General features: G+C 54.9%; 42 protein-coding genes and 10 pseudogenes (1 of these 52 running past the window's edge). 25 read left to right on the top strand and 27 right to left on the bottom strand.

Annotation, left to right across the window (positions count from 1 at the left end):
- The 5 genes from ACYQ6M_RS28730 to ACYQ6M_RS28710 form a co-directional block, all read right to left on the bottom strand.
- Window positions 1-1,384 carry the 5' portion of a phospholipase D-like domain-containing protein gene (locus ACYQ6M_RS28730; protein ID WP_460077232.1) on the bottom strand. It extends 356 nt beyond the left edge of the window, so only the first 1,384 of its 1,740 coding nucleotides appear in the window; the start codon lies at window positions 1,382-1,384; the stop codon falls past the left edge of the window.
- The gene (locus ACYQ6M_RS28725) at window positions 1,381-4,821 is read right to left on the bottom strand and encodes a DEAD/DEAH box helicase (protein ID WP_460077230.1); all 3,441 of its coding nucleotides are present in this window, start codon (window positions 4,819-4,821) and stop codon (window positions 1,381-1,383) included. The genes ACYQ6M_RS28730 and ACYQ6M_RS28725 overlap by 4 nt, the downstream gene beginning before the upstream one ends.
- Window positions 4,822-4,929: 108 nt before the next feature.
- Window positions 4,930-5,850 (bottom strand): hypothetical protein, encoded by a 921-nt coding sequence (locus ACYQ6M_RS28720; protein ID WP_460077228.1) that lies wholly within the window; start codon window positions 5,848-5,850, stop codon window positions 4,930-4,932.
- A gap of 383 nt (window positions 5,851-6,233) precedes the next feature.
- Window positions 6,234-10,223 carry an nSTAND3 domain-containing NTPase gene (locus tag ACYQ6M_RS28715; RefSeq protein WP_460077226.1) on the bottom strand — a complete coding sequence of 1,330 codons (3,990 nt, stop codon included), beginning with the start codon at window positions 10,221-10,223 and terminating at the stop codon, window positions 6,234-6,236.
- A 50-nt stretch (window positions 10,224-10,273) separates the two neighbouring features.
- A complete protein-coding gene (locus ACYQ6M_RS28710) occupies window positions 10,274-11,668 on the bottom strand; it encodes a Fic family protein (protein WP_460077224.1) in 1,395 nt (464 codons plus the stop codon).
- A gap of 259 nt (window positions 11,669-11,927) precedes the next feature.
- Here ACYQ6M_RS28710 and ACYQ6M_RS28705 point away from each other — a divergent pair, with 259 nt between their 5' ends.
- The 5 genes from ACYQ6M_RS28705 to ACYQ6M_RS28685 all read left to right on the top strand — a co-directional run bounded on the left by ACYQ6M_RS28705 (window position 11,928) and on the right by ACYQ6M_RS28685 (window position 19,739).
- A complete protein-coding gene (locus ACYQ6M_RS28705) occupies window positions 11,928-13,199 on the top strand; it encodes a metallophosphoesterase family protein (protein WP_460077221.1) in 1,272 nt (423 codons plus the stop codon).
- Window positions 13,199-16,681 carry an AAA family ATPase gene (locus ACYQ6M_RS28700; protein ID WP_460077219.1) on the top strand — a complete coding sequence of 1,161 codons (3,483 nt, stop codon included), beginning with the start codon at window positions 13,199-13,201 and terminating at the stop codon, window positions 16,679-16,681. The genes ACYQ6M_RS28705 and ACYQ6M_RS28700 overlap by 1 nt, the downstream gene beginning before the upstream one ends.
- Before the next feature lie 80 nt (window positions 16,682-16,761).
- Window positions 16,762-17,928, top strand: coding sequence for a hypothetical protein (locus tag ACYQ6M_RS28695; protein WP_460077217.1), 1,167 nt, complete (start codon window positions 16,762-16,764; stop codon window positions 17,926-17,928).
- Between the two features lie 12 nt (window positions 17,929-17,940).
- On the top strand, window positions 17,941-18,102 hold the full coding sequence (locus ACYQ6M_RS28690; protein WP_460077214.1) for a hypothetical protein: 162 nt from the start codon (window positions 17,941-17,943) through the stop codon (window positions 18,100-18,102).
- Between the two features lie 80 nt (window positions 18,103-18,182).
- Window positions 18,183-19,739 (top strand): ISL3 family transposase, encoded by a 1,557-nt coding sequence (locus tag ACYQ6M_RS28685; protein WP_460077211.1) that lies wholly within the window; start codon window positions 18,183-18,185, stop codon window positions 19,737-19,739.
- 94 nt (window positions 19,740-19,833) lie between these two features.
- Here ACYQ6M_RS28685 and ACYQ6M_RS28680 read toward each other — a convergent pair.
- The 3 genes and pseudogenes from ACYQ6M_RS28680 to ACYQ6M_RS28670 all read right to left on the bottom strand — a co-directional run.
- Window positions 19,834-19,941 (bottom strand): annotated as a pseudogene (locus ACYQ6M_RS28680) (IS6 family transposase); the annotation flags it as partial.
- Window positions 19,942-20,061: 120 nt separating this feature from the next.
- The gene (locus tag ACYQ6M_RS28675; protein ID WP_460077208.1) at window positions 20,062-20,298 is read right to left on the bottom strand and encodes a hypothetical protein; all 237 of its coding nucleotides are present in this window, start codon (window positions 20,296-20,298) and stop codon (window positions 20,062-20,064) included.
- 405 nt (window positions 20,299-20,703) lie between these two features.
- Window positions 20,704-21,085 (bottom strand): annotated as a pseudogene (locus ACYQ6M_RS28670) (IS21 family transposase); the annotation flags it as partial.
- Window positions 21,086-21,537: 452 nt separating this feature from the next.
- Between ACYQ6M_RS28670 and ACYQ6M_RS28665 the strand changes: the two are divergent.
- From ACYQ6M_RS28665 to ACYQ6M_RS28655, 3 genes and pseudogenes are all read left to right on the top strand, one after another.
- The gene (locus ACYQ6M_RS28665; RefSeq protein ID WP_460077206.1) at window positions 21,538-21,705 is read left to right on the top strand and encodes a hypothetical protein; all 168 of its coding nucleotides are present in this window, start codon (window positions 21,538-21,540) and stop codon (window positions 21,703-21,705) included.
- A gap of 33 nt (window positions 21,706-21,738) precedes the next feature.
- Window positions 21,739-21,999 carry a hypothetical protein gene (locus ACYQ6M_RS28660; protein ID WP_460077205.1) on the top strand — a complete coding sequence of 87 codons (261 nt, stop codon included), beginning with the start codon at window positions 21,739-21,741 and terminating at the stop codon, window positions 21,997-21,999.
- 35 nt (window positions 22,000-22,034) lie between these two features.
- Window positions 22,035-22,640, top strand: a pseudogene (locus ACYQ6M_RS28655) (IS5 family transposase); the annotation flags it as partial.
- Between the two features lie 21 nt (window positions 22,641-22,661).
- On the opposite strand, the pseudogene ACYQ6M_RS28650 reads toward ACYQ6M_RS28655, so the two are convergent.
- Window positions 22,662-23,145: pseudogene (locus ACYQ6M_RS28650) on the bottom strand (transposase family protein); the annotation flags it as partial.
- Between the two features lie 374 nt (window positions 23,146-23,519).
- Here ACYQ6M_RS28650 and ACYQ6M_RS28645 point away from each other — a divergent pair.
- The 10 genes and pseudogenes from ACYQ6M_RS28645 (at window position 23,520) to ACYQ6M_RS28600 (ending at window position 34,976) form a co-directional block, all read left to right on the top strand.
- Window positions 23,520-24,896 (top strand): saccharopine dehydrogenase NADP-binding domain-containing protein, encoded by a 1,377-nt coding sequence (locus ACYQ6M_RS28645; RefSeq protein ID WP_460077203.1) that lies wholly within the window; start codon window positions 23,520-23,522, stop codon window positions 24,894-24,896.
- Between the two features lie 194 nt (window positions 24,897-25,090).
- Entirely contained in the window at window positions 25,091-25,720 is a 630-nt protein-coding gene (locus ACYQ6M_RS28640; protein ID WP_460077200.1) for a MazG nucleotide pyrophosphohydrolase domain-containing protein, read from the top strand.
- Complete coding sequence (locus tag ACYQ6M_RS28635) at window positions 25,608-26,723, top strand: IMP dehydrogenase (protein ID WP_460077198.1); 1,116 nt, start codon at window positions 25,608-25,610, stop codon at window positions 26,721-26,723. The genes ACYQ6M_RS28640 and ACYQ6M_RS28635 overlap by 113 nt, the downstream gene beginning before the upstream one ends.
- A gap of 60 nt (window positions 26,724-26,783) precedes the next feature.
- Entirely contained in the window at window positions 26,784-27,284 is a 501-nt protein-coding gene (locus ACYQ6M_RS28630; RefSeq protein ID WP_460077196.1) for a hypothetical protein, read from the top strand.
- Window positions 27,285-27,304: 20 nt separating this feature from the next.
- Window positions 27,305-28,684: an MATE family efflux transporter gene (locus ACYQ6M_RS28625; RefSeq protein ID WP_460077193.1), complete on the top strand. Its 1,380-nt coding sequence runs from the start codon at window positions 27,305-27,307 to the stop codon at window positions 28,682-28,684.
- 73 nt (window positions 28,685-28,757) lie between these two features.
- Complete coding sequence (locus ACYQ6M_RS28620) at window positions 28,758-29,513, top strand: 2OG-Fe dioxygenase family protein (protein ID WP_460077191.1); 756 nt, start codon at window positions 28,758-28,760, stop codon at window positions 29,511-29,513.
- 88 nt (window positions 29,514-29,601) lie between these two features.
- Complete coding sequence (locus ACYQ6M_RS28615) at window positions 29,602-30,141, top strand: cyclase family protein (RefSeq protein ID WP_460077190.1); 540 nt, start codon at window positions 29,602-29,604, stop codon at window positions 30,139-30,141.
- 138 nt (window positions 30,142-30,279) lie between these two features.
- The gene (locus ACYQ6M_RS28610; protein WP_460077188.1) at window positions 30,280-31,677 is read left to right on the top strand and encodes a phenylacetate--CoA ligase family protein; all 1,398 of its coding nucleotides are present in this window, start codon (window positions 30,280-30,282) and stop codon (window positions 31,675-31,677) included.
- A 707-nt stretch (window positions 31,678-32,384) separates the two neighbouring features.
- Window positions 32,385-32,747: pseudogene (locus ACYQ6M_RS28605) on the top strand (HWE histidine kinase domain-containing protein); the annotation flags it as partial.
- Window positions 32,748-32,825: 78 nt separating this feature from the next.
- Window positions 32,826-34,976 carry an HWE histidine kinase domain-containing protein gene (locus tag ACYQ6M_RS28600; protein WP_460077306.1) on the top strand — a complete coding sequence of 717 codons (2,151 nt, stop codon included), beginning with the start codon at window positions 32,826-32,828 and terminating at the stop codon, window positions 34,974-34,976.
- Here ACYQ6M_RS28600 and ACYQ6M_RS28595 read toward each other — a convergent pair whose 3' ends face one another.
- On the bottom strand, window positions 34,977-35,315 hold the full coding sequence (locus tag ACYQ6M_RS28595) for a hypothetical protein (protein ID WP_460077187.1): 339 nt from the start codon (window positions 35,313-35,315) through the stop codon (window positions 34,977-34,979).
- Window positions 35,316-35,432: 117 nt separating this feature from the next.
- Here ACYQ6M_RS28595 and ACYQ6M_RS28590 point away from each other — a divergent pair, with 117 nt between their 5' ends.
- The 3 genes from ACYQ6M_RS28590 (at window position 35,433) to ACYQ6M_RS28580 (ending at window position 37,539) form a co-directional block, all read left to right on the top strand.
- A complete protein-coding gene (locus ACYQ6M_RS28590) occupies window positions 35,433-35,975 on the top strand; it encodes a biliverdin-producing heme oxygenase (RefSeq protein WP_460077185.1) in 543 nt (180 codons plus the stop codon).
- 505 nt (window positions 35,976-36,480) lie between these two features.
- Complete coding sequence (locus ACYQ6M_RS28585) at window positions 36,481-36,666, top strand: transposase (protein WP_460077183.1); 186 nt, start codon at window positions 36,481-36,483, stop codon at window positions 36,664-36,666.
- Between the two features lie 90 nt (window positions 36,667-36,756).
- Window positions 36,757-37,539 carry an IS3 family transposase gene (locus ACYQ6M_RS28580; protein ID WP_460077182.1) on the top strand — a complete coding sequence of 261 codons (783 nt, stop codon included), beginning with the start codon at window positions 36,757-36,759 and terminating at the stop codon, window positions 37,537-37,539.
- 11 nt (window positions 37,540-37,550) lie between these two features.
- Here ACYQ6M_RS28580 and ACYQ6M_RS28575 read toward each other — a convergent pair whose 3' ends face one another.
- The 5 genes from ACYQ6M_RS28575 to ACYQ6M_RS28555 form a co-directional block, all read right to left on the bottom strand.
- Window positions 37,551-39,623: a recombinase family protein gene (locus ACYQ6M_RS28575; protein WP_460077180.1), complete on the bottom strand. Its 2,073-nt coding sequence runs from the start codon at window positions 39,621-39,623 to the stop codon at window positions 37,551-37,553.
- Window positions 39,613-39,810: a hypothetical protein gene (locus ACYQ6M_RS28570; RefSeq protein WP_460077178.1), complete on the bottom strand. Its 198-nt coding sequence runs from the start codon at window positions 39,808-39,810 to the stop codon at window positions 39,613-39,615. The genes ACYQ6M_RS28575 and ACYQ6M_RS28570 overlap by 11 nt, the downstream gene beginning before the upstream one ends.
- Window positions 39,811-40,301: 491 nt before the next feature.
- A complete protein-coding gene (locus ACYQ6M_RS28565; protein ID WP_460077176.1) occupies window positions 40,302-40,988 on the bottom strand; it encodes a hypothetical protein in 687 nt (228 codons plus the stop codon).
- Between the two features lie 153 nt (window positions 40,989-41,141).
- On the bottom strand, window positions 41,142-42,107 hold the full coding sequence (locus ACYQ6M_RS28560) for a di-heme oxidoredictase family protein (RefSeq protein ID WP_460077175.1): 966 nt from the start codon (window positions 42,105-42,107) through the stop codon (window positions 41,142-41,144).
- Between the two features lie 406 nt (window positions 42,108-42,513).
- Window positions 42,514-42,906: a VOC family protein gene (locus ACYQ6M_RS28555; protein ID WP_460077173.1), complete on the bottom strand. Its 393-nt coding sequence runs from the start codon at window positions 42,904-42,906 to the stop codon at window positions 42,514-42,516.
- Between the two features lie 159 nt (window positions 42,907-43,065).
- On the opposite strand from ACYQ6M_RS28555, the gene ACYQ6M_RS28550 reads away from it, so the two are divergent.
- Window positions 43,066-43,569 (top strand): HEPN domain-containing protein, encoded by a 504-nt coding sequence (locus ACYQ6M_RS28550; RefSeq protein ID WP_460077171.1) that lies wholly within the window; start codon window positions 43,066-43,068, stop codon window positions 43,567-43,569.
- A gap of 193 nt (window positions 43,570-43,762) precedes the next feature.
- Here the strand turns inward: ACYQ6M_RS28550 and ACYQ6M_RS28545 are convergent.
- The 4 genes and pseudogenes from ACYQ6M_RS28545 to ACYQ6M_RS28530 form a co-directional block, all read right to left on the bottom strand.
- Window positions 43,763-44,134 (bottom strand): annotated as a pseudogene (locus ACYQ6M_RS28545) (IS66 family transposase); the annotation flags it as partial.
- Between the two features lie 139 nt (window positions 44,135-44,273).
- Entirely contained in the window at window positions 44,274-45,026 is a 753-nt protein-coding gene (locus tag ACYQ6M_RS28540; RefSeq protein ID WP_460077169.1) for an aminoacyl--tRNA ligase-related protein, read from the bottom strand.
- A gap of 243 nt (window positions 45,027-45,269) precedes the next feature.
- Window positions 45,270-45,799: pseudogene (locus tag ACYQ6M_RS28535) on the bottom strand (recombinase family protein).
- Between the two features lie 253 nt (window positions 45,800-46,052).
- The gene (locus ACYQ6M_RS28530; RefSeq protein WP_460077167.1) at window positions 46,053-48,194 is read right to left on the bottom strand and encodes a methyl-accepting chemotaxis protein; all 2,142 of its coding nucleotides are present in this window, start codon (window positions 48,192-48,194) and stop codon (window positions 46,053-46,055) included.
- Between the two features lie 272 nt (window positions 48,195-48,466).
- On the opposite strand from ACYQ6M_RS28530, the gene ACYQ6M_RS28525 reads away from it, so the two are divergent.
- Entirely contained in the window at window positions 48,467-48,709 is a 243-nt protein-coding gene (locus ACYQ6M_RS28525) for a hypothetical protein (protein WP_460077165.1), read from the top strand.
- A gap of 423 nt (window positions 48,710-49,132) precedes the next feature.
- Window positions 49,133-49,258: pseudogene (locus ACYQ6M_RS28520) on the top strand (ATP-binding protein); the annotation flags it as partial.
- A gap of 149 nt (window positions 49,259-49,407) precedes the next feature.
- Here the strand turns inward: ACYQ6M_RS28520 and ACYQ6M_RS28515 are convergent.
- From ACYQ6M_RS28515 to ACYQ6M_RS28485, 7 genes and pseudogenes are all read right to left on the bottom strand, one after another.
- Window positions 49,408-50,235: a substrate-binding periplasmic protein gene (locus ACYQ6M_RS28515; protein WP_460077162.1), complete on the bottom strand. Its 828-nt coding sequence runs from the start codon at window positions 50,233-50,235 to the stop codon at window positions 49,408-49,410.
- A gap of 225 nt (window positions 50,236-50,460) precedes the next feature.
- The gene (locus ACYQ6M_RS28510) at window positions 50,461-50,784 is read right to left on the bottom strand and encodes a hypothetical protein (protein ID WP_460077161.1); all 324 of its coding nucleotides are present in this window, start codon (window positions 50,782-50,784) and stop codon (window positions 50,461-50,463) included.
- Window positions 50,785-50,827: 43 nt separating this feature from the next.
- Window positions 50,828-52,834, bottom strand: a complete 2,007-nt coding sequence (locus ACYQ6M_RS28505) for a methyl-accepting chemotaxis protein (protein ID WP_460077159.1) — start codon at window positions 52,832-52,834, stop codon at window positions 50,828-50,830.
- Window positions 52,835-53,068: 234 nt separating this feature from the next.
- Window positions 53,069-53,344, bottom strand: a pseudogene (locus ACYQ6M_RS28500) (DDE-type integrase/transposase/recombinase); the annotation flags it as partial.
- A gap of 47 nt (window positions 53,345-53,391) precedes the next feature.
- Window positions 53,392-53,628: pseudogene (locus tag ACYQ6M_RS28495) on the bottom strand (DDE-type integrase/transposase/recombinase); the annotation flags it as partial.
- Window positions 53,629-53,905: 277 nt separating this feature from the next.
- Complete coding sequence (locus ACYQ6M_RS28490) at window positions 53,906-54,802, bottom strand: DMT family transporter (protein WP_460077157.1); 897 nt, start codon at window positions 54,800-54,802, stop codon at window positions 53,906-53,908.
- 525 nt (window positions 54,803-55,327) lie between these two features.
- Window positions 55,328-56,131 (bottom strand): alpha/beta fold hydrolase, encoded by an 804-nt coding sequence (locus ACYQ6M_RS28485; RefSeq protein WP_460077155.1) that lies wholly within the window; start codon window positions 56,129-56,131, stop codon window positions 55,328-55,330.
- Window positions 56,132-56,354: 223 nt separating this feature from the next.
- Between ACYQ6M_RS28485 and ACYQ6M_RS28480 the strand changes: the two genes are divergently transcribed.
- Window positions 56,355-56,699, top strand: a complete 345-nt coding sequence (locus ACYQ6M_RS28480) for a 5-methylcytosine restriction system specificity protein McrC (RefSeq protein WP_460077154.1) — start codon at window positions 56,355-56,357, stop codon at window positions 56,697-56,699.
- 341 nt (window positions 56,700-57,040) lie between these two features.
- On the opposite strand, the gene ACYQ6M_RS28475 is transcribed toward ACYQ6M_RS28480, so the two are convergent.
- On the bottom strand, window positions 57,041-57,370 hold the full coding sequence (locus ACYQ6M_RS28475; protein WP_460077152.1) for a helix-turn-helix domain-containing protein: 330 nt from the start codon (window positions 57,368-57,370) through the stop codon (window positions 57,041-57,043).
- Window positions 57,371-57,671: the final 301 nt, after the last annotated feature.

The following is a 57,671-nucleotide window of genomic DNA, read 5'->3' as shown; positions in this document are numbered from 1 at the left end:
TACAGCAGATGAAACGATCCTGGGCATCGTGCGCCGCAACTCGCAGAAGGCGCTCGTGGTCGTCGGCCCGAAGAATGGTGAGCAGGGCGGCCGGAGGAGCGGTTTCCGAAGCCGGTGAAAGTCGCCTACGCTGACGCCGCAGTTCCGACGCCATGAACAGGAGCGTTTCCACGGATCGGCTGGCGCCGGAGAGTTTGGCGATGATCTCGCGGAGAAGATCCATCCCGGTCGCAACAGCGTTGGTTTCCCTGAGCTCCACTGAAACCTCGACAGCCGAAAATGGCGACGACAGCCAGTTACAGGACCCCATTACCGCAATTGCGCCACCATCGCCGTCGTCGGCGAGGAGGAACTTTACATGGCTGCCGACAGGCTCTCTCTGTACCAGCAGGTAGCCTCTCGTTTGCCGAACCGCCGATAGCCGAGTGTAGAGTTCCTGCATAGCTGCTGCATGCTTTGCGCGGTCAAGCGACGTTCCGAAGAACAGGTGGCATTTGACCCCGCGTCTGCAAGCCTGCTCCAGGGCCTGCCATATCCTCTCGCGCTTCTCCTTGCCTTTCTCATCTGACTGCGAGGCGACAAAAGTTGAAAGGACAAAGATGTGAGACTTTGCAGCGCCCACGATTTGCTCGAAGCGCTGCAAGTGCTGTTCAGACCCAACGACAAGCTGGTCTGTGGCAAACGACGTGTTGATCACCTCGGGCTGGCTGACTAGCGGTGGGGCGGTCGTCGGCAAGATGCCAGTTTTTATCGTCGCCTTCAGTGCTTCCATGAGCTGGTCACTTGCCCCTTGTGGCAGGATCCCGTCTTTCACATCGTTGAGATTGAGAACGAGGAATTTTCGCTCCAGGAATGAGCTGTTAGCCTCCACGCCCCGAAGCCACTCCCCTGGGCGAAGTGTACCGGCCGTGAACTGGCTAACACGCTGCATCATAGAATAGTCCGTCTCCGGCGCTTCGCCCGCGGGAAAAGCGACAATCGCTCCCCTGTCCGGGAGCTTCGACACCGGAATCGTGTCCACATCTCGCGTCCTGAAGACCGATTGCCCGACCTTTTCATAGACGACACTGATACCGATTTCGCGGTCAGCGGTCCGTTCTGGAAGCGCACGCCCGGCGCGAATGAAGCCATGCCCGACACTGCTTGTTGCGAGCACCGGCTGTGGTGAAAGCCGGACTTCAACGAGGCCGAATTGCATCAGACGGGCGACCGTTGAACTCACAACCTGTCGCGGGATTCTAAGGTGTGCCGCAATTGCATCGATTGTTCCCGGATCGCAATCAAGCGACAGCAGCACCATTTCCTCGATAGGGCTCCAACCCCACGTGCGCTGAACGATGCCCGGCGCCCGATAATACCATGCTGGAATGTAGATGTTGTTCATCGGGAGAGCTTTCCATTCTCATCGACCATGACGATGGAAGCGCCTATGTCACCCCCCGGAAACTCCGTCTCTGCAAGCCGCGCGATTTCATTGAGCATCCTTCGCAGGAAACCGAGTTCGTCGTTCAGCCCGTCGGGATCGATACCGTTCACAGTGTTGCTGATAAACCTTCGGCTGGTGGCAAGTATAAGCTTATGCTTGGCTCGGCTGAGAAGTACGTTTAGCCGCTGCGAATTTTTGATGAATCCGAGGGCTCGCGTACCAACGAGCACGTTGTTCCGGACAAGGCTGGCGACGATCACGTCCGCCTCACCTCCCTGAAAGCTGTCACTCGTGTAGATGAACTTTCCATCTCCGCGCGGGCTGGCAAAGCCAAAAAGGGTTTTCTCCGTCGTATCGATCTCGGGTTTGAGCAAGCGCTCGAAATGACTCACTTGGGCGGAATAGGGCGACAGAACCGCCAACGTTGGCCGGCTGCCGTCCGCGGCCACGATTGGGCGCAACCTCTTCATGGCGGACACTATCGCCTTTGCTTCGGATTCGTTGCGGTAAGATCGCCTGATTTTCTGCTCGAACGCCCGGCGTTTGACAACGCTCAACGAGGGCATGTCGACGATCACGACAGGAGATGCAGGGAAGCTGTCGACAGTTTCCACAGCCGGCTCGCGCCGTTTCACGCGCTCCGACGAAACGAGTTCTCCCTTATAAAAGGTATTGGAGACAAGCTCGCCGATTGCTGGATGCATCCGGCTCTGTTCGCGCAAGGTGTTCGCAATCGAGCTTGGACGTTTCATGTCCGCGGTTCTAAGGGCCTCTCGCTCGGCGATTGATCGGAACGGCTCCTCGAGACGAGCGGCGATGGCGAGTACGTCGCTGAGCAAGAACTGGTCCGCCTTCAGCGCGTCGAGGGCGATTTCCACTTCGCCAGGCAGATCAGGAATAGCAGAAAGCTTTTCTTTGGCATCCCTCAGCAGTTCGTTTGCCCGCTTGCCATCGTAGAACTTCTGGCGTTCAACCGCGTCGAAAGGCGACAATTGATTATGGTCACCGATCATAACCCGCCGGTTGCCGAGAAGAAGGGCACCAATCAGTTCCGCGCCATTTGCGCGCGCGGCCTCTTCGATGAAGACCCAGTCGAATTGTTCGCCATCGGCAATCATTTCCTCAAGGACATGTGATGAGGTCGTGGCTAAGGTGACATCGGACGAGCGAAGCATCAGATTGTCGGTGTCGCGCAAGGCACGTTCGGCAATCGACTTTTCCGACCTGTCGACGGGATTCAGCGCCTGAGTGATCTGATGGAGCTGGCTTGCCATGACCGCCGCGCGCTCAGCGTCGGGTTTGGAGACGGAGCGCAACAAGGCGACCGAGTTCCGTCGCAAGGTGCTCTCTTCTTCGCTGACGCGAGATCGTTCGACGCGAACGACAATGTTCGATTGCTTCGGCAAGAACTTGCGAAGCTCGTCCTCCATATGGATGAGAGTCTCATGGTTCTGGGAAGACACCAGAATACGGGCGTCAGGAGTATGATCGAGGATGCTTTTCACGAGATGTGAAATCAAAAAGGTCTTTCCCACACCAGGGGGACCGACGACGACATTGATCGACCTTCCCTCGACGATCGACTGCCACGCCTCGATCTTCGATGGCTCCATATCCGCATCTGCCGGCGGTGAACCTGGAACAGCAATGTCGCAGAGCATGTCGTCCATCGCCACCTGCGCCGGATCATCCAACGCTCTGAGGAGCTCGACGTTGGCCCTGGCCGCGACAATGTTCTGCAGCCGTCGCCTGATAGCGCGCTCGGTTCCGGTATCCTTGCGTGGCCGCAAATAAAGAGACTGCCCTACGGGAACCGCCAGGTTCGTTGAAAAGGCGAACGCCAGCTTTCCATCGACCAGATTGCTTCCCTCATAGCTCAGTTCCGGCACTCGCTCACGACCGGTTGCGAGTTTGGCCAACTTCGATACGGTCCAATTCACCTTTCCGTCGTCATATTTGAGCTCGCGCCGCATTGCCTCCGCCGTGGGGCGCAATCCCATTATTTCGCGATGACCGTCCCGTATCGAATCATCGCGAGGTGCGAGCCACACCACGTTCTGCTCGCTGTCAGGCAACGAAAGGACTTCGACGGGATACAGGCGAAACTGCTCCCTCAGCAGGGTATATGCCTCAAGCAGGATCAGAGCGAACCACATCGGAACATCATTCGTTGCCCCGGTTCCTCGGACGCGTTCCGCGAAATCTCGCCATCGTCGTGCGCCTGGACCAAGGTTGCGCACGCGCTCTTCGGCACTCGCGCGATTTCTCGCCAAATGCAAACGGTGAACGACATCCTCCGCGCCTTGTATCCAGTCGTTCGGCCGCCTTTTATGCGCCGACTCAATCATGCCAATCGCGTCATGGACGATCTTCACGTTGTAGATCGCCAGATCAGTGAGAATGCGAAGGTTATCTTGACCGGCGGGGACAAGACGAACCCCGGCGGAAAGCAGATCTTCCGCGACGAACTGCATGAGAGCAACGCCGTCATGCGCCAGTATCGTCCCGGACGAGAGAGCCGGTAAATCGCTCTGGAGGGCGTTGCGCGAGGGGTAAAGGATGAGTTCTCCATCTGAACTTGACCCGACCCTGTCGAGTTCGGCGACAACTTCCCTCAACTCCCCGAGCACGATGCTGCCGTCAAAGAGCTGAAACTGCGGCGGGTTCGCCAAACGATCCAGCATTCGGCGTTCGATCGAGAGCAGCGAAGGGGAATTATCTCCATCCAGGCCGAGGATGGCAGCGGCCACTCCGGCAAGATCGATCCAATCCTGCCGAAATGAAATCGCGCCAGAAGCGCGCAGAAGATGTCCGGAGGCTCCAAGATCGCTGTCAGCAATGTGGACACATGCTTCAAATCCCCCGAGACGATAGTCGTCGCTATCGTCTGAATGCGAGAAGATCGTATGGGTGCTCACACCGCCATGCACGATACCCGCATCGTGGCACAGGGTAAGCGCTTCCGCGATGCGGACGATATTGCGCCAGAAAACAGTCCGGCTGGTACTCGCCAGAAAGCGGTCATGTCGTGCTCTCCTTCTATGGGACGACCCTGAGATCGGGTTGCCGGGATCAGCCATGACGATCGCGATTTCCTGCCCGTCCTCAACGACATCGAGCACTTCGACCAGGACTTCACGCGCCCGCCGTGAGGAGAGAACACGTCGAATTCGCCGCAATCCTCGACTGATAATCGCCTTCAGGTCGCCATCCAGCGGCGTGCCGGTCTTCCTGAAGAGCCGCAGCAAATATCGCTCACCATCGTCGAGCCCGATCGCGGACCGCAGGTCCGAATCCCAAGCACCGTTCACACGGGCGAGAGAGGCCTCGGCAAATGTAAAGCGGGACTCCAGCGACAATTTTGTATGTTGTTTGATCGTATTGACTGTCGTCATGCCGCTCCAGCCCGCCTATTTGCTTTTGACATAGCAGATTCGCCCGGTGGTTGCGTCTTCAATCCACTTGAAGCTGGTATTCACCCAAACATCGTGGCCCGAAGCGCCTTAGCCAAGAACGCGCTTGTTCAATTCGGCATAGGATGGGAATGCGGCGTCCCGACGTCCCGCGGCATAAAGCCATTTAACACCATCTTCCATGGTGTCGACATCGGCTTCAAAAAGATGCGGCATGACATCGGTCAGCTTGGGAAGCTCAAAGATCCGGTGAGCAGCCAAGCGGTCTATCGCCATCTCTCGAGCCGAACTGCTCGTCCAGCCGCCACCTCCCTCCTTCCGAAAGTGGCTTTGGTCGATGATGCCTTTTATCCAAAGCCAAGGGGCGAGCCGCTGAATACGATCCTCGGAAATTCCCCACATCGGAAAATAGTCACGGGAGAAAATGACTTCCGACCCGTCTTTCAGTCTCCAGACTCCATAGGGGAGCCAGAGGCGGGACGGGACGAAATCAGAAAGGGCGGTGCGCGGGGTCACGACCTCAAAATCCGCGCGTTCGCCAAGACCCGTGTCGAAAAGCAGATACGTCGGTCGGCCAGCGCGGCGAAGATACGCCAGCGTGTTGGCACCATAAGCCTTGTCTTTCACGACAGTCCCCGGCTTACCCCGCGCCGCGCGACCAAAAAGCCGTCGCCGCCAGATCGCGGCCCGCAACGTCATCTGCTCGTCAAGCGACAGAGGTGTTTCACGCAAAAGGCGTGCCTTGGACACGGCGTACTGAACCTCGGCATAAGGAAGACCGAGAGCATCGGCTATCGAGAGAATGATATGCAGCGCATCATCGAAGCCCACGTCACCGGGCTGCGTTTGTCGATGTTGATCGCAACTGCTGGAAAGATCATGCCAATCGCGGTAGCCCAGTACACGGGCGAGCGCTTCATGCACATAGGAGAGCTTCAGATTGGTCGCGGCACGAACCAGATATTTGGCGACCTGTTTTGGCCGATCAAGGTCGGGAAGCTGAATTCGCATGGAACCACTCCGGCGGTGCAATCTATGGCGTGTCCACTCGGCCCGTGCACCTTGGAAAGAGGTTCTTGCGGGTTGATTCAGTCGTTCCTGCCCTGAGGCTTCGCCACTGTGGACGGCATGACCGGAGAAGCCACGCGTTCAACTTAAGCGATTTGGGCCAGTTGACCAACAAGGCGCGAGCCGCACTTTGCGTGAAATATGATATCGCCGTCCGACAGCGCCTCACGCACCAGACAGATCGGCCGTTCCCAGATAGGTGATGTCGATCCGACCGATGGCTTGAGCAACCTGAGCGCGCAACAAGCCCGCTCTCCCAAGGTTAAGCGCGGCCTGCAAATTGCCGAGCACTTCGCCGTTGGCAGCAAATACCCATTACCACGGTTTTACTTAGGTTCATCCTTTCGTTTGAACCAAAACTGCAGCCGCTGCTTTATGAGCTCGACCGACTGCACCTCGCCGAGCTCATCCAAACAGGATAGATCATCGCCAGCCCCGGTATCGAGCAGGCCATCCAGAACGAATATGGTCTTGGCAGACAGAAAACTGGCAATCTCTTCCTGCAACTCGGCGCCACGGTTCTCAGAGAAGATCAAATAAAACAGCGTGACAAACACCCGGCGCTTGGGGTTGGCGGCAAGCGATTTTACGAGCAGTCGAATCTGAAGTTGAGACGCGCATGTCGAAATTAACATGCACAGCCACAGGCAAACTTCCGGACTGACTGCCGCAATCGTCGTCTCATCAATGACTTCGAGATGGGATTGGGGAACACTGTTTCGCTCAAGGAAGACGGCTTGCGAGGTCAATCGTTGATAGGTTGGTCGTCCCTCACCCACCGCAACGTTTATGAGTTTCTGCAGCCGCTGGGGCGAGCCGTGTCTTACCATTGTGCGAAGCAGCTCCAGGCGAACATTGTTGTTATCTGAAGCCCTCAAGCATTCAATGAGTTCACGGTAGACGACATCACCTAAAGACGGCTCTGCCCGTAATATCTCTATCGCACCCTCGGCGATTGGATAAGAGACATTGGCCTCGCCGCGGTGGTGATCCGGCGTCCATGTGTCGAAGGACAGTTTGAGAAGGGTCGGAATATGAGCTGAGTTTGGCCTTGCTTCCAGCATGTCCAGGAGGCGCTTGCGCACGAGACTGCTGGGGTCGGAGTGCTTGCTTAGGAGGCGTTCTGGCAGCTCTCCTGAAGACTGGACGAAGACCGCATTCATCGCCTCGATGCGGACGCGAGCGAAATCGTGCGCAAGCCCAAGATTGATCAGGTATTCATTCTGCAAATCGGATGCCAAGCGCATTGCTTTAGCAATCAGCGCGATGTTCTCTTCCGTGACTTCGAGTGACAAGCCGAGCAGATTGCGAAGTCTAGCAACCACGTTATGGCCCGATTTCGACAAGACCCCGGCTACGAAGAGATTCAGCTTTGCCTGCGCGTCGCTAGGAACAGTAGAAAAAAGTGCATTGACCTCCCCTGAGACCTCGCCCCCATCTCCATAGAGAAGCACCTCGACGGCGGTCTTCAAGTTGTCTTCAGCGACTTCGATAGACTTTGATGCCGGGGTCTTTCGATCCTTCCCCTCCTCCGATTCGCCTTCCAGACAGGATCGAATGTCGAGCGCGATTTCGAAGCGCCTTTGAGCTGGCAAACCGGAAGCGTTTGAAAGCAGGGCTGTAACGAGCGTGGGCGCATGATTCACAGCGACGGAGGTCGCTGCTTCTCGCGTCGCATCCCGTTCCGATCCATTGCGTAGGCGCTCTTCTAGCAGGGGTGTTACCGCTGGATCGAAATGATGTTCTACCAGATTCCAGAAATCGTCTTCATATGGACTTCCGGCTGATGCTTCGCCAAGAGCAAGCAATTCTTCTGCATTGGGGGCAGTTTTGGCTTTCTGGGCGACATGCAGCCACTCCCATAGAAAACCGCTCAGATTTGGATGCTTCTGGAAGACGTTCCATTCACCCCGCCGCCGCCTCGCCTCGATGTAGGCACGCAGAATCTCGCTCGCGGTATATCCATCTTCGCCCATCGATTCCCAATAGTGCTCGATGGCCTCCTCGTCGTAGTTTCGATTGTAGAGCGCTAGCAACGCATCTCGGTTGCGGGACTCCCGCTCCTTCGAGCAATAGATTGCGGCTTCTTTGAACACAGATGCGTATACGTCAAGGTCGACAATAGCCCCCCGGATCAGGGTTTGAACATTCGGATTGTAACCGCTCAGGATAATGTCGCTGAGCGCTGCGCAAAACGACGGCGTCAGGTCGGGAGAGAGCTTTGCGACCGCCTTATGGAAGTTACCTCTAAACGATCCATGTCTGAAGGCAATCACGCGGGTAATAAACGCCTCGCAAATGGCACGTGTATGCGGCGCATCTGCTATTCTCTTGTACCAGTCGTCCGGTTTCTTCGGCTCTTTCCAAGAGGTCAAGTTGAACCACTGCTTGTCGATTGGGCTCTCGTCGAGCCATCGGGCGAGCTCGGCGGCATCGCAATATTCCGATCCGGCTTTCGAAGCGAGCTTCAAGTCATCAGCGAAAGTGGTGTCCAGCGAAGACAGCCGGACGATGAGCCAGTCGTCGATGGTCCTTTGAGTTGACGAGGAGATCTTAGGTCTCAACCCGGCGACCGAAGCAATTGCAGCGACGATGTAAGTGGCGGTCTCAGCGCCCCAGTCTGAATTGTTGATGCCATCAAGGGCCACCAAGGCATCCAACAATTTGCTCAACGCGCGTGACGACACGACACGCTTGCGCAACGTGGCTTGTTCGAGACCGCTCTCGACACGAGGGTGGGCGCTGGAGAACTCCGACTTGTCCTGCCGGAAATTTCCGCCTGCAATCAGGGTGCTGGCCAATGCAGTTAATTGGTCTTCAAGATCAGGAATCGCCGTCGATAGTTCGTCCTCCAATTCCTCAAGCACACTGAAGGTCAACCTTTTCCGGGCTTTGAGCAGTGCCCACAGAATGGCGGTTGCTTGCCATTTTCCTTGTTGCACGATCCCGAGAACGAGAGCACTTTCGATTGACTGGTTTCTCGCTTCCTCGATGCATCGGTGGATGAAAGTGGCTTTGTTCTCTCCTTCATGGGGCCCAAGCCCGACAGCCCCAAAAAATCGGTCTAGCTCCAATGGAAGCGCAAGTTCCCTGACAACGGTTGACTGAAACTTGTGGGCGGAGATCTGTTCGATTCGGGGAAGCGCCTGCAATTTTAATTCGAACAACTTGTTCCTGTCCGACCTTCGGTAGTGGCCGGCCAACAATTCCGCCTTGTATCGCTGATCGAGTGACCTGAGATTTGCATCCTGCATGACGTCGCTTCGGCTTGTGATGACGTACATGCGATCTGGCGACGCAGTGGCAAGGAACTCGTTGATGGCGTCGTTCCAAGGCAAGCTGTCCGGCTCGACACGGTATTTGCCCCATGGATCCTCTACTTCGAAGATGACGGGTCCAGGTGTTCTGTCATTCCTAAGCCTTTCCGGACCGCCCTCGATTTTTACGGGTGTGAGGTGCGGATTCTCTTCCCGCATGGCTGCGATCAAAGCTTTCGCCGTCGTCGTTTTCCCCGTTCCGGACGGGCCCGTTAAGACGATGGCGTTCCTTGACTTCAGTTGGGCTAACAGAGAATCCCAGTTTGCAGGAGGCACGAATTTTTCGAGATCTTTCGTCGTCCCATCGTATCCTCCGTGAGCTTCGATGATCTCGATGACATCTTTGCGTTTCCAGACCCCCGAAAGACTGCCTTTCATTCGAAGAAGCGTACCTTCCTCGAGTTGCTTTATGCATTTGTCGGCTTGGCTTTGCGGTACTCGGAAACGATTTGCCAGAAGGGCCCTAATCCGGTTTTCGGCTCGCTCCTGATCGAGGTTATTCCAGACGGCGACGCGGCCGTGTGCATCCTTGGGTAATACCTTTGCTAGGGTCGGAGGAATCGACCCGAGCTTTTGCCACTGGCTTGGGCCCTTCACGAGCAAGTTTCGAGCAACGCCACTGACATCAGCGGAAGTCACAAGCAGATAGCTCATGTCAGAGTTTTTCAGCAGATCCTTCGCTGGGATTCGCCTCTTCCCATGAGCGAGAAGCGTAGCAAACTCTCCAATTGTCCACGGCCCGGTGTTCCGCAATTTGCACTGCACAACTAGCTTGCGCGTCTTGATCGTCAGGCCCTGCGTCAGTGCCCCTGGCTCGTCACGCAATTCAGTTTCGAGATCCTCCTCGTTCGCCGGTTCCAGAGTGATCTGATCGGACTGTTGTTTGTTCGCCAGTAGGTCCAACGCAAACAATACTGATACCTTGAGCTGATACCAGTAGCCTTCTATTGAAGCCTGGGCGCTTGTTGCATCATCAACTTCTGGCTCTTCGGTTGCCATCTTCTTCGCCACTTACATCCAGAACTGGAATTGACGTAGGTCGTTCGCAGTCACTTCGATCCCCATACGTCTTGCCACGCCTTAAATTCCGATGGCCTTACCTGATAACGGGCAAAGTTGCCTTCGTGCATTCCGATGAGCTCGTCCTCCACGATCTCAGTGAATCTGGCTCTATCTTCCGGCTCGACTCGACTGCTCGCCCATGCTGACACCTCGGTTCCGATCTGCTTGCGCCCCACTTTCGTACGGATCAGCATCGATACAATCTCTCGCAACTCAGCGCGGTATTTCAGCCGGAACGGATCGGGTTCGCCGAGGGACTGCCGGACCGCCGCATATCTTGCCGCCGAACGTTCATAGGCCCAGAAGAAAACGTCTCTAAGTAGGGATACGTCGTTGAGTTCATAGACGCCAAGAATTGCATCTGTGTAGGCGCGCTGAGGAACGTCAGTGAACGAAAGTGGTGAGAGGTTGCTTCGGATCAACGGGATATTTGCGGCTAGGCGAGAGACCCGTTTGTTCACATCGTCAAACGGTTGCAAATATGGAAGGTGACCCATCACGAAAAATGCCTGTTCAAATGGATCCTCTATTGCCGCCGCCTTTTGCAGCATCTGATTAAACGAAGCCTCGATCAGCTGAGGCACTTCGAGGGGATGAAAAACCGACTGATCAATACCAACAGGTACGAAGCGTAGGCGACCGGATGCCGAGGGATCCGGCAGTAGGTTGTTGGATAGCAGGGCGTGAAGGTTCAGGAGTGTATATCTGTTGAAGTCGATCTCTTCTGCGGTGCCGACCAGGAATTCGATCGCATCCTTATGGTTAAGGATCATCTGCGCTTCAATGTGGTTTCGGCCAGTCGCTTCTTCGCCAAATTCGATCAGGCGTCTCGTGTCGAGCAAGGAATAGGTGTTGCCTTCGAGGCGGCTGGAGTTCCAGGCGAGGTCGATCAGTAACCGATTAAGAATGAGCTTCGCATAAGTGCCTGCCGGCTGGGGCGCGGTTTTGGGCTTGCCAATTTCCTGGAGACGTTTGCGCTCTTCCTCTTCAAAATAGAATGTGGAATTTGGTTCGTACTGATCGAGGAAATCGACGTTATAGCCGACAGGCATTCTGGCTCCTGTTGGCTGTGTGATATAAGCACGAACCGCCTGCCCTTCCTCCGAAAGCCTGATCAGACGACCATAGTCATCTTCCTGCTGTGCTGGCTCGCCAGCAGCCGGTTGTCCTGATGTCGCAAGGTAATACTTCGCCCATCGACCGCTGCCTGTCATACGCAGCAGCCCGACTTCCACGAGCTGTTTTAGCCGGTACTGAAGTGTGCGGCGTGGGATAGCTTCGGAGAGGCTGTTCGCGATATCTGGTGCGGAAATGCCGTCGGGATGTTCAGCAACGATATCCTGCAGCTCTTTCAGTGCGTCTTCAGGTAGTTTGTTCGCCATTGCCGAGATACTTGCGCGTAAGGGGTAGGCGCAATTATCATGGTTTAGGCGCAACTTTCAAGCGTAAGCGCAAGTTTGGACGATAGACGCAAGAGTCATTACGCGTCGGAACCAGGAAAGCCAACCTGAGAAAAACTGGTGAGGGGGATACGGTTTCAAAGACGTGATGATCGTGGTCGAAGAGCTTGCGCGCAGCTCTCAAATTCTCCGGTTCATTGGTGGCTTTACTTTGTATCGGAAGACCTAGAATACTAAGTTTATGCCGTTCAAATTTTTCCACACAGCTGACATTCATCTCGACTCCCCGCTACGCTCACTGGCACTTCGCAACAACGACCTCGCCGAACTGATTGGCGATGCCACACGGCAGACGTTGGTGACGATCGTCGACTTGTGTATCGATGAACAAGTGGACGCGCTAATTATCGCCGGCGATCTCTATGACGGCGACCAGACATCTATGAAGACCGCCCGGTTTCTGGCCAGCCAGATGCAGCGACTGCACGAGGCCGGCATTGCGACCTTCATCATCCGAGGCAATCACGACGCCCTTTCGCGCATCACCCAGGAACTCATCCTGCCGCCATCGGTCACTGTATTCGGCGGTCGCGCCCATTCGGTCGACATCACCAAGGGAGACCTCGCGCTTTCTATTCACGGCCTGAGTTTCGCCAAGCCTCACGCGCCGGAGAGCCTTCTCGAGAAGTATCATCACCCTACTCCCGATGCGGTCAATATCGGCATCATGCATACAAGCCTTGCCGGGGCACCCGGGCATGACCTCTATGCGCCCTGCAAGGTGTCGGATCTTCATGGTTGGGGGTTCGACTATTGGGCACTGGGACACATTCATACCCGGACCCAACATGCCGGCGATCGAATAGTGATTATGCCAGGCATGCCCCAAGGGCGGGACATCAACGAAGCCGGAGAGAAGACCGTCACTCTCGTTACGGTCAATGACGATCGCAGCTTCACCGTCGAAGAACGCCCGTCCAGCATTGCCCAGTTCGAACGCGTTTCGATCGATATGTCCTCGGCTGAGACCTGGCGGGAGGCAGCCGACCTGGTTGAACAAGAAATAGCTGGAACACGAGACCGAACACGATCGCAACACCTTGTCGCACGCCTTCGGTTGACGGGTCGTACACGATTGTCGTGGCAGCTGAGACGCGATCGCGATTTGCTGCTGGCGGAAGCCGAGCAGCGCGCGGAGAGCTTCGGAAACACCTGGATCGAAAAGATCGAGATCGCCACAGATGCGCCGGAGAGCACGCCGGTTGGCAGTGCCACCGCCGATCCAGTCCTTGAACTCGGCGAGCTGATACGCGGCGACATCATTCACCAACACGGCGTGCGGCAAGCCGTGCAGGATCTCGTCAAGGAACTGCGCGATGACTTGCCGCCAGAAGCGCGCGGTTTCAGCGGAGAGGACAAAGTCGCGTTCGAAGCACTGGTCGACCAACTGCTGTCCGAAGGAAGCGAAGACATGTTGGCTCGGCTCAAACTCAAAGCTCCGGAGGTCGACTGATGCGTCTACGCCGGCTCGATCTCACCCGCTACGGCAAGTTCACGGATTATTCGATCGACTTCGGGGAGCATGAGGGCAGCACACCGGATTTGCATATCGTCTATGGCTTGAACGAAGCAGGTAAATCGACGGCGCTTTCAGGTTATCTCGATCTCCTGTTCGGCATCGAAGAGCGCACGCGCTACAGCTTTCTTCATCAAGGCAAGGCCATGGAACTTGGTGCCTGCCTTGAATTTGAGGGATCGGCCCATGAGTTCAGGCGCGTCAAGCAGCGCAGCAACTCGTTGCTGAATGAGCATGGACAACCGGTCAACGAGGCGATTTTGAGCCTCCCGCTCGCCGGACTGTCACGCGACGCGTATCGCATGATGTTTTCACTCGATGATCAGACGCTGGAGGATGGGGGCAACGCCATCCTCGAGAGCAAGGGCGATCTGGGCGAACTGCTATTTTCGGCAAGTGCAGGCCTGGCCGGCGTCAATTCCATTCTAGAAACCGCTGTCGCCGAAGCCGATGGTATTTTCCGGAAGCGCGCGAGCTCGACCAAGATCGCAGGTCTGAAGCGACAGATCGCAGACCTGAAATCTCAGCGCGACGAACTCGATGTACAGGCGTCCGCATACAAGACGCTTACGGCAACGCTCGAACAGGCCGAGACAGCCTATGAGGCCGCCATGAAGGAAATCGCGACAGCCAAAGTGCGTCATGAAGAGATTGCCCGCGTCCTGCGTGCCTACCCTCTGGCATCAGAATACCTTCAAGGGCAGGATGATCTGGCGGGATACAAGGACATGCCGCATCCTCCGGACGAGTGGGCGGCAGCTCTTCCGGATCTCATCGTCGAAGAGACGCGGCTTCAAACACGGGTTGCCGGCCTCAATCAGGGCGAACAGAAGATCCGCGACGAACTCGAAGGATTTGTTGTCGAGGAACGTTTGCTCGAGATGACCGACGATCTCGCGCAGCTTGGAAATACGGCCGCACGCTACACGACCGCCGAAGAGGATTTGCCGAAAAGAAAGGGTGCACTTTCGGATTGGGCCCGAAAGATCGATCTGATCCTCGCAACCTTGGGTCAGTCAGACATTGACGATCCGAAGACGCTGCTGGTCCCGGCAGCCACGATCGGAACGCTTCGTGATCTGATCGCTCAGAAGTCCGGCATCGATGTCGCGCAACGAACGGCCGAGAGGGAACAGGAAGCTGCCCAGCAGGCCTTGGAGAATGAACAACGCGCCCGACAGGCGCTCGAAGATCAAGGCACCGCAGTCGACGCCGGCAAGGTCGCACTGCTTCAATCGGTGCTGAAACGCCTGCGCGACGGAAACCTTGCGGCTGAACTCCGGCTTGCCGAGCGGGCCATTCCAGGTAAGAGACGCGCCCTTGAAGATGCAATTGACGAGCTCCACCCGTGGACTGGCGAAGCTGCGGACTTGCGTAAGATGTCGCTGCCCCAACCCGATCGTCTGAATGCGTGGAAATCGACCCTCGACGGGATCGAGAAGCGACGTTCGCAGATCGTCGAGCGCAAACAGGAACTCTCGGCAAGGAACAATGAAGATACCGCCAGGATCTCTGCCCTGCGCGAAACGTCAACCATCATGGATGATGAGGAGGCAAAGGCCGCCCTCCTCGAACGCGACCAAGCGTGGGCGCGCCATTTATCCAGCCTGGTTCGAGAAACAGCTGATCATTTCGAACTAGAAATGCGAAGGACTGACGCGATCGTTGAAGCGCGTCTCAACGGTGTCAAGGAGCTCGAGGAATTACGGTCTCTTTCGACGGCACTATCGGTCACAAAAGCCAACCTCGATCAGCAAGACCGTTTGATGCAAGATGCCGGAAACGAGCTGGAAGCCTTGCGCGGCGCAATCAGGTTGGAAACGCCGACCGAATTCGTACTGCCTGCCGAAGCGCCCACGGATGCATGGCTGGCAATCGTCCGAAAATGGGCGGAGGGCCACACCTCAGCGCTGGCTGCATATGATGACCTCCGTAGTGCTCTGAGTGACCTCGACGACGTGAAGGCTGCGATAGCAACAGAGCAAGGTTCACTCACCGCTTCCTTGACTTCCATCGGGATCGACGTCGAGGGACTGGATTTGGCCGCTCTGATGCAGGCAGCCGACAACATTCTTGCAGACCACGCCGCGCTCCAGGCCAAGCGGACGGAGGCCCACAAACGCCTTGGAGATCTAGAAGCCGCGGCCGCGCTGCGAAAGTCGGCGCTGGACGAAGCTGTGGCCTCGTTCGAAGAATGGCAACGTATCTGGGTAGATACCCTCTCCACCACCTGGTTTTCCGACCGGGGAAACAGCGTCGGCGCGGTGCGAGAACTCCTCGACGCCATAGCCGATCTCCCCGAAGCATTGCGCGAGCAGGAAGATCTGCGGCATCGCATCGCGTCCATGGAATCCGATCAGGCGACTTTCTCCGACGCCGTCGGGCAGCTGCATACCGCTCTCGACGAGAGGTTTGACGGCAACAATCCGCTCGCCGCGGCCAAGGCTTTGATCCGACGGCACGATGAAGCCAGGCAGACAGACGCGAAGCGGCAGGAACGGAACCAGGCCCTTACCGACCTTGAACAAGAACGCGAGCAACTGGATGGCGAGATCGCGGTCCATGCCTCACGCAAAAAGCAGATGACTGAATTCTTCGATGTCGATGATCTCGCCGATGTCCGGCAAGCGCTGGAGCGCTGCAGGAAGAGAGACGAGTTGCTCGGGCATCAGGGCAAGCTCGAGCGGCAAATCGTTGGCGAGATGCAGCAGCAATCGCTCGAAGACGCAATGGCCGGCCTCGCCGAAATCGACCTCGGTGACCTGCAGCATGAGCAAGCCGAACTCGCAACGCGTCTTGCTGACCTTGACGGTCGGGCGAAGGACCTGTTCGCCGACAGGGCTCGTGCAAATGATGCCCTGAACGCTATCGGAGGCGATGACGCTGTCGCCCGCCTTGAAGCCAGCCGACGCACATTGCTTCTGGAAATCGAGGACTTGGCGCTGCGATATCTGCGCCTGAAAACCGGTAGCATGGTCGCTGAACAAGGCATCCGTGCCTATCGGGAAAAACACCGCAGCGCGATGATGAACCGGGCGTCCGAAGCGTTCCGGCTGATCACGCGCGATGAATATTCCGGACTTGCCACGCGGCCCGACAAGGACCGCGAGGCCTTGATCGGACTGTCTCAGCATGGCGCTTCCAAGCTTGCAGTCGAAATGTCCAAGGGCACGCAGTTTCAGCTGTATCTGGCGCTTCGATTGGCTGGATATGAGGAATTCGCGGCGGCCAGGCCATCCGTGCCGTTCATCGCTGATGACATCATGGAAACGTTCGACGAGCCACGTTCCGAAGAGGTATTCCGGCTATTCGGACAGATGGCTCAAGTCGGCCAGGTTATCTACCTCACCCATCATCGGCACCTGTGCGAGATTGCGATGCAGGTCATTCCGAACGTTCGAATTCACGAAATTTCATGACCTGCCAACACCCAATTTGGGTAACGCTAGCGCTGCACGAACAACGTTATACACGACTGAAACACACGAACGGTACATGAATGTTGGACTTGTTTGCTCCGCGATTTCGGGAAGAAAAACAGCACAATCACTTTCGTCTCATCTCGGCGGATCCTGACTACACAAATGTTCAGCCTATCATTCAAAACTGGGCGACTGGTCTACTGGATCGAAAGGGAGAGAGTCAGAAATTTATCAACGAATTTCAAACGACGTTCAATTCCTCGATGTGGGAACTCTATCTGAACAAAGCACTTGTCGACTTGGGATGCAGTGTCGACTTTTCAAAGTCTACGCCGGATTTCTTCGTCCGAGGACCCGGAAATTGCGAGTTCAACATAGAGGCTGTCGTCACTGACCAGCCTCCGACCGCGAAGCGGCAAAAGACCTTCGACGAGCAAGGTTTCAAGACTCGTGGCGCGCTGAAACTTGCTGGGAAGATCAGGGACAAGCTGGATCTCTACCGCGGAAGCAACGGAAAGAAGCACCCGTATTCCTCAATGAGCCACGTGCGAGGTCGCCCATTTGTCATTGCAATCGCCCCCTTCGATAGCGACTTTTCGCTTATTCAAAACAACGAGCTCATCAATATGGTCCTTTTTGGCTTGGCGCCACCTGTGCTCGAGGGGCCAAACCTAGGAACGCAAGACAAGATTAGCTCTCTCCTGAAGCCTTCGGGTGCGCGAGTTGAGATGGGAATTTTCACGAACGACTCGTATAAAGAGATCAGCGCCATTTTCTTTTCTACGGTCGGGACCTTCGGAAAAGCAGTCGTTGAAAGTAAGATTGATAGGCTCGTCCGAGCGACCCGTTACAGGGTGATCGACAAGTACAGGATTTCGCCCGGTTCGATGCTCTGGCAGATTGGGACCCACCGGTTTGAGCTTGCTGCGCTGAACTACCTCCTCACACAACGAAGAGAGAGTGACCACCAGATAGGCGGAGCAGACGTGCTTATTCAGCACTCATCGTTTTATCGTGAAACCCATCTGGACGGGCTGCAGGTCTATTTCAATCCGTATGCAGAGGTGCCGCTTGACCCAAAATTCCCATGGCCCGCAGAAATCGCTCTCAATTATTACAACGTCGAAAGCGGTGACCATATTCAAGCGCATCCTGACGGAGCTCTCGTTTCAAGGCAGGTTTATGAACTAACTCCAAAATACTTTCGGCATCTGCTCGGCAGATACGGCTTTCTTCGACAATGAGGAGTCAGATTGGTGAGAAGTCGAGATAGATTTGCTCGTACGCTCTCGGAGGCCAGCAAGTGCGCCAGGCAACTACGTGAAGATCTTGCGAACTGGGGCGTCCATCCGGATGCTCTCAGCTTCTGCCGCGAAGAACTGCTTGCCGCCAACTACTTCCACGCCGCTCTCTGTTGATTTTCACCGAGAACTGGCTCTGTCTCACATTTGCTGCTGTTGGAAGGCAGGCTTTTGCTGATTCACTGGAGGATCAGCTTATGCGACATCGAATTCCGCGCGCGAGCCTCGCGCCTGACGGCTTTTCAGTAGATGAAGTGAAGGTTGCAGAGGATAGCGTTCAGATTCAATTGCGGTCGCGGCAGCCCTTGGGAAGATGTCCGGACTGCGGACGAGTGAGCCGAAGAGTTCAAAGCCGATATGTGCGCCGACCTGCTGATCTTCCGCTTTCCGGTCGGCGTGTACAATTGACAATAGTCGCGCGCCGGTTCTGGTGCGATGCCGTCCTATGCGGTCGGCGCATCTTCTGCGAGCAGTTCGATGGCAGTGTATTGGCTCGCTATGGTCGGCGTACCCAACGGCTGGAAACAATCGTCCACCATCTCGGCCTGGCACTCGGCGGCAGACCGGCGGCAGCCTTTGCTAATCGCCTCATGATGCCAGTGAGCAACGACACACTGCTGCGGGTGGTTCGCCGGCGTATTGCCGATTACAGCGATGAACTCTTTGTCATAGGCATTGATGACTTTGCCTTTCGACGTGGCCAGACCTACGGAACAATCGTTTGCGACCTGGAGCGGCGGAGGCCTGTTACTCTCTTGCCGGATCGTGCGTTGGATACGTCTCGATCGTGGCTGGCCCAACATCAGTCGATATCAATCGTCGCTCGCGACCGGGGCGGTGGCTACGGCGAGGCCATCGCGAAGGCCCTGCCTGATGCGGAGCAGGTCGCCGACCGTTGGCATCTGATGGAGAATTCCAGCCGGGCGTTTCTTGATGCTGTCGGCAGGTCAATGCGCCAGATCAGGCAGGCGGTCGGCAGCAATGTCGTTGACCCCAAGCTTTTGACTTATGCGGAAAAGTTGCAATACGAGGGTTATCTACGCCGCCAGGAAACGAATGAAGCGATCCGGGAACTGTCGAAAAAGGGCACCCCCATTCGGCAGATCGTGCGGCAAACCGGTCATAGCCGGAAGCTTGTCCGCGACGTATTACGCGGCCAGCGCCTCGATGTCTTTCGAACACGGCCAAGCTCGCTCGATAGCTGGCTCCCTTGGCTTAACGGCCGCTGGGACGAAGGGGCTCGAAACGCCTTGGCACTTTGGCGTGAGATGCGGGAAAAGGGCTTTCCAGGGCAAAGTGGCGTCGTCTCACAATGGGCGCAGCGCCGGCGTCTGGCAGAGAAGGCCAACCAAAGTGGTCTTGCCCGAACGCCATCGGCACGGGTTATCGCTCGATTGATGACTGCCGCACGCGATGATTTGGCGAAGTCCGAGGCTGTCCTGGTGGCGGCGATTGAAATGAGTGTTCCTGAACTGGTTGCCGCGCGCGACGCCATTGGCGACTTCCAATCCATGATCCGCTCGAAGACAGCATGCAGGCTTGATGACTGGCTTGAAACAGCCAAGAACAGCTTGGTCGGATCCTTCGCAAACGGCGTAGAAAAGGACATCGACGCCGTTCGGAACGCTATCATCTCTCCTTGGTCGAATGGGCAAACGGAGGGACAGATCACGCGCCTGAAGCTCATCAAACGCCAAATGTACGGGAGAGCAAAACTCGATCTATTGCAGGCGCGATTGATTGGCGCATCCTAATAGCTACACGTCAGCAAAAGTGCGTCAGAGCCAGTTCTCAGTGAAAATCAACACCTAATACTTCAGAGCTGATAAACGATCCGTGCACCAACGCCAAGTACCAGGACATCGCCTGGATGATCAGCCAGGCCTCACACTGTCGGCCTTTGAAGTCATCCTTCGATTGGCGTTTCAGTTTTTCAACGATGGCAAAGAGAATCATGACGCGTAACACCAATTACAGGAGCGCTCTTTCAACAGTCAAATCTCAAGGCGTGGTTAATGCGAAAAACTTTGCGACACGCTCGGTCCGGCGCTGCTGCTTTAGCCACTCAAAACTGAATCAGTCTTCCTCTTTGTAGAGCTTTAAAACTCTCGGGTTCGTTAACTGGTTGCGGGTCGCCTCGAACCTGTAACCGTCCCAATCCGGCCAGGACTCCCAACCGATCGGCGTTGCCCTGCCGTACCATACCCGGACGACTACCCGATTATCCCCCCACTCGTCGATGATGGAAACCGTGTGCGTTCCGCCGAGGTCGGAATCGATGTCATAGACTTTGACGTTTCGGATCTGAACCATTGTCCCCTCCCCTCACAACAAAGCAAGCTGTTCGGCGGGACGATGCGGGACAGCCGGAACCGGCAGGGCCCTTAGGCGGTCCTGCACCCGCCATTGCCGGGCGCGGTCCTGGGCAAACTCGTAGCAGGCGATTTCGCAGATGATCGAGGTATCCTTCCAATCGTCCTTGTGCATCGAGGTATCGACACCCGGTCCTTCATGCATGCGGAAGCCGGACAACTTCTGATATTCAGCCGCTGGACCGGTTTCAACCCCTCGAAAGCATTGCGCGCCGGAATAGCGGAAGGCGGCAGACGTCTGCGGCACGATAAACTCGCCACGGTCGGCGAGCTCGGCGGCAATGTCGATCACATGAAATCCAAACTGTAGGCTACGATAACGAGGTCCGTTCCCGAAGCACTTCACCACCATGGCTTCGCCGAAATCGGCCTGAGTATGGCCGGGCGGATGCAACAGCGGCACGAAGACCTCGCGGCGGTGCAGCGCGCGTTCGCGCATGTAATCCCTGATGATCGTGTAGTCGCCGGTGAAACCGCATTCGTCCCGCACCCGGTCGAACAACCGCTTGGCCGTATGACGCTGCTTGCGCGGCATGTCCACGTCCTCATCGAGCCATCGATCGACGGTCTGAACAAACGGGTCAAGCTTCGGACGACGCACCGGCGAGCGGCGTCGAATACGACAGCATCTAGCGAACCGCGTCGCACGATGTGTTGAAATGCTTCGTTGCCTGGCGCTGCGTCATCCCTTCGGAGCACGCAAGAAGGACCCTCAAATACAACTCCACGGTATAGATCCCCTAACTCTCCTGCAGTCTTCGCAGAAGGAAAATAGGTGGACGACTTTTACGCCGCCCGCAGCAGGACTATCTCGCCGCTACCGTGGTCGAATTTTGCACCGCCAATCTCACCGGTTTTGTGAGGAAAAGCCGGGTTTCTCATCTTGTTCTGGCAAGCCGGGCCTTCAGAGCGTGCGATCATCCATCATCCAGGCCCTGCACGTTCTTATCGTTGAACTGGCTTCCCAAAAATGCTTCTGCCTCGCCGAATCTGCCGGTTTTCCGAAGCGTTTCGACGAGGCGCTTGGTGTTTTGCCTGAGATTTGCCTTTTGGTTGACCAGCAAATGAAGATAAGGCAATGCGAGATCAGAGTAGTCACCCCGGTCACGGCATGCCTCTTGCAAGCCAGATCGATGCAGGCCAACAGCCGGTCACGTAGCCAAGGCTCGGGCTCCAACTGATGACGGCCTGCGAGGACAGACAGGATTTCTCGCAAAACTATACGAAGCTGGTCAGTGTCGCAGATGCATCCGAACAAGGTGTCGATCACGTCGTCCCGAACCCGGAAGTCTTCGTGGCCGAGAACGTCAGAGGCAACCGCTTCTCTGATCATCGCGAGGTAAGTTGACTTGTAGCTGACCGTTCTGCCAACGCTTTTCGTTTGACCAAGCAGAAACGGGTCGATATCGGCAAAGTCCTCGAAACCCCTTTTCCTGAAACCGATGGCATGGGCGAAGCGGCCAAGCTGATAGGCAAGCTCGAGAGCGGATTGCTCGAAACCTTCTTGTTTGAGCGCGCTGGCAAACCGCGTTCCCGGCAGGAGTGCTTTTGTCAGAACGACTTCATAAGCACCGCGATCCGTCAGTCCGGCATTTGGGTAGAACCGCAATTTGTCCGCTCTGCTGGCGTGGAGACTGAATAGGAGGTTGGCAATGCGATGATCGACTTCCGGAGAAGGGACCCGTCCACGTCCTCATCGACAGTACAGGGTTGCAGGTCTACGGCGCGGGTCAGTGGCTGGAAGAGAGGCACGGTGCCAAAGCCCGCCGCAACTGGCGAAAGCTGCATCTGGCACTGGATGCTGACAGCGGCGACATCATTGCACACGTCATAACAGACCAGAATGCCGGCGACGCTTCACAGGTGGAGCCGCTACTCAACCAGATCGACGACCCGATTGGCCAGTTCGCGGCGGATGACGCTTATGATGGTGATCCGACCTACGACGCAGTCGTAAGACACAGCGCCGGTGCTGCGGTGGTCATTTCGCCACGCGCCAACGCGCTGGAACGGCCGCACAGTGGTTGCCCAAGTCAACGAGACCGACACATTGCAGCGATCAACGCCGATGGCAGGATGAAGTGGCAAGTCGCTACGGGCTATGGCAAGCGATCGCTGGTCGAGACCGCGATCAGTTGTTACAAATCGATCATTGGCCTCCGGTAGCGGGCACGCTCATTCGCAGCACAGCAGACGGAAGTCGCCATCAGCTGCGACGCCCTCAATCGCATGATGGCATGCGCACGCCCGAAATCCGTCCGGTGTAAGTCGGCAGCAGGATAGTGAAAGGACCAAAGTTCGAAATCCGCCTACTCCTCGACCGATGCACCAAAGCCAGTCGAGATGCAACTCGTCGATCCGGCGCATCAAAGCCAGATCACAGTCCGACACAGGACGCGGCGAATAATAGACGTTGCCACGGCTGAAGCCGAGAAGCTTCGCCTGGCGCACGACCGACAGTTTGTGTGTGCGGTCGATCATTTTTTCCGCCCAGCAATCCCGCCTTGCCGAGCGCTCGGGACAAAAAATCATTCTCCAGCGTCAGCTCTCCGATCTTGGCGTGCAGCGTTTTGACATCGACGGTCGGCCCTGCCGGTACCGCTTTAGATTCATCGCCGAAAACACCCGTCGCTCCCTCAAGGAGCTGGTCTTTCCACTGCTTGATCTGGTTGGCGTGCACGTCGAACTGCTGGGACAGTTCCACCAACGTCTGCTCGCCTTTGATCGCGGCAAGCGCCACTTTCGCCTTGAAAGCCGGACTGTGGTTCCGGCACGGTCGTCTCGTCATGGTCTCTCCTGTTTCCGGCATCTAAGCCAAAGTCAGGCAGAAATTCCACTTATTACCCCTGTTCAAATTTCCCGAGCCACCTCTAACCTCGGGCTAGGATGTTGGCGTCTTAGCGACTTGCGAGGTGTTTCAGATATACGGTCTCGAACAAAAAGTTGGAAGTAGCTTTCTGTCCAGCCAGTCGACACCTTCTTCGTTTTATCTGCGCCTGACGAAAAACCCACACAACTTAGATGCATTGAAAATGCAGGAAAAATTCAAGGCTGTGGGCGAAGAAATTTCTTGTTGACATTGGAATAAATGACAAAGTAACTTTTGGTTGCATATCGTTTATAAGATGCGAAAGAATTCTGAATAGAAAAGTAAAGATTTAGATGTCTATCAACCTTTGGAATAATTTTTTTGATGGAAATTTAATGGATAAGTCAAAAAACCTCATAATACTCGGAAGCGGTTCAATAGCAGGAGGTTTTATTGGTAGTTTTACTTCAGAATATGCAAATAGATGGAGATCTATCAAGCTATTAACAAATGAAAATGGTATTCAGAAACTGCCGGCATTCGTCGAAACACATACTGTCGTATTAGAGTTGTCTAGTGTTTTCAGGCAACTCGATCCATTCGTTCGTGAGGGCGACGTGGTCGTGAACGTGACAGTCTCGGTTGGTACGGTTGAGGTCATTCAATTCTGCCGTGCGAGAGGGGCTCTTTACCTGGACACATCCAACGAAGCCTGGCCGAGTGATAACAAGCTTACAACTTATGATCGCCGAAACTCGGTCCTGAAAAAGTGCAGGTCGGAAGAACGCGGTCTGCCGACCTCATTGATTTGCCACGGGGCAAATCCTGGCCTTGTTACTCATTTTCTAAAGCACGCGCTTGATGTGGTGGCGCGAAACGTGTTCGATGATGCGGCTTTCTCTCGCCTCGATGACGCGGATCGATGGGGAAGAATCTGCAAGAGCGCGGGAATCGAGCGGATCGACATATCCGAACACGACTCCCAGGTAGCTGCCGGTCTGCTCGATACGGATTGCGGGTTCAACACCTGGTCCGTGGAAGGGCTTTTGGAAGAAAGCCTGGAGCCGTCGTGCTTTCCCTATTCTACGACGTTGGAACCACTTTCCGAAGAAGAGTGGCTGCTGCGGACCATAGAAACCGCCGGCTGCTCTCTTAATGTCGCAACCTCAAGAAATCGCGCCATCGAAAATACGGTGTCGACCTGGATTCCTGGGGTTGGCTGGTTCAGCGGCTACCAGATACCGCATCCGGAGCAATTCTCCATGGCCTCGCTTTGCTCCTGGCGTGAAGGAGAGCAGACGAATCATCCCACGGTCCGCTTCGTTTATTCTCCCTGTCCAGCAGCAAGGGACATGCTTTCATCGGCTCTTCGTAGGCCTGAAAGCGAGAAAAGGCGCAAAGTTCTTATAGACGAAATCGAAAGCGGCTCCGACGCGCTCGGTGTTACCCTCTTTCTGAATGACGGCAGACTTTTCTGGTATGGCTCGGTACTTTCGATCGATTTTTCCAGGTCCGTATCGTGCCGGAACAACGCGACGACGCTTCAGGTGGTTGCCGGCATATATTCCGGCATCGAGTACATTATTCAAAATGATCGTGAAGGTTTGCTCGAGCCGGAGGATCTGGATCATCAGGTGATCCTGAACCTAGCAAAACCCTTCCTCGGAACAATGATCGAAGCATGGGGTTTCCACTCCACGGCAACCTCCATGCTGTCCAGAACAGCTTGAAGCCGGATTTTCCCCTCCCGACCGTCCCCCACCCATAACCTTTGTATTGATGGAGAAACGAAGTGAATAAGGCAGTCCAGCTATCCGCCGAAAAGATTCAGCACATCGAAGCTGCTCCAAACCTGATTTCCCGCAATGTAAACAGCATCACGGGATCGATCCTGCTTTTGTGTACCTATACTCCGTCGATCGACATGGAATTCGTGATCGAACTTTCCGAAGGGCGTACGGTTTACACTTTCTGCCCCGAACTCTGCCACCTTGACGTGCTGGGCCTTAAGCTGACGACGGTCTTTCGTCTGGGCCGGGTCACGGACGTAACCGTAGTCACCAAGGACGGCTCGCCGCATTCAATGCAGATACCTCTGATGATGCAGGAAGCTGCTGAAAACGCGGGCTTTGACAAGGCAAATATCACATACTACGCCCTTGAAGGCGGCAGCGCACATACCATTAGCGACTTAACCATCCGCAAAGCACGGCATTATTCGGAAATTGAAACCCTGATGCCGTACTCCAAGCTAAGGAAGGTCACAGAGATCCTGCGTTCTCCAGGCGGCTGCCCGAACGACCAGAAGGAAACATTCCAGTCTGTCATCGAGCACTTTAGAGAAGAGGTCGAAGAGATTGCGGCCGCCGTGGAAAAGAACGACACAGAAAACCTGATGGAGGAAATCGGGGACGTTCTGTTCAACGTTTTCCTGATCGCAGATGTCGCCAGATCGAAAGGTTTGTTCGATATCGACGACGTTACGGCGGCAGTTGCGCAAAAGATGGTCGACAAACATGACTTTGTTTTTGAAGACCGCAAGTGGAAATACTGAGCTTCAATCCTACGGTATGCGGCTGCGTCCAGGCTTCGAGTATGGTGACGTTAGCCTCATACCGCGATTGAGCAGTGTCACTCCTGGCGAAGTCTCTCTTCGAGGGAAGCTAACCCGGAACATCGAATGCGATCTGCCTCTGGTAGCATCTCCGATGGATGCCGTGATTTCTCCAAACCTTGGCGAAAAACTCGCACAGGCTGGTTCGGTCCCAGTACTGTTTTCTGGTTCGGGCCGGATGAACGCGTGCGAGGAGGAGATCCGGCGTTTGAAGGCAATTGTTCCAGAGACTCCTGTTGGCGTCCTGCTCTCGCCAAAGGCGGCCATTTCAGGGAAAAAGGTCGATGGGTTTACCGAAAGCGCAGACATTATATTTCTGGATACGCTTCATTCTGCGCCAGACCTGCACTTGCGGGCCGTGGAGATTCTGAAGGACCGCCTACCAGGTATCTCAGTCGTCTCCGGGAATGTCGTTCATCCGCACGACGCCGAAGCGCTGATAGAGGCTGGTGTCGACACGGTTCGCGTCGGGATGACCTCAGCCTCGATCAACGACGGATATTACATGACGGGTTGTGCGAGGTCGCAGGCGGCAGCGGTGTACGAATGCTCGCGGATCTGCCGTAAACACTCTGTCCCGGTCCTTGCGGACGGCGGTATCCAGAATATCGGGCAACTGGCGATTGCATTCGCCTTGGGAGCGGACACGGTTATGATGGGCAAGATGTTCGCGGCGCTAATGGAGAGCGCCGCGCCTTTCGACGAAAACGACCGGAACCGAAAGATTTATCGTGGCATGAGCCGGGTTGGACTTGTCGATCCAGATCTGCTCGTGGAAGGCAGAACGGAAAGTATCGAGGTTTCCGGCACCTTCGATGCCGTTGTTTCTAATTGGTGCAGTTGCCTCAAGGTCGCCATTTCAAGATGTGGGGCGGTGTCGATCGCAGACCTTCAGTCCAAGGGCGAATTCGAAGTCTTCGGGCACGGAAGCGACTGTCGATGATTGAACGGTTCCCAGTAGCGAATGGAACCAATCTCCCAGTATTGGTTTGAGGACAATAAAGTGATCAAGATCAAGAAGATCTTCCTTGGTGGCCCCATCAAGAATGCAATCGAGAAGTCGGGCTTCAACGGCGGTCTTAAACAAACAATTCTAGATACACTACAACTTCTGCAGGAGGCGAATTTCGAAGTCGACTCGGCCTTGACCGAAGGTTATCTGGAAGAGGAACGAGTACACGCCCTGGAAGCTTCCATCACGCCGACCGAAGCCACCGCGGGCGACTACCAAGGCGTTGTCGAGTCCGACATTTATGTCTGTCTTTGGCCAAACGGTGTCGACGGCCAACCGTTTCGCTCCGACGGTATGTGTATCGAGCTGGGGTGGGCGACGGCTTCGAAAATTCCCTGCATTCTCATCCGTGAAATCTCCGCAAATCATAGTGATATAGTAGTCGGTCTCGAGGCGATTGGAGCCGTGGAACACATAGACTTTCCTACCTTTATGCAAAGTCCTGATGTTCTGCTGGAAGCAATCGAAACAATGAATCGGAAACTCAACTAGCCTCGGGAGGCAAGGAAACAGTGAGCGAAGTTTCTTTGGTATTGCATAAGCGTGGATGGTGGGGCGATGCTTCGTATATTGTCAGGCACGGATCCACATTGGGGCTCGCAAATCTAGGTGCCTTCTCAATTGTCTTCACGGATTCGGTGATGATCGCCTGGTTGGGACGCGAGGAGTTCATCGGTGTATCCTTCGGCGTACTCGTCTACGCGGTTTTGCTTCAGTTCGGACTTGGCTGCTCCTATATCGTCGCACCGCAAATCTCTGAGGCGATCGGAAGAAACCTCGAATACCGGTCTAGGGCGACGACACGGGAGACGCTTCAGCTGTCGCTGATCTATTCGGTCCTTGCGACGCCTCTTATCTACTTCGGCTACATCCCGCTGATGGCATTCCTTGACCAGTTCGTGTTCGCCGGTCACACAGCCACCTACCTGTCCATAGTCTGTCTCGCTATCGTTCCCCAGATGCTTTTTGTGGTCGTCGGCGAGAACTGTGTCGGCCATGGGAAGTCCCAGATTGTTCTTTTGGGAACCGCGTTTGCTGTCTCATCTAATTTCATCCTCAACTATCTCCTGATATTTAAATTTGACTACGGCGTCGCTGGCGTTGCAGCGAGCACCGTTCTCACCTCGGTTTTTTCGCTGCTGTTCGTGGCTGGTCTGTCGCGAAAACTGCTCAGTCTCGGTGGCAGCCTGGCTGGTCAGGGGCCTCTGCGGCGTGCCATACGATCTCGGCTTATTAGGCTAGCGCTGCCGCTTGGGTTTCTAGAAGTACTTCTATTTTTCCTGTTTGCGCAGACGACGGTTCTGGTCGGCATCACTGACGCCAGTTTTCTACCCGCACACTTGATCGTTTTCCAAATTACTGAAGGCGTGGTGCTGGTCTTCTTCGGTTTCGGAGAAGCGTTAGCCACGAAAATCGCATTCTACAAGGGAAAGGGCAATCTTGCCGACATTGCCAGACTAATAAACCTTTCCTACGTGATCTCAGCGTTTCTCGGGTTTGTCTGCGCGATAGTACTGTTCACTTTCAGTGATCTCATTTTTGACCTCTATGCACGCGGCAAAGACGAGTTCGCCGATGCCGGCGCTAAATTCCACGATCTGATCGGTCTGGGTATCCTGCTGGTCGTCGTTCAGTCGTTCCAGGTCATGCTCATCAGTGCGCTCCGCGGATTCGGGGACACCCGGTATTCGACGATCGTTTCTGTTTTAAGTCTCGGACTAATCGGGCTTGGAGGTGGTGCGCTCTCGGCTCATTTTTTTGGTGGTGGCGCTTTTTCGGTATGGATCTGTTTGAACGTTGCCACTCTGTTAATTGCAGGACTGTGCCTTTATCGCCTCGACTCAGTGTTCTCGAGATTCCGGTCTCGTAAGTCCGCGCCGGTTCACAAGTAATCAGTAAACGCTGTCTGACAACAAAAAAAATTGGTCTTGTAGCCGATACGTTTCAACAATGAAGGAGAGAGCCGTGAGCTGTAAGGATCTGATCTCTATGGTTAGCAATGAGCCATTCATTGCCCGTTACAACATGGCGGATTGGGGCGTATCCCAAGGAGAGGATTATGAAGAACTCCTAGCCTATTGTTCCGCGTTGGAGCCCGACAGATATCTGAAACATCACCCCTGCTTTAGGTTCAGGGCGAATTGCGACTTCGTCCTGTGGAACGATGGAAATCGATCTATTTTCGAACCATTGCCGAACGCTCCCTTCTACCAGTCGAAGGGTATCAATTCATATCTCGGAGGAATCGCGCGCGTTTACCCGCAGTATCCTCCGAATATCATCGACAATGCGATTATCCGGGCGAGCGTCCGCAACGTGTTCAGCTTTCTTCCAATATCGGATGAGGACAAGGTCCGCCCCTGGCATGTCGGCACCGAAGTCGTGAGGATCGAGGCCCTGCCTAATTCCGAAGGATTGCCGACACCCGAAGGCATCCACCGTGACGGTGACCGCTATTTGTCGATCATGCTGTTGGCCAGAACCGGGGTCACCGGTGGCCGATCGGCAATCTACAATGGCGACAAGCTCGAAATCTCCCGCTTCACATTACTCGATGCATTCGAAGGAACAGTTTTCGACGATTCGAAGACCTATCACGACGTGACGCCAGTGCGGCGGGAAGACGGGACCGACAAGGCCTTCAGAACAATTTTTGGAATGAGTTTCAACTATTACGAGGACATGGACAACACACCTTCGCTCGACAGTTTCACCCCCTGAACCGGGTGCATATGCAGCGATATTCGGATCTGCCCGGCGGCACAGGACCAAACGAACCACGAGACGGGTTATCTAGGGCGGTAGGAAAATGAATATACTCGATCTCTCCTTGTCAATTTCGGCGGACATGCCGATGTTCCGAGGCGACCGACAGCCTGAAATCGAGCAGGTGAATGAGTTCGGCAGAGACGGCTGGAACATGAAGCGGCTCCACGTGTCCACGCATGACGGTACGCATGTCAACGCACAGAGCCATGGCGTTCGGAACGGACGGACGCTCGACGAATACCCGATCGCCTCATTTATGGGCCCTGCCACCCTGTTTGAAGGCAATGTAGCCGCAGGTCATTCCCGGCGTCGAACCCAGTGCGGGATTGTTTTCCGAGACCAGAATATTTCATGGGCCGAACTTTCCTGGCTTCGGGAGACGCGACCCAGCTTTGTCGGACTTTCGCTGAAATACGAGCTTGATCTTGCAATCGAGAAGGAACTGCTGAACCTTGATCTCGTTGTTTACGAAAGGCTTGCAAACACTGGTCTTTTGCCTCGAAAATTTTTCTTCTGCGGTGTTCCACTCCGAATTGAGAATGGCGACGGAAGCCCTGTCAGAGCTTTCGCGATGTTTTGAAAATAGGCCACCACCGGCCCACCAAGTATCGGTCTCGCCGCGCCAAAGCGACTTCCTGGGAAGCGTTTAGACCGGCATCGACAGACCGCTTTTGCTGGACTGCGAATTTGAAATCTTTCAAGGGTAGAAATCATGTTCATGTGCAAAGACTTCCACTTCGATATTCCCACTATCAGGAAATATTGCGACGAGGTGCCAGACGATGTTTTCGAGACAGATGATCTGTTGAACGACACGACTGCTAGATGGGAACGCGAAGGCGAAGACTTTAAGAAATTTCCGTATTCACCGATCGAAGAAATAACGGCTGTACAGACACGCAATACGATTTCGGTTGTCGAATATGCCTTTGAACATGTCCCATTTTATCGCGACCTCTACAAGAAAGTCGGATACAAAAGCGGCGATTTGCGGACGCTTGATGATCTGAAGTACCTGCCGATCATCAACAAGCAGATTCTCTCGCAGGTCGACTTGGCCGAAAGGACATCCGCGATAAGCGATCCCCGCGAGCACTTTCTGACCAGCACTTCCGGCTCAAGCGGAAAGTCGCTCCAGATCCTTTACGGGCGTGAGAGCGTTCAGCGGGAGTCCTTCGAATACTACCGGCAGTTCAACATTATGCTCAAAGGAAGGTCGGACCCTAAACGCTGGATCTACAATCTGCACATGTCACGGGGCTGGGTTTCCTCGCTGAATGGCCTCTATCCCACTTTCACGTTGCATGAGGCAGTTGACCTGGATGAACTAGTACAACATTTGCGCAAGTTGCGTCCTCAAGTGTTCTGCATGCTTGCAAGCTACCTGAAGCATCTTCTTCCCATTGCAGAGGAGATGCGCAATGCCGGAGTCGAACTGATCGTCACCAACTCGGAAACCAGTTCGCGGGAGGAAAGAGCTTTTTACTCGGAAAAATACGGGCTTCCCATTCTTGACGACTACTCTTCCTGCGAAGCTGGCATCATCGCCTGCGAATGCGGCCATGGCCGATATCATATCAACTCCGATGGTGTTTACTTGGAGCTGGTTGGAGATGGGGACTGGGGAGAGACAGTCGTGACGGACTTCAGAAACCTGGTCATGCCAGTCATTCGCTACAATCAGGGAGATATTGCCAAGTGGGACGATATCGGCTGCAACTGCAAATGCGGGCAGAAAACTCCAGGATTTTCGGAGGTGCTAGGCCGGAAGGACGACAGTTTTCTGAAACCCGATGGAACGGAAATACCGAGCGCGAGCTTGTTGAACGCAATCGACGAGATCTTCACCGACACGTCCGGAGGATTGGACCAGTACCGGCTTGTAGAAAGGGATATTGGTGTCCTGGAGCTAGTCTTCGTGCTTCGGAACGATGCCGCTTCGATTTCCGAAAGCCATCTGAAACGCCTGAAAGATCAGCTTAAAGTACTGTACACTGGCCAAGTCTCGCTTACATCGGTGCCGGTATCGAAAATGCCTAAATTGGGCGGGTACAAGCGTCGCAAGGTCATTTCCGATAGGAAAGCAGAGCGTTCTGGTTTGCATAATGCGCGGTGATGGGCGTTTGTCGGCCTGAAACTTTGATCTGATCGTAGGTGCAGTGTTTTTAGCACGTGTTGTTCAGTACCGGATTTGATCCGTTGTTCTGGTAGGTGAGGTGTGCAGGTTCCTGTCGGCGGGTATGTTTAGGGTGTTGGTGCCCAGTCGGCACTGCCTCGAACCGGGGAATGGGGCCCTCTACGGTAGGCAAGACGGTTTGATCGGCGCAGGATTTCGGCAGACTCAACAGGCTCTGAGTCTTCATCTCGACGACACGGACGGCTATTTTGATGATGCGTATGCGCCGCGTGTTGAACTGGGAGGTCGCTAGGTGCGATCGGTTCGGCATCCAAATCCAACGTTCGTGCAACGCGCGGTGTAGGTCGCTTTGCGCTCCAAGCGGCGTTGCAGCGTGCCTATCCTGGCTTCGGCAGATGCCGGGTCGACACAAACGGCGCTTTACTGCCGCTCGACTACACCATTATGAAAGTCAGCTTCGCGCCAACGGCACTCTCTGCTGCTGTGATGCTGTAAAATCTCACTGCTCTCGAATGCTTCCGCCGTGGTCGCCAACGCTGCCCCCAAACATGTCTAGGCTCCCGACATGTCAAATTTAATTGCAGCAGCCCGACAATCTGGTAATTTCGCTGCCATGCCACTTAGGAATCATTTCCCCTCGCGGAATCATGATTTAGATCAATTTTTTGAATCCGGGAGTGTATGGGATGGAGGCGGAGCAACCGACCGCAGAACCGGTTGATGTATCGAACTGCGATCGCGAACCGATCCACCTTCTGGGCAAGGTTCAATCCTTCGGTTTTCTTGTCGCCGCGACTTCCGACTGGCTGGTCGCCAACGTTTCGCAAAACGTCAGCGAATTTCTCAACGTTAACGCCAACCGTTTGATCGGCTCGCCTGTCACGGATCTGATCGATCCGGAAACGGTTCACAAGCTTCGAAACCGCCTTCAACATCAAGGCTCAGGTTCGCTGCCCGATGTCGTTGCGAATGTAGCGTTGAGCCATTCGAGAGATGGACAGCGCTTTGACGTGAGCGTTCATATCTCCGGCAAGAAAATCATCCTCGAATTCGAACCGGCTTTTTCGCGGGAGGACACGGATCGGCATGTCGCTGCGGTACAGCAGGCAATCCAGAGAATTTCGGGCATGTCCGATGTCGATGCGATCCTCAAATTCGCCACAAGATTCAGTGCAGCCCTGACGGGATATGACCGGGTCATGGCCTATGTCTTCAGATCCAACGATACGGGAGAAGTAAGGGCGGAGGCCCTTTCGGTAGGGATGGAATCTTTCCTTGGCCTGCGCTACCCGGCAAGCGATATTCCCAAGCAGGCCCGCGCGCTTTATGTCCGAAGCCCCGTCCGTTCGATCGACGACAGCTCGTCGGATGGCTCGCCAATCCTGCCGGTGCCTTCACATGAAGAAGACTTGATTGACCTCTCGAACTCAGTCCTGCGGAGTGTGTCGCCGATACATCTTGAGTATCTCCGCAACATGGGTGTGGCGGCTTCCCTTTCCATCTCGCTGGTTCTCGAAGGACGGCTTTGGGGGCTGATCGCCTGCCACCACCGCGTGCCGAAACACCTGCCGCAGGCGCAGCGCAATGCGCTTGTCCTGTTCGCACAGATGCTTTCGCTGATCATCGGAGGAAAGCTCACTACCGAAGACAACCAATATGCGAACATGGCGGGTGAGCTGATCAACAATTTCTCACGGTCCGCAGCTACGACCGGCGATATCGCCTCGGTCGTGCTCGATCAGCAGGACGTGGTCATGCAACTGATGACGGCTGAAGGTTTGGCCGTTGTCAGTAATGGATCAGTCGAAACTGCAGGTCAGACACCCAGCCTCGAAGAAATAAAATTGCTGGCAAAGCGCCTGAATGCAATGCCTGCAGGTGAAATTCACTGCACGAGCGAGTTGGCGAGCTTTCTGCCTGAAGCCGCCGATTTCGTGGCCCGGGCAGCAGGCATGCTGTCCATCCCCATCTCGAAGACACCGCGCGACTACATTCTGTTTTTCCGTCCGGAAGTGGTGCGGCGCGTGAAATGGGCAGGTAATCCAGAAAAGCCCGTGACGCCTGGACCGAACGGGATTCGCCTGACGCCGAGGAAAAGTTTCGAGGCGTGGCGATCTCTGGTCGAGGGGCAGTCCGAGGAATGGACGCGAGCAGAGATCACAGCCGCCGAACAATTCAGGGTCACTGTACTGGAAGTGGTGCTGCGGATGGCGGATGAAGCCGCCGCCGAGCGCGAACGTGCCAACGAAAAGCAGGAATTGCTCATCGCAGAACTCAATCACCGCGTCCGCAACATCCTGGGGCTTGTGCGAGGCCTCATCTCGCAGACCTCAAAGAACGACGCGTCGATCTCGGAATTCGCGGACGTACTGGAAAGCCGTATTCACTCACTGGCCCGGGCGCATGACCAGATCACCAAGCAGAACTGGTCTGCGGCATCACTCAAGGCATTGATCACGACCGAAGCGCAGGCATATTTGAGCGACAAGTCGGACAGGGTGATAATCTCAGGGCCGGATGTCGAAATTCTACCGGTCGCTTACTCTACGCTTGCACTTGTGATGCATGAAATGATCACCAATTCCGCCAAGTACGGATCACTATCCGATCGGCGCGGGCGCGTGGAGCTATCGTTCGAACAGCGTGACGACGATTCGCTCGATCTGAACTGGCGTGAACTGGATGGGCCCGCTGTTCAGGCGCCCAAACGCAGAGGGTTCGGCTCGACCATAACCGAGCGTTCAATTCCCTTCGAACTGCATGGTGAAAGCAAGGTCAGCTACGATTTGAGCGGGGTGAAAGCACATTTCTGGATTCCGGGAATTCACATCTCCCGCTTCATCGATGATCAGCCGTTACCACAAACCGATCAAAGCGATAACGAACCGATAGCAATTCAAGACTGCGGTCGGGACGGTGTGCCGGCCGCCTTTCCAGCGAGCTTCCTGTTGGTCGAGGACAACATGATCATCGCCATGGATACGGAGGGCGTGTTGCTGGAGCTGGGAGCCAAGAACGTTCGTGTTTGCGCCGATGTCGCCACAGCTTTGGAGGAGATCGAGAACAACCAGCCGCAGTTCGGCATTCTGGACGTGAATCTCGGACGTGAAACCAGTCTTGAAGTGGCTCGAAAACTGAACGCTTCCGGTATTCCGTTCATATTCGCATCCGGCTATGGCGATGCGCAGCCACTGATCGATATGGATGAGACAGCTATCGTGATTACCAAACCCTATGACAAGGAAACTCTACGCAAAGCCATTCACCATGCGGCATGATCATTTGGAACTGATCAGGGTGCGGGCAATTACGCCGTAGTCGACTGGTTTAGTGTATACAGCAGCCTGCAGGCCACTAGCGTCTACGATTTCTTCAATGCTGCGTCCCGTGACAAAACAGTAGGGAGTGTGGCTTGTTTCGAGCAGTTTTGCCACTGCGATGCTGTTGTTACCGTTCAGGTCGAAATCGAGAAGTGCGCATTCACACCCCTGGGTCTGAATTATTCGAAGCGCTGTAGCACGATCATGGGCTGAAAGGCACTCGTGACCGAGGCCGGATGTTGCCTCGCAGGCGTCTATCGAAATGAAGGGGTCGTCTTCAAGAATGAGTATGGGCATTTTGTTGATTTCCTTTGTTTCACAAACCCAACTCGCCGGTCGGCCTTTGGTTATCTCATTTTAGTGAAGAGCCAACATGGTGAAAAATTTAATAAAATTGTCGGGAAATAATAATCCGTGAACTTGCTTGGACTTTTGCGCCAGGAAACTGGCCAGCTTCATCAAAAGCTGGATGACAGTTTCGCGAATGGCAATTTCGCCAACCGTGATGACTACACGAGATTTCTGGCGATGCATGCCAGGGTGTTGCCAGAAATCGAAAGGCAACTGGCAAATTCTGCTGTTTATCGGTCTATCGATGGCTGGAGCGCCCGCTTTCGTTCAAATGCCCTGCTGAATGACCTCCGATCAATGCGCAAAACTGTCCCAGAGCCGATGGATATTCCTATTGCAATGGAAAGAGGGTCGATAGCAGGTGTCATGTATGTCCTCGAAGGATCCAGGCTTGGAGGAATTTTGATCGCAAGAAAACTCGCCATTGCAGGACTGAACAGTCTGCCGATGAATTTCATTCGTCAAGGTAACGAGGATGACTATTGGCGGAAATACCAGCGATGGTTGGCACAGTTCGAAGCTGACCATGAAGTTGCGGGACCCGCCATCAAAAGTGCCAGGCTGGTATTCGAAAAATATCTTCTGGCGCGGGAAATGGAAATGTAGAAGTGATTGCCAAGGCTCTGGCCCCGGACTGAGCTCACCAACAATTATCCCGCTTCGGATATTCGTGCGCAGCGCAGCAAATTTCCGCTTCCCGCCCTGCACGGGCATTTATTCGACCCACAACGAACACCTGTTTTGCAGATAGCGCTGAAATCCTGCGGACCACCGACTTGAGGGCGCTGAAGCGCCGATCGGGCGTTGCAACAGGTCGACATTAAGAGCTGGTCTGCACGCCTTAACTATATATGATAATGTCCTTTATCATAAACTTTTTTCATGATAGGTTGCATATTTAATAAATACCATTAAAGGGTGCAATGTGTGGCAAATCAAGAGGAGGGATCAAGCCGACAAAACGGCGACCAGCATTGGTTTCTTAAATTTCTCGGATTTTTGACCGCGGTGATCGTGGCGCTGACTGCTTTGGTAGCCGCATACTGAAGTGGTCCTGGAAATTCGGACGGTCGGCTAAGGTGTATCCCGAACCTTTTTGGAGGGATACGCGATGGCGAAACGCTGGAAGTTTTCAGATCAGTTCAAGGCACAGATTGCGGTTGAAGCGTTGAGGGGCGACCGCACGATCCAGGAGATCGCTGCAAAGCATAAGGTTCATCCGAACCAGGTGAGCACGTGGAAGCGGCAGGTGGTTGAAGGTATGGCTGAAGTTTTTTTCCCGCGGCGGCAAGGCTGAAGGCCCAAGCGAGGCGGAGGTGAAGGAGCTTCACGCCAAGATCGGGAGGCTTGCGGTCGAGAACGATTTTTTGTCTCAAGGGCTCAAGCGATGAGCCCTGCCAAGAAGAAATCGATGATCCGCCGCGACCACCCGGAGCTGAGCATCAGCCAGCAATGTAAGCTCGTGCAGCTCTGCCGGGCGGCGTTTTACTACACACCGATCGGCGTTGATGCGGCGACGCTGGCGCTTGTGAAGCAGATCGATCGGGTGTTCACGAAGTTTCCATTCTTCGGCAGCCGCCAGATCGCGGCCTATCTGCGCCGGGACGGCATTCGCGCCGGCAGGCATCGTGTCCGCCGTCTGATGCGGATCATGGGCCTTGAGGCGATCTACAAACGGTCGAACACCAGCCAGCCACATCCGCAGCACCCGGTCTATCCCTATCTGCTGCGGAACATGATCATCGATCGGCCCAACCAGGTCTGGTGTGCCGACATCACCTTCGTGCCGGTGCGTCACGGCTTTCCCTATCTCGTGGCGATCATGGACTGGGCGACGCGCAAGGTGTTGAGCAGGCGGTTATCGAATACGATGCATGCCGACTTCTTCGTCGAGGCGCTGAAGGAAGCCATTGTCTGCTTCGACGCGCCCGAGATCATGAATACGGATCAGGGAAGCCAGTTCACTGGATCGGCTTGGATCACGACACTGACCGAGGCCGGGATACGCGTCTCGATGGACGGGCGCGGTCGCTGCATGGACAACATCTTCATCGAGCGCCTGTGGCGGTCATTGAAGCAGGAAGAGATCTATCTCGAAGAACTGACCGATGGCTTCAAGGCGCATCGCGTCATCGGCGACTGGATAACCTTCTACAATCCTGTTTCATAACACCCATCTGTCTATGTCGTTGAAGTGAATAGGTTTTGCTGATCGGGATGCGATCCCGCGGGGTATTTGGGGTTCTTTCTTGCGCGACGACCGATCTGCTGGGCTCGGGGCTTTCTCAGTTCTGCTCGACTGAAGATCCACGGACCGTCCGGCAGAGGATGAACGCCCTCGATCTCGCCAGCTTCGGCGGCCAGCCTGAGGGTTTTCGGTGCGACACCGAGCAAGCGTGCCGCCTTATTCAGATTAAGCCAAGGCTCGTTCCCGTCCGGCGCTGCTCGGAAGACTGGGATTTTGTGATGCGATCTGTGCGCGGTGACCCGCTCGCGTGTCCAGCGATTGCCATGCCCGGTCACCAAGCCGTTCCGGTTGAGAATGCCGGCGATCACATCGTCGCTGGCAATCAGTACCAGTTGCCGCATGGCTGCAATTATGTCGCTGGAGGTACTGTTTCGTTGCCCCCGCCGCCGCTTCGGCAGGCGCAATTCGGTATGGGCGCCCCCAATCCAATGGATCGCGAGAACGATCTCTGAGGCGTCGTCGTCGATATCGGCAACCACTTCCTGGATCACGGTGCGCACGATACGCTTCTTAAGCATGGCATCAGTCGTCGGTGCCGACCAGACAGCCTGAAGGTCTGCCGCCAGTGCCGTGATATCCGTTTCCAACACAGGTGATGGCCTCGGCGTCGCGGTATCATGCGCGGCGATCTTGCTCTCGATTTCCCCGACACGGATGAGCGCCTGGTTCCAACGGGATTCCAGCTCCGCAGCGACCAGCCGGTTCTCGGGATCGGAAGCGTCATATTGCCGGAAGGCCCGCTCAGCAGCGTAGCGGGCAGCTTGCAGATCGCGATCGAGAGCGTCCCGGACCTGGTCGCGTCGACCGGCAGCCTGCGCCTCAGCCTCAGCGGCCGCAGCGATCGCACCCGGCTCAACGACACCTAGCAGTGCTTCCTCAATCGCGTCGTCAACACGCAGTCCGCCAAAGGCGATGCAGCGCGGTTCGCCATTGTCGAGCAGACCCCGCCAGCAGGAATAACGCGGAATGTTGTGCTTTGTGCCCGTGTATCGCACCGTGAGCTTGCGGCCGCAGCGCTGGCAGCGAACGAGCCCGGCCAACAGTGCATCGCCATGCTTGGGTGCTCCGTGGTGCCTGCTCGAGGGTACATTGTCGCTGACCATCTTACGGATCGCCTCAGCTCTTTCCCAACTGACATAGCCCTCATGGGCATCCGGGATCAGCACAAGCCATTCCTCGCGCGCCTTGCGGCGGATACCCGATCGAGTGGCTGTTGACCCAAATCCCGGCGCAGCTCGTGTCTTACCATAAGCGTAGGCGCCACCGTAGACCGGGTTCTCGATCATCCGGTGGATGGTCGCGTAGTTAGGCCTGCGCCAGACCACATCACCATTGTTGCGTTTGGCCGGCAAATCGAGGCCATGCTCGAGGAACCACATCAAAGCCTGACGAGCGCTGCCAAGTTCCGCGACCTTGTCGAACACCAAGGTGATAGATTCCTGAACACGCCGATCCGGATCCTTCTCAAGGCGATCGCCAACCTTCGCGAAGCCGACGGGCGCAGCGACGATGAGTTCGCCGCGCTTGGCCTTCTCGTAGCGGGCCGACAGCGAACGCTGGCGCAAGAGATCGAGTTCATACTCATTGAGGCTTCCCTTCAGCCCCAAAAGCAGACGGTCATTACCCTGGCGCGGCGCATAGACCGTCTCCTGGTCAATCAGTACCGTGTCGACCACCCGGCACATCTCGATGAGTTGCTGCCAGTCGCGGCTGTTGCGAGCAAACCGAGACACTTCCCGCGCGGCGACCGCGCCGATCTTGCCAAGGCAGACCTCGGCGACCATCCGGTCGAAACCGGCGCGTGCGACGCCGCCGGCGGCAGAACGACCAAGATCGTCATCGATCGTTTCAATGCGGGACCAGCCGAGCGCCGTCAGGCGATCACGCATCGCATATTGAAGCGTGCTGCTCTCGCGGTTGTACAGAACCTGATGAGCAGACGACTGCCGGACATACAGGATGGCTTTGCGCTCCAGATGGTGCGGCCCGATCTTCTCATGCATCATGATCCGTGCCCTCCCGCTGTACGACGCGCTCGCCGTCGATGTGGTTCAGGATCAGGCGGGTCATCAGCCTCGTCACGGATTGACGCGTCTCGGCGGGCAGCGCCTGCCAATGCGGCGTCTGCCCTATCTCGGCATCGTTCGGTGTCGAGAACAGATCGAATTGGTATGTCTTCGGCTGGCGCGGCATGGACTTCTCCCCGATTCGTGTCGTGAGAAACCAATGCTGCGCCCATCTCCTGCGAATGCGTACCTATGTCCCGGAGAAGCTCGGCCAGGGCGCGAAGGGCCGTGAAATTGACATGCGGCGCGGCCGTCACATGCCAGTTCGTGCAGGCGGTCCGGTCGAACATCCAGGTCGGAGCTTCCAGCAATCGATCCGACGCCTGACCGGAAAGACTGCAACGGAAGACCGTCACGCCGGCCTTCTCGATTACCTCATGGATATGAACCTGCTGCCCCGCCCAGGGATGCCAAGGATAAAGAAGCTCGCGCTCATCACCGGTCCCGTGGGTGTTCCGTCGTCGAGTTGTACAACACTGAGCGGCCCCATTCCGCCCTTGAGCGCAGAACGCCAAGAGAGGCATACTGGGCTCGTCGAGACGAGAAATTAGCAGCATGAAACCCAACCCGGATACAACTTGGAAAAGCCGCTAAGCTGTCCGGAATACTGGGACCACTTCAGCCGCTCCGGTCCGACAGAAAGTAGATGCGATCGGGTGCGCACAAAGGCTGGCGGCTGATCCCCAGATAGGATGAGGTCAGGTGGACGGACCCGATCCCAGGCATCGCAGCGCCGGATGTGCTTTCGCTCAGGATGTTGGCGGGAATTTTGTAGATCGATTGCGCGTAGCCACCCCGGTACAGCCTGTTCTTGTCGACCAGTTTCTCATTCTTGACGAATATGAAACTCCCCTTGAAGAGACATCCCTCCGATGCCTCGGCCAAGGGAACAGGCCTGATCTTGCGTGTCTCTATGTCGATGACGAACAGCAGCGGTCCGCGCTTCTTCGACATAATTGTCGTTGAATAAAGCACTTCGGAGCTTCCCAGCCATCCCTCAACCTGTGCATCGGGTCCGCCATCGTAGGTGAGGCGGACAATGTCCCCTGTGCCGGGAGTTGTGAGGAATATCTCCGCCGCGTTTCCGTCCAAGGCGGTAAATGCAACATGTTTTCCATCCGGAGAGAACATCGGGGATGCCTCGTCCGCCTGACCGTCCGTTACACGGCGCGCATGCCGTCCTTGCTCCTGGAGCCAGATACGGCCATTGAACTCAAAAACAAGAGACGGGCCATATCCCGAGGGGTTCCTTGCATAGTAGGAGACATCCTGGGCCAGGCCGAAGTCCGGCAAAACAATCGACAATAGGCAAAAACCGATGGCTTTTGCCAAGCACATTGACGTCTGACGAAATCGGAAGCGTTTGTTTGGATCTTGCACGATCTTGCTCCAGGTCGCGATTTGGTTTGGTACGCCCGCAGCGGCGGGGAACCGGTTCGCTCGTTCCGGCAGCACCTCTCACAGTGACGAGAGAAACTTAATCAGGCTTGCCCGGTCCGCCGCGGAAAGGGCCGCCTTGGAGCGGGACACGGCATAAGAGACCTCCCCACCGTGCCAGAGGATCGCCTCTGTGAAATCGCGCGCACGCCCGTCGTGCAGGTAGCCGGCTTTGTCTGAAACAGTGCTTTGCATGCCGATGCCCCAAAGCGCCGGCGTTCGCCAATAGCGGCTCAGCCTGTCCCCATTGCTGTCCGCCAAACCTTCTCTCATGTAATGGAGCAGCATGTCGGTGAATGGATATATTCGCTGCCCCCGTAGCCGCTTGTCCGTGCCGCTCGCCTCACTGGTTCGCCAAGATGGCTTGTGACACATGACACAACCAACATCTTCAAAAAGGCGAGCCCCTTTGGCGTGCTCAGGAGCGCTTTCAGGCCGCCGCGCCGGCACGGCCAGCATCTTCATATATTCCGCCAGTTCCGTCACCAAACGGTCATAGTCCGCCTCAGCGCCGGCTTCGGCCAAATCGGAGACGGGCTCGTGAATGCCGAGTTCCCGTGCAAGTGCGGAGCGTGTCTGCGCAGTCAGATCCGGGACACTTGCCTTCCATCCGAACCGGCCGATCGTGTCACAGGTTTCGCTGATGAGCCGTTCGCAGGCGGTCCCAGCAATCCCTTTGACTCCAAATTCCAGAAATTCCTGTTTCCTCGCTATGGTCCTGATCTCCGTGTCGGAAATGGCTTCAAGCAGACCCAAGCCGTAGACCGCCGGTGCGTTGCGCAGATCAACGGACCTCTTTTTCCCATCGACTATTGCCACCGGAGCGATCAACTCAACGACCCGCTCGTCCAGCGGTACGCGCCTTTTCGTTTCCCATTCCACGTTTTGAAGGTGCTGGACGCCGCTTCGGGCCCTTACGTTCCTGAAGACTGGCGGCACCGTCGTCCGATCAGATGCCTTGACCGAAAAGCCGGTCGCGGCAAACACCTCTGTCTGCGAAAGTCCTCTGCCGTCGCGCAGATGACAGCTTTCGCAGGACAGAGCATTGTGGTCGGTGGTGATGAATGGGCCTTCGTCGGCGCTTGGAAGGCCCTTTATCGGATGAGTTCTTCTGAACGCCAGAGTGCCGTCGGAGAAAATGCGGCGCTCTTGGAGTTCCAGAAAAGGAGCTCCATGATTGTACGGCGCCCCCCCCCCCGGAATACACGGTCAGCGTCCCGCCGGTTTTCCTCGCATCGTACCAGTCGCCCCCCCGCGAAGGAGACTAACGGCGAAAGAGTGAGAAGAACGAGAGAACAAGCGATGGCGCTCTCAAACCTTGAAGCAAATCGCATGGCTTCACTGCGTCCTCATGCGCACATGCTAACACTGGAAAATATTGTGAAATTGCTCGTCAGTGACCGGCAACAAATTCGATCTTTATTCGATCTGGATCTTCGATGAACAAAGCATAATAGTCTTTAATGCCGCTGGCGAATGGGTATCGATCATCGTAGAGTATGGTAATAGAATTCTCGATACAGTATTGGCGCATAGCGTCCACGTCGGCGCGTTCCTGTATCTTGAAAGCTATATGATTCAGGCCAACCCCGCTTCGATGATACTTATGATCCTTGTGCTTGTCCGATACTTGTACAAATGTAAGATAAGCTTCTCTTTTTCGTCTGAGCGTGAAGCCATCTTCCCAAGAGGAAGTTTCCCTATAACCGATCCGCGCCAGAATCTTGATCCAGAACGCATATGTAGCCCTGATGTTGGAGACATAGATTTCGACATGATGCAGCATTCGCTTACCTCTCGCAGGAAAGGAGACAACACTACCAGTGGTTGGCCAGCAAAAAAAGCGCGACCCGACACAGAAGGGCCGCACTCTTGATGGAAGCGCTTACGAACGGCCCGATTCCCCGTAGGGGCTTGCGTACACTCCGATGGGAACACGGGCATAGTGTGTCCGATCGTCCTGCTCCAGGGGCAGTATTTCTTCTCCGACATCCACAAGGAGGGGATCGTTCTCTACGAGCTGGACGACGAGCCCCTGGCCGAGCCGCAGCCGCTCACCGCCAGGGAACGCTACGAGGTGGCGAAGGGGCATTTCGAGGAACGGTTTAAATCTGCACTTAGTTTCCAAAAAATGTCTAGCTTTGGATTGCAACAAGGCCTTTCCAAAAATGCCGCTTTCCAACTTCACCAGACTGTCGAAAACGCTTACACCTGCGTCCTGCTCACTCTGACCAACTACACGCCGGCGGCGCACAACATCAAGTTCCTGCGCGGTCTGGCGGAGGGCCAGTGCCCGCCCTTGGCCGAAGCCTGGCCCCGGGACGAGCAGCGCTTGCGCGCCTGGCTCGGTGAGCGCACGCAGGTGCGGCTCGATCTGATCCGGTCGATCTGCGAGACCCATCTCGATCGGCTGCGGCGGGTGGAGGAGGTGGAAGAGCGGCAAGGATAGGGGGAGGGGATCGGTGCCTGCAGTCCTTCTCTTCTGACATTCCGAAATCTTGCACCTAAGGTCGGATTCGCGCCTTCAAGTCGGACCTTTGTTGCGTGCGCGACCCAATCTGACGTAAGCGCTCATTCCCCTGCACGTTGACGCCCGCGATTTCGGCGGATTACCTTCCGACAGAGGAAGGCATCGTATCAGCTCAGACGACGGTGGCTTTCGGGAAGTTGAAGGGCAGCAGATCGTTGATGTCGGTGTCGGCGGCGCGCTGCGGTAATTCGGTGAGGACGTGGCGCAACCACGCTAACGGCTCGACGCCGCAAGCCCGGCAGGTCGACATCAGGCTGTAGACGACGGCGCTGGCCCTGGCTCCTTCGACGGTGTCGCTGAACAGCCAACTCTTCCTGCCAGTGGCAAAGACTCTGATGTCGCGTTCGAGAAGGTTGTTGTCTATCGGCATCCTGCCGTCCTCGGTGTAACGCGCCAGATATTCCCATTGGTTCAGGGTATAGGAGACGGCATCACCGAGCTTGCTGTCCGGCAAGACCTTCGGGGCGATCGCGTCGAGCCATTCTTGGGGTCGGTTCCGGCTCGGGGACAAATGGCACCCTAAGCAGTTTCGATCGTCAGCCAGGCGAAAGAAATTTGGGCGCAGTATATCAACATCTCGCCTCGGCGTAGACCGCGACGAGATGTTTAGGCAGTGGGCTCAGTCAGGCGCTTTCCGCAGCAATCGTCCAGTTATGGAGGCATCGGTCAAGACCGATGGCTATTTCCAGCACCAGAACACCATGCTCGCGGACTCCGCCGCCTTTCGCACGAGACAAAAACCTTTGTGGGAAGTCTGTACGACGGGAGATAGAGCAAACTTCCATCCACTTGAATCCGTTGTCGACCTCAACATCCATCGTGACCTGCGAATAGCTAGGGAGACGGTCTGACACGATGATGCGAGTTGGCAAGTTGATCACGGAAGCGATCATCTTCCTCACAGGTTCAAGGGAGGCGGAATGGTAGTCCATGCCGGTGTCAGATGTGAACGCCGCTTGGAACTCTATCTGCCAGAACTCCTTAAGGCGCATGTGGGCGGTTGTCTGTTCCTGCTCCCGGCGATACGAGCGACCAGCTTGCCATACGCAAAGCGGCAATTTGGCACCAGTGTGGTTGTTTAGAAGATGCGTCATATAGGCATAGGTAGAGGGCGTAGTCTCTGGCCGGAGGACAAGTTCCGTCTCGGTAGGACTGAGCTTTTCCTGAACCCAGACGTCGGCGTTTTCGTAAGCATCGGAAATATGTTGCCGGGGTATGAGTGTTGGCGCTTCTATGCGCCGCATATCCCATGCAGGGTTGATCGATCGAAGGAAAGCGCGCATCTCCTCCGAAAAATGACGAATGAACTCTTCACGCCGGAGGATTTCACGTTCCTCCCAGTGCACGAGTGAATTTACGTTCGAAATGCTGAGCATGGCCTAATCTCCATGGTGGCCACAAAAGGATGAGGTGAATGCTTTACGTCCAATCGGTCGCGCCAAAGCACGGCATCACGACTGGACGCGAAGACCTCGTCCTTCGAACACGCATGCGACAAAGGTCCGCTGGTAGCGGCCCACTCTGGTCAACGTTGCGTGTACACTGCTCATGGTCGAGATGGATGCCCCAACATCGTCATCCGGTCAACTCCAATCTCGTCCCGTGTTCATAAAATCAATCTACTCATCGCGTGCCCGACGGACTATATCGGCTACTGTATTTTTGCTGATACCGAGATCGCGGGCGATCCAGCGATAGCTTCGGCCTTCGGCAATCTGTGCCATGACCTTCGGTGCAAGCCTATCTGACTTTGGACGTTCGCCAAGCTGACGTCCCAATTTTTTACCACGCGCTTTCGCAGCGGCGAGCCCGGACTTGACCCGCTCGCTGATTAGGTCACTTTCGAATTCCGCAATGCCTGACAGGAAAGTTGCAAGCATACGGCCGTGCGGGGACGATAAACCAAAAGTCACGCCATTCATTGCAATGACCGAGACTTTCCAGCCTTCCAATTCACGCAATGTATTCAGGAGATCGGTCGTCGACCGCCCCCACCTGGAAAGTTCAGTTACCAAGATGGCGTCGATCTTCCTGGCTTGTGCCAGCGCCATCACTTTCTTGCGACCGGCCGGTCGAGCTTTGTTCCGGACCCGGTCTCCTTGAATATAGCCGTGACTTCGAATCCGGCCCGTTCAGCAAAAGCTGTCAAATCGTCTTCCTGCCGCTCGCATGACTAGCCCGCGGTGGAAACGCGGCAATAGATGGCGGCGCGCTGTCCCAATTGAACCCTCTTGGAATTTAGTGTCGGAGAGCCTTGGTTTATGCGGGGTGATTGTTGTCCAAAACAGACTATGGTTCTTATAGGTCGGCGCGGCACTGCTCATGCCGTTCAATCACCCCGACATCCTTGACGAAAAAACAATGTGACAGCACCGCCGTTTCTGTTTTCAGATCCTGATCCGTCAGGCCGCGGCGACCTCGCGCAGGAAGTCGTTTACGGCCGTATTCAGCGAACGCAGTTTCTCGGAGGCGACCTGCGTCGCCTGATCCACCGACTGCGCCGAATTGGCCGTCGTTTCCACGGCAGTGCTGACATTCGACATGTTGTCGCTGGCCGCGCGTGTGCCCGAGGAAGCTTCCGAAGCACTGCGGCTGATCTCGCCGGTGGCCGCATCCTGTTCCTGAACGGCAGCGGCAATCGAGGTGGTGTTCTCGTTCGCCCGAACCATGATGGAAGCGATGCCTTCAATCGCGGTCACTGCCTGCTCGGTGGCAGACTGGATTTCCGCGATCTGGTTGGAAATTTCCTCGGTCGCCCTGGAGGTCTGGGTGGCCAGCTCTTTCACTTCGGCAGCCACCACCGCAAAGCCCTTGCCGGCTTCGCCGGCCCGGGCAGCTTCGATCGTTGCATTGAGCGCCAGGAGGTTGGTCTGCTCAGCGATTGCCTGGATAAGGCCGATCACTTCGCCGATCCTGGCAGAACCCGACGACAGCAATTCCATTTTCTGTGTGCTTGCCTGGGTCTGGCTGGTCGCATCGGCAATCACCCGCGTGGTTTCCTCCACACGTTGACCGATTTCGGAAATCGACGATGACAGCTCCTCAGTGGCGGCCGCAACAAGCTGTACGTTGCCCGATGCCTGGGTTGTTGCCGCAGCAGCGCTGCTCACCTCTTCAGAAGCTCCTGAGGCCGTTTCCATCATGGAACTTGCATTGGCTTGCATTTCAGACATGGCAGCGTCAACGGAACCGAGCATTTCGGATGACTGCGTGCGGAAGCCCTCGATCAACGCCTCGATCCGGAGCTGACGGTCCGTACGAGCCTGTTCTTCAATCTTTCGTGCTTCTTCCAGACGCGCCTGCTCGGCGACGCCATCTCTGAAGCCTGCAATGGCGGCCGCGATTTCTCCAACCTCATCCTTTCGGTCTGCTTCCGCAAAGACGACGGATACATCACCACCGGCGAGGCGAGCCGCATTGGCGACAAGGCTTTTGATCGGGGCAACGATCGAGCGTGCAGCCAGCCAGCCGATTGCCATCATGATGCCGAAGATCCCGAGGCAAATCAGTGCGATCTGATTGCGCAGCGCCCGCACCGGCGCGAGAATTTCATCGCGTGCCTCGACCGTGACAACCGCGAGATTGGCTCCAAAAAACGTCAGAGGCACTGCAGCGGCCAGATAGTCCGTGTCGCGGAACCCTTCCAGGTTTCCGGAAGCCGGCTTGCCGCCAAGGGCCTGATCCACCAGAGACGAATCGAGGCTTGCGGTCAGGATATCGTTCTGTCCGGGTGTCTTGGAAGAATCGTTCCGGAACAGCTTGTCTGCACCGACAAGGATGGCCTCCCCTGTTTCTCCGAGACCCGCCGCGCTGCTCATCACGCTGTTGATGTTGTCGATGGGCATCTGGAAGGCCAGCACGCCAACACGCTTGCCGCCTTCAAAAACCGGTGTCGCAATGAAGCTTGCCGGTGCATCCGCGCTCGGAGCATATGGTTTGAAATCGAAGAAGCGAACTTCGTCCCGTCCACCGTTCAACGCCGCCCGGAAGGCATTGCCCAGATCCGTATCCTTGTATTTGCCGGTGGTCAGGTTGGTTGCGTAGTCGAGTTCCTTGAACACCGTGTAGACAAGCGAGCCGTCCTCCGCGAACAGGAAGATGTCGTAGTAACCGCGGGTCTTCAGCATCTTGCTGAACCACGGATGATACTGTTCATGCGCCTCGTCGTAGGCGGTGTCGCCAGCGCGCATCAGCGCGTCTTTCTGGCCCGTCGGATGCGGATTGTCGTGAATGTAGGCTTTCTGCAGGCTCGCCGTGGCATCGCCCTCCTGGCTTGCCCACCCTTCCTTGAAATCCGCCAGTGCGGATTTCACGAACGGACTTGCGGCGGTGACCTGCAGATCCTGCACGATGGAGTCCAGATAGTGCGAAAGATCTTCGGCGCGCGCACTTGCAAGAGCCGAAAGCCGCTCTTCCGCCTGCTCTTCCAGATCCGTTGAACTGACCCAATAGGCAAGGGCGCCGACAAACAGCGCGGCCACAACCGAACAACCGGAGATGATGGCGGGCAGACGAAAACTGAGTTTTGCGATCCAAGTTCTCAAGGCGTCCTCCCGAGGTAGAATGCCTGTAAGTATAAGGAATGGATCTTTATTGTAAGTAAACAAACTTAGATGCTCATCATGTAATATTTATCAACTCCTCACTGTGCTTTAAACAATCAGCTTTACATCGAATTTTCGCAAATTAACATCTTAAGGTTGAGGTATTGAAGAGACTCAATGCAAAGAAATTCGGATTAATCTTGTTATAAGTTTTGTCGGCATTGCTAACTTGTTGCTCCCGCTTGGACTTTGTAGGTCGTTGAGATGTTTGAGTGTCTCGATTTGCTGCGCCTTCCCGTCGCAAACACCAGGACGCTTACTGGATCCCGATCAAGGGCGGCAATGCGCGTATCACGATCTTTACCGACAACGACGGAAAGGTCTGCCATTTCTACTTCATCGACCGGGAAGAGGAACGGCTGAAGATCGCCGAACCGGGTACCGGCAAGGTGTCTTACACCAGTTGGTTCGGCGGGAAGGAAAAGACGCGCTCAAGCTCTGCTTCCTGCGGCTAACCCACTTGGGCAGGGGCGCGGCCTGGGTCCCTGCCCTTTCCCCATTCTCAAAATTTATCGCAACGCCCAAGCAGTGGGCCGGCATCGGAGTGAACAGCCATGTCTCAGGTTCTGTTGCAAAAAATCCTTGAGCCACTTTCCAGGCACTATGCTGCGTCTGATGTTGTCGAAGTCCGGACCAAGGCTCCGTGCAAGCTGATCGTGGAACGCCGCGATCTGGAAAACCGCATTGCCGAAGTTGATGAACCGGCTTTGACCCTGCACCGGATCAAGACCATCTGCCGAGCTTTGGCGAATATGAAAGGTCTGGAATTTGACCCCACATCCAAACCACAGCTTTCAACGGTTCTACCAGGCGGTCAAAGCCCTCGCGAAATACATCGCCGGTGCAAAGGAGAAAGGCGAAAAGCTCGATCAGTTCTGGCTTCTGTCTTCGGCGACGCCAAAATGACCACGGCGCTCCTCGACCACCTGAGCCATCGGTGCCACATCCTGGAAATCGGGAACGACAACTACCGCTTCCAAGCAAGCTCCGCAACCGCAGCATAAAAGAGAAGAGAAAAAGCTAAACCCTTGACCAAATCCTGATCAGAAAACAATACTCACATTTGGCTCAATTATCGGTGGAAAATCCGGCTCGGTTCAGCGTAAAAATCAACACTTAATTATTGATATTCAGAAATTCTGGCGAAATTAACTCAATTGAGCGGTCCGTACGATTGCTGAGGACGAAATAGGTGGTCAAATTTGCCAGTTGCTTTTACTGAGTCGAAAGCAGCCTCAAAACAAGTGACCACCCGATCAGGTGTAGATTTGCTGAATGCGAAATAAACCTCAGAGCTGTCGGCAAGAAAAAAACGATCGTAGTCAGAAGGGTTAGCACCTGCTCTGCGGGCTTCAACTTCGAATGCGGTCCAACCCGTGATGACAAAATCAATTCGACCGGCTTCCAACATTCTCATGTTCAGGTCGGCACGGCTGTTTTTCGTAATATTCTCGCTTGGAATTCCATGCCGTTTTGCAAACATTTCACTGGCATCATCAATAATCACCCCAAAACGGTATTGATACAGGTCTGCCGGACCAGCGATCCTGATGCCTTGATCCTTTCTGCCAATGAAATAGGTATCATTTTTGAGAATGGGGCCGGCCCATTTAAACATCTCCTCGCGTTCCGGCGTGCGCGTCATCGAAAACAAGACCGTATTCGGTTGAGTTTTCACCCTGGAATATCCTCGCGCCCAAGGTACCACTTCGATTTCGGCAAGAGTTTGTTCAGCGTTAGCCTCTTTGAGGATAGCAAGCAGGAGATCGACTGTCACACCTTTCAGAATACCGTTTTCAATGTATTGGTATGGGGGCCAGTCTTCGGTCAGAAACGAAAGAGGAGACAGACATTGCCTTGAGTTTCGCTCTTTCCCATACGCCATGAAACACAGCACATAGAACCAGAGAGCTGCAAGCAACATGAACCTTAAGGCAGTGACTGGCGAAGCACCGCTAAAATCAAGAAGAAATTTTTTCATTCCTCCCCCTGAGCCATCTCTGGTGGTCTTCTCAATTGAAATCAATTACCCAGTTTCACCCGCGGATCCCTCTGGTTAGTCCGTTGGCTTTCATTCATGCGGTGGGTTCGAAGCTCCCATGCCTCATTAGCCACATAGGTCAACGAAACGGCTCTTTGTTCGCCGTGTACGTTGCGGGCTTCAAGCGCTACGTCATCTGCCGGACACCAAGTATCCGGATACCAATCAGTTTCTGTTGGTGTCGACAACGTTTTCGGCGGTAGTAACGGCGCAGATCCCAATCGCATAGGTTTCTATGGCCATCATCGCATTCACGGCCACGGTTTGCGCAATTAGTGTAATCTGAGGGTATTTCTTCGCATTTTCAAGTAACTCTATCATCTTCATGCTCAGAGCTCGTATCTCCGGCGCTTTTGAAAAGTGCGTATCAGAGTTATTTCCATCCCAAAGCGTCAGTATCCTTTGAAAGCCATTGATATATTTATCCTCCAAACAATCTGGTGCACCACGCTCACGGTCATAGTCGTTAAACTGTATCACCATTGCCATTAGCTTCTCCCAACTGAGTGAACTTGCATTGCTCCGCGACTGATTACGCTGCCCGAACATCAGCCAGAAACTGCTCAACCTGAGCTTTAAGAAGTTCTGACTTGCTGCTGAGTTCCGCGGCTGTAGCTGTCACCTGTGTTGCAGCAGAGCCGGTCTCACTTGCACCTCTCGTAACTTCCAAGATATTTGAGGTCACCTCGCCTGTGCCTGCAGCCGCATGCTCAACACTTGTTGCGATTTCACTTGTCGCGGCGGACTGCTCCTCAACTGCAGACGCGATGCTCGATGCAATTTCATTGATGTCCGCAATCGTCTTGCCGATGCTTTGGATTTCAGAGACAGCTCCTTCCGTTTCAGCCTGGATGCTGGCAATCTGTTGTCCGATCTCCTCAGTTGCCTTGCCTGTCTGGCTTGCGAGTTCCTTGACCTCCGCCGCTACGACTGCAAAGCCCTTACCGGCTTCTCCTGCGCGTGCAGCTTCTATGGTAGCGTTCAATGCAAGAAGATTGGTCTGCTCGGCAATGTCAGAAATGAGCTTGACCACATCACCGATTTTCTGCGCCGCGACAGCGAGCCCCTGAACCTGACGATCGGTGCTGATGGCCTGGTCGACGGCTCTATTGGCAATCTCAGCGGATTGGGCGACTTGACGTGAAATCTCTTGAATTGAACTGCTTAGCTCTTCGGTGGCGCTGGCGACTGTCTGAACGTTCGCGGATGCATTCTCTGCCGCGTCAGCGACGGCGACTGCACGATCATTCGTATCACTCGCAATGTTGGACATCGAGTTAGCAGTCGACTCCAGCTCAGTGGATGCACCAGCAACCGCGCCAAGCAGCTCCGAGACACTCGTGTCGAACTTCAGTGTGAGGTCAGCAACCCGTTTTGAACGAGCCTCTCGTGCCGCAACTTCTTCTGCTTCGCGCTTCGACAGCTGCTCAGCTTTGATCATGTTTTCCTTGAACACCTGGACAGCCGCTGCCATCAATCCGACCTCGTCCTTTCGATTTTGGTTCGGAATCTCTGCCGATGTATTGCCATCTGCGAGTGACCTCATGGACGATGTGATCGACTTGATCGGTCTTGAAATGCCCATCCCGATGAACCACGCAGCCAGAGACCCGAGCACGACACTGAAGAGCACAATTCCAACGGTAATTGACACAGCGTTTTGAAGCGCTGCAGTGGTTTCCGGTCCGATAGTGTCTTGCTCGCCTTTGATCGAAAGTTTGAGTTCCTCCATCTTCCCGGCAACTTTCGGACCGATTGCATCAAGCGTTCCCGAAATGATCGTATTGCGCTCGACTATCGTGTCATGAGCACTGTGAAACGCTTCAACATACTGCAGGTAAGCTGCTTTGGCTTCTTCGGAGAGTTTTCTGCGCTCCGGGTTTTCCAGAGAAGCGATTAGGGCATCATAATTCGCCGCGAATTCGTTCGCTTCTTTGGTGGCGCGCTCGTAATCTGCCTCCTTGTTCGAGATCAGAAACTTGCTCACGTAAAGGCGCATCAAGAGCAAGTTCCGCTGAACGTTGCCTGCCAGATAGGCTGCCGTGGCGTCATTGTCCTCGTAAGCACTCTTCATCACCGCTGTCAGATTGCGCTCGATTTGTGGTCCGAGCGCATCAAGGGCACCGACCACGAACTGGTTTCGCCGATCCTGCAACGCTGATACTTCTTCGAAGGCTTTGATGTATGCTTGGATCTCTCGGCTTGCTGACACCACGGCTTCTTTTCTCGAAGGCAAGGCAACGATCTCGTTTAGCTCCTTTGCAAGAGCCAACGTGCTCGCAGACCGATTTTGAACACTCTCAACAGCTTCCGGTGAGCCGTTGATAATAAAGTTTTTTACAGCCAGTCTTGCTTCGAGAAGATTTGCCTGAACACGTCCAGCTTGATTAGATTGCAGCGCGATGGAGCGATAACGTTTGAATTTGTCGCTGCCATCGTTGAGATTTATCGCTCCGGTCACCCCTGTCAAAATCAACAAGAGCAAAACAACCGCGAAGCCACCAAACACCTTAGCCGTCACTGGAACATTTTTGAGCATAGCGACCCAATCCTTGTCTTGCGAAACAAATACAACCGGAGGGGGCAAAACTTAGCTGTGTCGTAAAATGCCAAGTCCCGCCACGTAAGCAGTCAGCGCTCAAATAATTAATTTATTATTGATGGTTGATTTAATACAACTCTTAGTCATTCAATATTTTTTTGCGCCTGTTGTAAATGACAGGTGTTTGGGAGACGGTTGACTGCATTCTGCTTGCTGATCAGCCCCACGTGCTTAAGCGTTCCCATCCTGAAGATGGTTTTCGAGCATACTCATCGCCTCGGCCAGAGCACATTGACCAAGGCCGAACGCCCTCTCGACAATGCGAGCCTCACCAAGCACGTAGTTTGAAAAGTTGAAGATGCCAGTCTGGCCCTTGCTCAGAGCACGCATGACCTCAAAACGCTTGATGGTTGAATAGGAAGACTTCATGGTCTTGAAGCCGCGCACTGGCCGGATGGGCTGTTTCAGCTAGCCGTGACCGGCCTCGACGATGTTGTTGAGAAAGTGATGTCAGGTTAAGTTCGCTGGGGTAATTGTGGACAGATGCATGTTGGTCAGGCGGCTACGCCTGCAACGGATTTCCAATATGCGTTGGCACCGAGCCGGTGCAGATGGACATTGATTGCTGAGGGTTTGGAGCGAGGGGGAACGAAGAGACTTCGAACCGCCGAAAAGACGAACAGGAAACGTTGCAACCCTCCTGGCGACCGAAATCCCTGCATGACCCGCTCTCGTTTTCGCAAAGGCAGATGCGAGTTTTCAGCGCGATTGTTGAGGCCTTTATTTGATCGAATTTTGCACCGCCGATCTCAAACTGCGGTGCGGACACTTCAAGCGCAAAACTTGGGCTTTTTACTTCGGCACAAGTAGGGACTATTCAGCCGATACCGACAAACGAGCCGAACTGACCGGAGAGACCACTAATTTCTAAACATGGGTCGAAGGTCGGGGTCCCGTGACTTGCTCCCCGATTCCAGCGGGGAGCACTTTCTTTCGTTCATGCCGATCTCTTGATTTCGGATTTGTCGAGGCTTTTACCCGTCCGAAAGCCCTTCAGGAAACACCGGTTTAACGCGATCGGTTGCGGAAAAACCCAGTGTCGCCGAACCACACCATTAAGCCCGCAATGACCGTGACTACTCCGCCCAGCAACGTGAGCGGATCGGTAACATAGTCAAAGAACAAATAAGTGAGTATTACCGCAATCGGCAATGCCAGAAAATTCAGCGGTTGAAGTGTGCTTGCGGGCGCGTATTTCAACGCTTCGGTGAACAGAATATGCGTCGAAATTGCACAAACGATAATTGCGGCCATCACCAAAAGCGCGGTTATTCCCATCTCCTTGAACTGAAACACACCCATGCCAGTTGAAAGTAAGACCGCAACCAGGGTGAGATAAAGCATGGAGGTCTTGGTGCTGTCTTTCATGGCTACCTTGCGCGTGAGGACTGTATAAAGTGAGAAGCTGATCACGGCGCCAAGGGCAAAGACCATGGAAATATCGACCTTTTCAAACCCCGGGCGGATCACAATGAGTGCGCCAGCAAATCCGACCATAACCGCACTCCAGCGGTAGCCTCCCATTGTTTCACCAAGCAGCGGTACCGCCATCACACTCACGACAATTGGATAAAGCATGAAAACGGCTTGTAGGTCGGATGTCTGCATATGTCCGAGCACCGCAGTGAACAGCCAGATATCGATTAGAAGCAACACGCTGCGTAATATCTGTAAGCCTGGGAAGTGCGACTTAAGTGCCGCCCGCAGTCCCGCGCCGCGGTGAAGCCATACCAGCATGAACAGTCCGACACCCCAGAACCTGATCATGACCAGCTGAAGCGGAGAAAAATCTGCGGCAAGTGATTTGACCGCAATGTCCTGAATGCCGAAAAGCACCAGCGAGATCAGAGTGAGCCCGATCGCTTTTGGGATATTGTGAAGTTCCAACACGGGTGTTGTGGTCATTTCGAGTTCCTCGATTACACAAACGTACCAGCGCGATGCGAGCTGAACGTATGACGAAAAACCCCGGTTGCAGACGCAAACGGGGTGCCGGTTCATTATGTGTGTCTTGTTGGGGGAGTACTGCATCTTCGGTCCAATCGCGCAAATCAAGTAGATCTGGCTGCACTTGGACGAAGCTTGGGCAGTACCTCTCTAATGGCTTAACGGTGGATGCAAGTCAAGCCGATTCATTCGGTGCGAGTGCACCGCTTTGACAGAAGTTGGCGGGAGTTGAGCAGCACTGAAGGCTCACGAGCGGAGTGAACCGATGCAGTGGATGTCCCACCTGACGGCATCCACTGCATCGGTTCAGTTTGATTGTAATGCGATTACTGCTCTTGCTGTTCCTCGCAAAGCTCTGGCCGACCAGGAATTCAATCCTTATCTCCTTCGTCTCAAACTTTTAAGATAACTCGCGACCTCTTTCACGGGGTCGTTTTCATTCAATACATGTTGGAGATGTTGTCGGTACTAGCATCATATTTGTCAGCCACCCCTTGTCGCAAGTTTGATTGCATTGATAACGCTCGCTGGGCTTTCCAGCGGGATCATATGCCCGCAACCGGTTGCGCGGATTTGGCGAGATTGGTGACTAAGTGAAAGCAAATACTGCTGAGAGTCTTTCCAGCTATTAGATGAATTTTTTTCGCGCGAGATTACGGTCAGAGGCATGGACAGAGTGGATTGCATGTAATTCTCGAACGCTTCCAAATCAATCATTTCTCTGCCTCTTGGAACGTGAGCCCAATCCTCAGAATTAGTGGCTCTAAGCAGACCAAGCGATTCACTAATTGCATCGACCAAAATGACTTCCCGAACCCTTTGCGGCCATCTTTGGGCGATAACGCGCACTGGATACCCACCAAAGGAATGGCCGACCACGACGAGCTCATTTCGAGCTCCAACGACATCGAGCAGTCCAGCAACGAGTTGCATATATGCGTCAGGACCATACGCAAGGCTCGTTGAGTCCTTGTTTGATAATGGGCGATTGTATCTGCAGACATGCGCGAATTCCGAAACTTTCGGCAACACATATTGCCAAGTATCTGCAGAAGCTCGAGCACCTATGCCATTCTCCAACCAGACCGTCACTACCGAATCGGGTGGTCCATCACATTGAATTTCTACTGACCAACCAACCACATTTATTTCATCATATTCGGGCTGATTAGAACATGCTGGCGCAAAGATAAAAATCACGATCGCCAACACGGGCCACTTAACAACTTCTTTCTTATGAGTGAACAATTCGAGGTGATAAAAATGAGCCATAGTGTCGCTTTGCATCAATAATATTACTCTGGAGCATAAGCATAACGCGAGGAGTGAAGCTGACCAGTTCCTACCTTGATCACTTTACACTGATTCACGGCGTTGGTGCACGGATCGTTTATCAGTTCTGAAGTATTGGGCTTGTGTCGAAACAAGCCAGCTGTTTGATCATGCCTTTCAAGCACAATGCCTGCCGCCGCCATCGTATACCGCCGCGCCTGCCGGTGCGAAGACGGTCTTGTTTGACCCCGTCGAACCCGGCGTGAAAAACGCCCCGGTAACACCCGACATCGTTATCAAAGAGAACGACGTCGCACGCCTGATCATTGACGCCAAGTACAAGCCCGTATCGAAGAAGCCTGATCGAAACGACATAAACCAGATCGTCCTCTACGGTGCCCGGTACGACACCGAACAGATCATGTTGCTTCATCCGGGCCGGGCTCCCGCAGCTCCGGCTGTCACGCAGCTCGGTAAAATAGGACCATATGACGTCTACTACGGACGCATCGACTTAAATGCCTCCAATATTGAGGACGAGGAAAAACTACTCGCAAACGCAATTCGCGAGTTGTTGAAATAAGCGGCATTTCCCATGGAGTTTTCAGGGGTGCTTGGAGGCTCCCTTGAATGGCAATCAAGCGGCCAGGCTCTCTTGTAACTTTCTGTCGCTGATGCAAGAAGCCGTGTTTTCAGGTTAGGCCGTGTGGACGAATTGACTCAGGTATGAGTTTTGGGACTCCGGATTTGATTTCAAAGTGATTCATAGGTTGCCGACGTGATTTGGAGATCGGCGATGTGTACCAAGATGACAGAACGGGACTTTGAACTGGCGCTGGAGGTTTTCCGGGCTTATTTGCCACGGGTCGGCGCGAAGGAAAAGAATGACCGTCTGTTTCTGGAGGCGCCGCACTATTTCACGCTTCACAACATCTCCTGGCGCGCTTTCCGGCCGATTTTGAAACCGTGATGTTCCAAAAGCATCTCGGCCGCCAGCGTCGGTCTGAAATCCTCGAAGCGCTTACGCATCAACATCATCGCATACTCACGCTCGGCCGGATGGATGGCGTTGCTCGGGCGGCGGCCACGAGCCCGGTGACGGATCCCGCCAGGACCTTCGGACCGGAACCGGTCCAGCAGACGATAGACGTGCCGTCTGGACATGTTCATCAGGTTGGCCGCCGTCATGACGCCAATGTGGCCATCTTCGACCTGCGCCAGGATCTCAACCCGATTCAAATCACGCTCACTCATCAAAATCCATCCCATGCCCAAACTCCCGACAACCTGAAGGACGCCGGAAGCGTGACATTTTTGAATTGCACATGTGAGACATCTTAGTCCGGAGCTTACAATAATATATAACGTTAGTAGTTATTATGGAATTTATTTTGATCAAGTGATCAAATTTGCTCTGCAGTGAGCCATCCTATCTACGGAAGATGCGAACCGACTTACGGGCCTTGATCGCCCTTACCGGCGATGTCACGGTAACGTCTTGTGAGGGGTGGCTGCGATAGACGCAGGATCATGAGCACTTCGCCAGTCAGTTACA

It is taken from the genome of Roseibium sp. ROS1, from assembly GCF_054658215.1.
Note: the sequence above shows the minus strand (reverse complement) of the source record. Positions and strands in the feature narration are given on the sequence as shown.

Bases quoted from the DNA above. Each gene is read 5' to 3' on its own strand.
- ACYQ6M_RS28485 (WP_460077155.1), bottom strand. From the start codon at position 56,131: ATGCAAAGCGACACTATGGCTCATTTTTATCACCTCGAATTGTTCACT.
- ACYQ6M_RS28505 (WP_460077159.1), bottom strand. From the start codon at position 52,834: ATGCTCAAAAATGTTCCAGTGACGGCTAAGGTGTTTGGTGGCTTCGCG.
- ACYQ6M_RS28575 (WP_460077180.1), bottom strand. From the start codon at position 39,623: ATGATGCATGAGAAGATCGGGCCGCACCATCTGGAGCGCAAAGCCATC.
- ACYQ6M_RS28720 (WP_460077228.1), bottom strand. From the start codon at position 5,850: ATGCGAATTCAGCTTCCCGACCTTGATCGGCCAAAACAGGTCGCCAAA.
- ACYQ6M_RS28645 (WP_460077203.1), top strand. From the start codon at position 23,520: ATGTCTATCAACCTTTGGAATAATTTTTTTGATGGAAATTTAATGGAT.
- ACYQ6M_RS28600 (WP_460077306.1), top strand. From the start codon at position 32,826: ATGTCCGATGTCGATGCGATCCTCAAATTCGCCACAAGATTCAGTGCA.
- ACYQ6M_RS28610 (WP_460077188.1), top strand. From the start codon at position 30,280: ATGTGCAAAGACTTCCACTTCGATATTCCCACTATCAGGAAATATTGC.
- ACYQ6M_RS28695 (WP_460077217.1), top strand. From the start codon at position 16,762: ATGTTGGACTTGTTTGCTCCGCGATTTCGGGAAGAAAAACAGCACAAT.
- ACYQ6M_RS28675 (WP_460077208.1), bottom strand. From the start codon at position 20,298: ATGGTTCAGATCCGAAACGTCAAAGTCTATGACATCGATTCCGACCTC.
- ACYQ6M_RS28570 (WP_460077178.1), bottom strand. From the start codon at position 39,810: ATGCCGCGCCAGCCGAAGACATACCAATTCGATCTGTTCTCGACACCG.
- ACYQ6M_RS28515 (WP_460077162.1), bottom strand. From the start codon at position 50,235: ATGAAAAAATTTCTTCTTGATTTTAGCGGTGCTTCGCCAGTCACTGCC.
- ACYQ6M_RS28585 (WP_460077183.1), top strand. From the start codon at position 36,481: ATGGCGAAACGCTGGAAGTTTTCAGATCAGTTCAAGGCACAGATTGCG.
- ACYQ6M_RS28700 (WP_460077219.1), top strand. From the start codon at position 13,199: ATGCGTCTACGCCGGCTCGATCTCACCCGCTACGGCAAGTTCACGGAT.
- ACYQ6M_RS28475 (WP_460077152.1), bottom strand. From the start codon at position 57,370: ATGAGTGAGCGTGATTTGAATCGGGTTGAGATCCTGGCGCAGGTCGAA.
- ACYQ6M_RS28615 (WP_460077190.1), top strand. From the start codon at position 29,602: ATGAATATACTCGATCTCTCCTTGTCAATTTCGGCGGACATGCCGATG.
- ACYQ6M_RS28595 (WP_460077187.1), bottom strand. From the start codon at position 35,315: ATGCCCATACTCATTCTTGAAGACGACCCCTTCATTTCGATAGACGCC.
- ACYQ6M_RS28710 (WP_460077224.1), bottom strand. From the start codon at position 11,668: ATGGCGAACAAACTACCTGAAGACGCACTGAAAGAGCTGCAGGATATC.
- ACYQ6M_RS28665 (WP_460077206.1), top strand. From the start codon at position 21,538: ATGACGGCCTGCGAGGACAGACAGGATTTCTCGCAAAACTATACGAAG.
- ACYQ6M_RS28555 (WP_460077173.1), bottom strand. From the start codon at position 42,906: ATGCTGCATCATGTCGAAATCTATGTCTCCAACATCAGGGCTACATAT.
- ACYQ6M_RS28510 (WP_460077161.1), bottom strand. From the start codon at position 50,784: ATGGCAATGGTGATACAGTTTAACGACTATGACCGTGAGCGTGGTGCA.
- ACYQ6M_RS28725 (WP_460077230.1), bottom strand. From the start codon at position 4,821: ATGACGACAGTCAATACGATCAAACAACATACAAAATTGTCGCTGGAG.
- ACYQ6M_RS28705 (WP_460077221.1), top strand. From the start codon at position 11,928: ATGCCGTTCAAATTTTTCCACACAGCTGACATTCATCTCGACTCCCCG.
- ACYQ6M_RS28635 (WP_460077198.1), top strand. From the start codon at position 25,608: ATGTCGCCAGATCGAAAGGTTTGTTCGATATCGACGACGTTACGGCGG.
- ACYQ6M_RS28490 (WP_460077157.1), bottom strand. From the start codon at position 54,802: ATGACCACAACACCCGTGTTGGAACTTCACAATATCCCAAAAGCGATC.
- ACYQ6M_RS28540 (WP_460077169.1), bottom strand. From the start codon at position 45,026: ATGCTCAGCATTTCGAACGTAAATTCACTCGTGCACTGGGAGGAACGT.
- ACYQ6M_RS28685 (WP_460077211.1), top strand. From the start codon at position 18,183: ATGCGACATCGAATTCCGCGCGCGAGCCTCGCGCCTGACGGCTTTTCA.
- ACYQ6M_RS28715 (WP_460077226.1), bottom strand. From the start codon at position 10,223: ATGGCAACCGAAGAGCCAGAAGTTGATGATGCAACAAGCGCCCAGGCT.
- ACYQ6M_RS28640 (WP_460077200.1), top strand. From the start codon at position 25,091: ATGGAATTCGTGATCGAACTTTCCGAAGGGCGTACGGTTTACACTTTC.
- ACYQ6M_RS28580 (WP_460077182.1), top strand. From the start codon at position 36,757: ATGAGCCCTGCCAAGAAGAAATCGATGATCCGCCGCGACCACCCGGAG.